The sequence below is a fragment of the Alphaproteobacteria bacterium genome (assembly GCA_033762625.1).
In the GTDB taxonomy this organism is placed as follows: Bacteria; Pseudomonadota; Alphaproteobacteria; order UBA9219; family RGZA01; genus RGZA01.
In genome coordinates this window covers 1-57,671 of the sequence record JANRLI010000022.1, presented here as the reverse complement: position 1 = coordinate 57,671, position 57,671 = coordinate 1, and the positions used below count along the sequence as shown (strand labels likewise).

At 48.1% G+C, this 57,671-nt stretch carries 56 protein-coding genes and 1 tRNA gene (1 of these 57 running past the window's edge); 30 read left to right on the top strand and 27 right to left on the bottom strand.

The window, feature by feature from the left end:
- The 12 genes from typA to tpiA all read right to left on the bottom strand — a co-directional run.
- Positions 1–1,445, bottom strand: the 5' portion of a protein-coding gene (gene typA / locus SFW65_10015; GenBank protein ID MDX1923448.1) for a translational GTPase TypA. It extends 376 nt beyond the left edge of the window; 1,445 of the gene's 1,821 nt are visible here — the first part of the coding sequence; its start codon is at positions 1,443–1,445; its stop codon lies beyond the left edge, outside the window.
- 147 nt (positions 1,446–1,592) lie between these two features.
- The gene (locus tag SFW65_10010; protein ID MDX1923447.1) at positions 1,593–2,264 is read right to left on the bottom strand and encodes a LysE family transporter; all 672 of its coding nucleotides are present in this window, start codon (positions 2,262–2,264) and stop codon (positions 1,593–1,595) included.
- 91 nt (positions 2,265–2,355) lie between these two features.
- The gene (locus SFW65_10005; GenBank protein MDX1923446.1) at positions 2,356–2,793 is read right to left on the bottom strand and encodes a hypothetical protein; all 438 of its coding nucleotides are present in this window, start codon (positions 2,791–2,793) and stop codon (positions 2,356–2,358) included.
- Between the two features lie 40 nt (positions 2,794–2,833).
- Complete coding sequence (locus tag SFW65_10000; GenBank protein ID MDX1923445.1) at positions 2,834–3,766, bottom strand: DUF2333 family protein; 933 nt, start codon at positions 3,764–3,766, stop codon at positions 2,834–2,836.
- Positions 3,767–3,828: 62 nt separating this feature from the next.
- Entirely contained in the window at positions 3,829–4,449 is a 621-nt protein-coding gene (locus tag SFW65_09995; GenBank protein MDX1923444.1) for a hypothetical protein, read from the bottom strand.
- A 122-nt stretch (positions 4,450–4,571) separates the two neighbouring features.
- Positions 4,572–4,961 (bottom strand): hypothetical protein, encoded by a 390-nt coding sequence (locus SFW65_09990; GenBank protein MDX1923443.1) that lies wholly within the window; start codon positions 4,959–4,961, stop codon positions 4,572–4,574.
- Positions 4,961–5,278 carry a heavy metal-associated domain-containing protein gene (locus SFW65_09985; protein ID MDX1923442.1) on the bottom strand — a complete coding sequence of 106 codons (318 nt, stop codon included), beginning with the start codon at positions 5,276–5,278 and terminating at the stop codon, positions 4,961–4,963. Before SFW65_09985 ends, SFW65_09990 begins: the two co-directional genes overlap by 1 nt.
- Before the next feature lie 11 nt (positions 5,279–5,289).
- Positions 5,290–5,928 carry a hypothetical protein gene (locus SFW65_09980; protein MDX1923441.1) on the bottom strand — a complete coding sequence of 213 codons (639 nt, stop codon included), beginning with the start codon at positions 5,926–5,928 and terminating at the stop codon, positions 5,290–5,292.
- A gap of 156 nt (positions 5,929–6,084) precedes the next feature.
- Complete coding sequence (locus SFW65_09975) at positions 6,085–6,258, bottom strand: hypothetical protein (GenBank protein MDX1923440.1); 174 nt, start codon at positions 6,256–6,258, stop codon at positions 6,085–6,087.
- 160 nt (positions 6,259–6,418) lie between these two features.
- Positions 6,419–8,047, bottom strand: a complete 1,629-nt coding sequence (locus SFW65_09970; protein ID MDX1923439.1) for a CTP synthase — start codon at positions 8,045–8,047, stop codon at positions 6,419–6,421.
- A gap of 65 nt (positions 8,048–8,112) precedes the next feature.
- Positions 8,113–8,478, bottom strand: coding sequence for a preprotein translocase subunit SecG (secG, locus tag SFW65_09965; GenBank protein ID MDX1923438.1), 366 nt, complete (start codon positions 8,476–8,478; stop codon positions 8,113–8,115).
- A 94-nt stretch (positions 8,479–8,572) separates the two neighbouring features.
- On the bottom strand, positions 8,573–9,316 hold the full coding sequence (tpiA, locus tag SFW65_09960; protein ID MDX1923437.1) for a triose-phosphate isomerase: 744 nt from the start codon (positions 9,314–9,316) through the stop codon (positions 8,573–8,575).
- 98 nt (positions 9,317–9,414) lie between these two features.
- Here tpiA and SFW65_09955 point away from each other — a divergent pair, with 98 nt between their 5' ends.
- Both SFW65_09955 and trpE read left to right on the top strand, forming a co-directional pair.
- Positions 9,415–11,292: a peptidyl-prolyl cis-trans isomerase gene (locus tag SFW65_09955; GenBank protein ID MDX1923436.1), complete on the top strand. Its 1,878-nt coding sequence runs from the start codon at positions 9,415–9,417 to the stop codon at positions 11,290–11,292.
- Between the two features lie 7 nt (positions 11,293–11,299).
- Positions 11,300–12,811 carry an anthranilate synthase component I gene (gene trpE / locus SFW65_09950; GenBank protein MDX1923435.1) on the top strand — a complete coding sequence of 504 codons (1,512 nt, stop codon included), beginning with the start codon at positions 11,300–11,302 and terminating at the stop codon, positions 12,809–12,811.
- Positions 12,812–12,855: 44 nt separating this feature from the next.
- Here the strand turns inward: trpE and SFW65_09945 are convergent, their stop codons facing one another.
- Positions 12,856–13,071 (bottom strand): hypothetical protein, encoded by a 216-nt coding sequence (locus SFW65_09945; GenBank protein ID MDX1923434.1) that lies wholly within the window; start codon positions 13,069–13,071, stop codon positions 12,856–12,858.
- A 277-nt stretch (positions 13,072–13,348) separates the two neighbouring features.
- On the opposite strand from SFW65_09945, the gene SFW65_09940 reads away from it, so the two are divergent.
- The 3 genes from SFW65_09940 to trpC are packed head-to-tail and all read left to right on the top strand — an operon-like array spanning position 13,349 to position 15,743.
- Positions 13,349–13,921 carry an aminodeoxychorismate/anthranilate synthase component II gene (locus tag SFW65_09940; GenBank protein ID MDX1923433.1) on the top strand — a complete coding sequence of 191 codons (573 nt, stop codon included), beginning with the start codon at positions 13,349–13,351 and terminating at the stop codon, positions 13,919–13,921.
- Positions 13,918–14,931 carry an anthranilate phosphoribosyltransferase gene (gene trpD / locus SFW65_09935; protein ID MDX1923432.1) on the top strand — a complete coding sequence of 338 codons (1,014 nt, stop codon included), beginning with the start codon at positions 13,918–13,920 and terminating at the stop codon, positions 14,929–14,931. The genes SFW65_09940 and trpD overlap by 4 nt, the downstream gene beginning before the upstream one ends.
- On the top strand, positions 14,931–15,743 hold the full coding sequence (gene trpC, locus SFW65_09930) for an indole-3-glycerol phosphate synthase TrpC (GenBank protein ID MDX1923431.1): 813 nt from the start codon (positions 14,931–14,933) through the stop codon (positions 15,741–15,743). The genes trpD and trpC overlap by 1 nt, the downstream gene beginning before the upstream one ends.
- Here the strand turns inward: trpC and SFW65_09925 are convergent.
- The 7 genes from SFW65_09925 to fabD all read right to left on the bottom strand — a co-directional run bounded on the left by SFW65_09925 (position 15,740) and on the right by fabD (position 22,243).
- Entirely contained in the window at positions 15,740–17,152 is a 1,413-nt protein-coding gene (locus SFW65_09925; GenBank protein MDX1923430.1) for an NAD(P)(+) transhydrogenase (Re/Si-specific) subunit beta, read from the bottom strand. The genes trpC and SFW65_09925 overlap by 4 nt on opposite strands.
- Positions 17,149–17,511, bottom strand: coding sequence for an NAD(P) transhydrogenase subunit alpha (locus SFW65_09920; GenBank protein MDX1923429.1), 363 nt, complete (start codon positions 17,509–17,511; stop codon positions 17,149–17,151). Before SFW65_09920 ends, SFW65_09925 begins: the two co-directional genes overlap by 4 nt.
- A 60-nt stretch (positions 17,512–17,571) precedes the next feature.
- Positions 17,572–17,991, bottom strand: a complete 420-nt coding sequence (locus SFW65_09915) for a hypothetical protein (protein MDX1923428.1) — start codon at positions 17,989–17,991, stop codon at positions 17,572–17,574.
- Between the two features lie 15 nt (positions 17,992–18,006).
- A complete protein-coding gene (locus SFW65_09910) occupies positions 18,007–19,134 on the bottom strand; it encodes a Re/Si-specific NAD(P)(+) transhydrogenase subunit alpha (GenBank protein MDX1923427.1) in 1,128 nt (375 codons plus the stop codon).
- Between the two features lie 65 nt (positions 19,135–19,199).
- Positions 19,200–20,537 carry an AarF/ABC1/UbiB kinase family protein gene (locus tag SFW65_09905; protein ID MDX1923426.1) on the bottom strand — a complete coding sequence of 446 codons (1,338 nt, stop codon included), beginning with the start codon at positions 20,535–20,537 and terminating at the stop codon, positions 19,200–19,202.
- A gap of 14 nt (positions 20,538–20,551) precedes the next feature.
- Positions 20,552–21,292, bottom strand: coding sequence for a 3-oxoacyl-[acyl-carrier-protein] reductase (gene fabG / locus SFW65_09900; protein MDX1923425.1), 741 nt, complete (start codon positions 21,290–21,292; stop codon positions 20,552–20,554).
- A 9-nt stretch (positions 21,293–21,301) separates the two neighbouring features.
- Positions 21,302–22,243 carry an ACP S-malonyltransferase gene (gene fabD / locus SFW65_09895; protein MDX1923424.1) on the bottom strand — a complete coding sequence of 314 codons (942 nt, stop codon included), beginning with the start codon at positions 22,241–22,243 and terminating at the stop codon, positions 21,302–21,304.
- A gap of 167 nt (positions 22,244–22,410) precedes the next feature.
- Here fabD and rfaD point away from each other — a divergent pair, with 167 nt between their 5' ends.
- The 5 genes from rfaD to SFW65_09870 are packed head-to-tail and all read left to right on the top strand — an operon-like array spanning position 22,411 to position 27,424.
- Complete coding sequence (gene rfaD / locus SFW65_09890; GenBank protein ID MDX1923423.1) at positions 22,411–23,409, top strand: ADP-glyceromanno-heptose 6-epimerase; 999 nt, start codon at positions 22,411–22,413, stop codon at positions 23,407–23,409.
- 9 nt (positions 23,410–23,418) lie between these two features.
- The gene (gene rfaE1 / locus SFW65_09885; GenBank protein MDX1923422.1) at positions 23,419–24,882 is read left to right on the top strand and encodes a D-glycero-beta-D-manno-heptose-7-phosphate kinase; all 1,464 of its coding nucleotides are present in this window, start codon (positions 23,419–23,421) and stop codon (positions 24,880–24,882) included.
- 12 nt (positions 24,883–24,894) lie between these two features.
- Positions 24,895–26,571, top strand: coding sequence for a glycosyltransferase family 4 protein (locus tag SFW65_09880; GenBank protein MDX1923421.1), 1,677 nt, complete (start codon positions 24,895–24,897; stop codon positions 26,569–26,571).
- A 9-nt stretch (positions 26,572–26,580) separates the two neighbouring features.
- A complete protein-coding gene (locus SFW65_09875) occupies positions 26,581–26,880 on the top strand; it encodes a prepilin peptidase (protein ID MDX1923420.1) in 300 nt (99 codons plus the stop codon).
- Complete coding sequence (locus SFW65_09870; protein ID MDX1923419.1) at positions 26,825–27,424, top strand: hypothetical protein; 600 nt, start codon at positions 26,825–26,827, stop codon at positions 27,422–27,424. The genes SFW65_09875 and SFW65_09870 overlap by 56 nt, the downstream gene beginning before the upstream one ends.
- 2 nt (positions 27,425–27,426) lie before the next feature.
- Here SFW65_09870 and SFW65_09865 read toward each other — a convergent pair whose 3' ends face one another.
- Genes SFW65_09865 through fsa form a run of 3 tightly spaced genes read right to left on the bottom strand, consistent with a single transcriptional unit; the run spans position 27,427 to position 29,628 of the window.
- Positions 27,427–28,383 (bottom strand): tyrosine recombinase XerC, encoded by a 957-nt coding sequence (locus tag SFW65_09865; GenBank protein MDX1923418.1) that lies wholly within the window; start codon positions 28,381–28,383, stop codon positions 27,427–27,429.
- Positions 28,368–28,955, bottom strand: coding sequence for a hypothetical protein (locus tag SFW65_09860; protein ID MDX1923417.1), 588 nt, complete (start codon positions 28,953–28,955; stop codon positions 28,368–28,370). The genes SFW65_09865 and SFW65_09860 overlap by 16 nt, the downstream gene beginning before the upstream one ends.
- Positions 28,956–28,965: 10 nt before the next feature.
- Entirely contained in the window at positions 28,966–29,628 is a 663-nt protein-coding gene (gene fsa / locus SFW65_09855) for a fructose-6-phosphate aldolase (GenBank protein ID MDX1923416.1), read from the bottom strand.
- A gap of 51 nt (positions 29,629–29,679) precedes the next feature.
- Between fsa and priA the strand changes: the two genes are divergently transcribed.
- The 9 genes from priA to SFW65_09810 all read left to right on the top strand — a co-directional run bounded on the left by priA (position 29,680) and on the right by SFW65_09810 (position 42,339).
- Positions 29,680–31,695 carry a primosomal protein N' gene (gene priA / locus SFW65_09850; protein ID MDX1923415.1) on the top strand — a complete coding sequence of 672 codons (2,016 nt, stop codon included), beginning with the start codon at positions 29,680–29,682 and terminating at the stop codon, positions 31,693–31,695.
- Between the two features lie 42 nt (positions 31,696–31,737).
- A complete protein-coding gene (locus SFW65_09845) occupies positions 31,738–33,948 on the top strand; it encodes a response regulator (protein MDX1923414.1) in 2,211 nt (736 codons plus the stop codon).
- A gap of 147 nt (positions 33,949–34,095) precedes the next feature.
- Entirely contained in the window at positions 34,096–35,148 is a 1,053-nt protein-coding gene (locus tag SFW65_09840; protein ID MDX1923413.1) for a GvpL/GvpF family gas vesicle protein, read from the top strand.
- Positions 35,149–35,257: 109 nt separating this feature from the next.
- Positions 35,258–38,329, top strand: a complete 3,072-nt coding sequence (locus tag SFW65_09835; protein MDX1923412.1) for a hypothetical protein — start codon at positions 35,258–35,260, stop codon at positions 38,327–38,329.
- A 51-nt stretch (positions 38,330–38,380) separates the two neighbouring features.
- Positions 38,381–38,455, top strand: a tRNA-Val gene (locus tag SFW65_09830).
- Positions 38,456–38,487: 32 nt separating this feature from the next.
- Positions 38,488–39,792 (top strand): nucleotide sugar dehydrogenase, encoded by a 1,305-nt coding sequence (locus SFW65_09825; protein ID MDX1923411.1) that lies wholly within the window; start codon positions 38,488–38,490, stop codon positions 39,790–39,792.
- The gene (locus SFW65_09820; protein ID MDX1923410.1) at positions 39,792–40,763 is read left to right on the top strand and encodes an SDR family NAD(P)-dependent oxidoreductase; all 972 of its coding nucleotides are present in this window, start codon (positions 39,792–39,794) and stop codon (positions 40,761–40,763) included. Before SFW65_09825 ends, SFW65_09820 begins: the two co-directional genes overlap by 1 nt.
- 7 nt (positions 40,764–40,770) lie before the next feature.
- The gene (gene mltG / locus SFW65_09815; GenBank protein MDX1923409.1) at positions 40,771–41,736 is read left to right on the top strand and encodes an endolytic transglycosylase MltG; all 966 of its coding nucleotides are present in this window, start codon (positions 40,771–40,773) and stop codon (positions 41,734–41,736) included.
- Between the two features lie 18 nt (positions 41,737–41,754).
- Complete coding sequence (locus SFW65_09810; GenBank protein ID MDX1923408.1) at positions 41,755–42,339, top strand: hypothetical protein; 585 nt, start codon at positions 41,755–41,757, stop codon at positions 42,337–42,339.
- Positions 42,340–42,341: 2 nt separating this feature from the next.
- On the opposite strand, the gene SFW65_09805 is transcribed toward SFW65_09810, so the two are convergent.
- Together SFW65_09805 and SFW65_09800 are read right to left on the bottom strand one after the other, a co-directional pair.
- Positions 42,342–42,788: a DNA polymerase III subunit chi gene (locus SFW65_09805; GenBank protein MDX1923407.1), complete on the bottom strand. Its 447-nt coding sequence runs from the start codon at positions 42,786–42,788 to the stop codon at positions 42,342–42,344.
- A 55-nt stretch (positions 42,789–42,843) separates the two neighbouring features.
- Complete coding sequence (locus SFW65_09800) at positions 42,844–44,337, bottom strand: leucyl aminopeptidase (protein ID MDX1923406.1); 1,494 nt, start codon at positions 44,335–44,337, stop codon at positions 42,844–42,846.
- A gap of 95 nt (positions 44,338–44,432) precedes the next feature.
- Here SFW65_09800 and lptF point away from each other — a divergent pair, with 95 nt between their 5' ends.
- From lptF to SFW65_09765, 7 genes are all read left to right on the top strand, one after another.
- Positions 44,433–45,551 (top strand): LPS export ABC transporter permease LptF, encoded by a 1,119-nt coding sequence (gene lptF, locus SFW65_09795; GenBank protein MDX1923405.1) that lies wholly within the window; start codon positions 44,433–44,435, stop codon positions 45,549–45,551.
- On the top strand, positions 45,551–46,633 hold the full coding sequence (locus SFW65_09790) for an LptF/LptG family permease (protein MDX1923404.1): 1,083 nt from the start codon (positions 45,551–45,553) through the stop codon (positions 46,631–46,633). Before lptF ends, SFW65_09790 begins: the two co-directional genes overlap by 1 nt.
- A gap of 6 nt (positions 46,634–46,639) precedes the next feature.
- Complete coding sequence (locus SFW65_09785; protein ID MDX1923403.1) at positions 46,640–48,430, top strand: hypothetical protein; 1,791 nt, start codon at positions 46,640–46,642, stop codon at positions 48,428–48,430.
- Between the two features lie 17 nt (positions 48,431–48,447).
- A complete protein-coding gene (locus tag SFW65_09780) occupies positions 48,448–49,680 on the top strand; it encodes a peptidylprolyl isomerase (protein MDX1923402.1) in 1,233 nt (410 codons plus the stop codon).
- Positions 49,677–50,747 (top strand): 4-hydroxythreonine-4-phosphate dehydrogenase PdxA, encoded by a 1,071-nt coding sequence (gene pdxA, locus SFW65_09775; GenBank protein MDX1923401.1) that lies wholly within the window; start codon positions 49,677–49,679, stop codon positions 50,745–50,747. Before SFW65_09780 ends, pdxA begins: the two co-directional genes overlap by 4 nt.
- Positions 50,744–51,556: a 16S rRNA (adenine(1518)-N(6)/adenine(1519)-N(6))-dimethyltransferase RsmA gene (gene rsmA, locus SFW65_09770; protein MDX1923400.1), complete on the top strand. Its 813-nt coding sequence runs from the start codon at positions 50,744–50,746 to the stop codon at positions 51,554–51,556. Before pdxA ends, rsmA begins: the two co-directional genes overlap by 4 nt.
- A gap of 81 nt (positions 51,557–51,637) precedes the next feature.
- On the top strand, positions 51,638–51,964 hold the full coding sequence (locus tag SFW65_09765; GenBank protein MDX1923399.1) for a hypothetical protein: 327 nt from the start codon (positions 51,638–51,640) through the stop codon (positions 51,962–51,964).
- Position 51,965: 1 nt separating this feature from the next.
- On the opposite strand, the gene gmk is transcribed toward SFW65_09765, so the two are convergent.
- The gene (gmk, locus tag SFW65_09760) at positions 51,966–52,616 is read right to left on the bottom strand and encodes a guanylate kinase (protein MDX1923398.1); all 651 of its coding nucleotides are present in this window, start codon (positions 52,614–52,616) and stop codon (positions 51,966–51,968) included.
- A 30-nt stretch (positions 52,617–52,646) separates the two neighbouring features.
- Between gmk and SFW65_09755 the strand changes: the two genes are divergently transcribed.
- The 4 genes from SFW65_09755 to SFW65_09740 all read left to right on the top strand — a co-directional run bounded on the left by SFW65_09755 (position 52,647) and on the right by SFW65_09740 (position 57,493).
- The gene (locus tag SFW65_09755) at positions 52,647–53,420 is read left to right on the top strand and encodes an SDR family NAD(P)-dependent oxidoreductase (protein ID MDX1923397.1); all 774 of its coding nucleotides are present in this window, start codon (positions 52,647–52,649) and stop codon (positions 53,418–53,420) included.
- An 86-nt stretch (positions 53,421–53,506) separates the two neighbouring features.
- Entirely contained in the window at positions 53,507–53,929 is a 423-nt protein-coding gene (gene ndk, locus SFW65_09750; GenBank protein ID MDX1923396.1) for a nucleoside-diphosphate kinase, read from the top strand.
- A gap of 23 nt (positions 53,930–53,952) precedes the next feature.
- Entirely contained in the window at positions 53,953–56,520 is a 2,568-nt protein-coding gene (locus SFW65_09745; GenBank protein MDX1923395.1) for an MMPL family transporter, read from the top strand.
- A gap of 109 nt (positions 56,521–56,629) precedes the next feature.
- A complete protein-coding gene (locus SFW65_09740) occupies positions 56,630–57,493 on the top strand; it encodes a VacJ family lipoprotein (GenBank protein ID MDX1923394.1) in 864 nt (287 codons plus the stop codon).
- Here the strand turns inward: SFW65_09740 and SFW65_09735 are convergent.
- On the bottom strand, positions 57,490–57,671 hold a 182-nt coding region (locus tag SFW65_09735; protein MDX1923393.1), incomplete at its 5' end, for an ATPase. The genes SFW65_09740 and SFW65_09735 overlap by 4 nt on opposite strands.

Below are 57,671 nucleotides of genomic sequence, written 5' to 3'. Positions count from 1 at the left end.
CGGCCAGCAATCGGGCCCTTATATGGTTCATAGCCTTTGAACAAACGGTTCATCAAACCGGTGCCGCGTGTGTCGGTCAGGAATTCGGCAAAGTAACCGATTAAACCGCGTGATGGCACATGGAAGGTGATGCGGGTTTTACCAACGCCCGATGGCTTCATGCCCACCAGTTCGCCTTTACGTTCGGAAATCTTTTGCACAACGGTGCCTGAATATTCTTCATCCACATCAACCTGAACTTCTTCGATGGGTTCAAGCTTGTTGCCTTGTTCATCGGTTTGGAACAATACGCGTGGGCGGGAAATGGTAAGTTCAAAGCCTTCGCGGCGCATGTTTTCAATTAAAACACCCAATTGCAATTCGCCGCGGCCAGCAACTTCGAATGCATCTTTTTCAGCTGATGGTGTAATTTTAATGGCCACATTACCTTCAGCTTCTTTTTCCAAGCGATCCAAAATCATACGGCTTGTTACCTTGCTGCCTTCAGTACCAGCAAGCGGGCTGTCATTCACAGAGAAGGTCATGGCCAAGGTTGGCGGGTCAATGGGTTGTGCGGGAATGGCGTTTTCAACCACTACATCGCAAAGCGTATCGGCAACGGTTGCTTTAGTAAAACCAGCGATTGAAACAATGTCACCAGCCACGGCTTCTTCAACAACTGACCGTTCAATGCCGCGGAACGCCATGATTTTGGTAATGCGTGCATTTTCAATCAGCTTGCCATCGCGGGTTAGTGATTTGACGTTCATGTTGGTTTTTACGGTTCCGGATTCAATGCGTCCGGTGAGCAAACGGCCAAGGTAAGGGTTATATTCAATCAGCGAGGCCAGCATGCTGAATGGCGCATCCGGCTTCACGCTTGGCGCTGGCACATGCGAGATGATGGTTTCATAAAGGGTCGTTAAATCCGGCATCTTGTTTTCAAGCGACAAACTTGCCCAACCTGCTCTGCCTGAAGCATAAAGCGTTGGAAAATCCAGCTGCTCACCATTTGCGTCAAGCGCAAGGAACAAATCAAATACTTCATCAAGCACTTCGTGCGCGCGCGCGTCAGAACGGTCAACCTTATTGATAACCACGATGGGACGCAGCCCCAAGCCCAGCGCCTTGTTCAACACGAATTTGGTTTGTGGCAATGGGCCTTCGGCGGCATCCACCAGCAACACAACGCCATCCACCATCGACATAATACGTTCAACTTCGCCGCCGAAATCAGCGTGGCCTGGTGTATCGACAATATTGATACGGGTATCTTTCCATACGATGGATGTGCATTTGGCAAGAATGGTAATGCCGCGTTCGCGCTCCTGATCATTGCTGTCCATGACACAATCGGCCACTTGCTGATTTTCGCGGAAAGAACCGCTTTGGCGCAGAAGTGCGTCCACCAGCGTGGTTTTGCCATGGTCAACGTGGGCGATGATGGCGATATTACGTAACTGCATATTATTAACTTTCACAATCTTTACGGGGATCAATCTTTAAGGGGCCTTTCAACCATTTGGCCACCTATTGTTCTGCTGCGATTGTTTATATATGCAGCGCAGCACAAGCAAGGTTCTTTTTAGTTTTATGCTTGCTTTTACTCGTTTTTACTTTGGCAACAGTCCTGGTACAGGCATCCCCAAAAAGGCAATAACACCGGTAAATATCGCCCAAACCGCCAAAACCAGCAATAAAATGGCTGTTCCGCGGTTAACCCATGTGAGGGCTCCATTGGTAAAATGACGACGGATAAGGAACACGCCACCTCCCAAAAATAGCCACCACGCAAGCGAGCCACAGAAAATACCCCCTGTTAGAGTCGCGGCCTGAACATAGCTGAGATGGCCAGCGAATGTCGCAATAACAGCCAAAATTCCGATGATAGTTAGCGGATTGGTAAAGGTGATTATAAACCCAGTCATAAAGGCTTTGATAAGGCCAGATGCCGAAACAACATGCGCACGTTCCATTTCAATTTTTTGAAAGAACATGCGTATGGCCATGATCATAAGAAAGAAACCACCAAACAAACGGATTTCTTTCTCCAATCCTGTAAGCAACGATAATGCCGCAGTTACGCCAAATGCAGCGATACCGGCAAAAATAGCATCGGCAACCGCCGCGCCCAAACCTGTTGCAACGCCTGCAAAAATTCCCCGTTCCAATGTGCGACGAATGCACAGAATGCCAACGGGGCCGACGGGCGCAGCAATCACCACGCCGAGCACAAGGCCGCGAAAGAAAACCGAGATTTCGTCGAATAAGAAAAAGGGTTCCATGAGTTCCTAGTTAAGGATATTGAGCGCCATGCACAAATAAAAACACCATCCCCACTGATTAAAGGAGGGATGGTGTTTGATTATCTAATGTTTATTGAGGCTTTTTTAGGTCTTTAGGATCTTTTGGCGAAACGTCCTTAATAATTTTCTTTACGCCTTCGAGAACATCCATCTTTTTAGCTTCTGGTTCTGCCTTTGGTGTTGCTTTTGTTTTTGCAGCTTCGGATTTTTTAGCTGGTTCAACTTTCAAAGGAATCGTTCCCTTAGTTTCTGATGTTGTTTCTGATTTTGTTTCTGCTTTTACTTCCGTTTTTACACTGTGCTTACGATGATGCTTTTTCTTAGTAGCTGGATCGCACATCTTGCCGGCCGTGCTTTCAACTACTTGCACTCCGCATGGGCATGCGCCACAGCAATCATCAACCCAAGCCGGGCAGCTCTTACACGTGGGGTGGGATGAAACTTGCGCACAAGCCGTGAGCAAGGAGATTGCAAGAACCGCAATCATAGAGAAAAAGCGATTAGTCATACGTAGTCTCCGTTTAGTTTAGATAGTCAAAAGGGGATTATTACTTGGTGATAATGTTACTGACTTCATAGAGCTGCGTTCGGGCACGCAACAACCAGAATCCTTGGCCGCAAAGATGACATGGAAGGAACTGGCTGTCACCCCTGCCGTTGAAAATAATCAGTGGAAACAGGCTGGAAGCGTCTTTTAGGCTGGCAACCGCGTTATCCCAGACGTTTGCCATGCCCTTTTCTTTAATAATTGGTGCAAAATCCTTGCCCAGTTCCCGTAATATTAAGTAATAGGCATAAAGACGGCCCTTGGCAGTAAAGTAAATCGCATTACTCTTGAACTCCAAAAGACTGCCGCCATTCTTTTCTATAGCGTCACTGATAATCGCAGATTGCGAACCCAAATCGGCGGCTATGCTTTCAATTGCGGCTTGCAAATTATCGGCGCGGCGGTCAAAGGTCGCTTTGCCTTCGGCCAAGCGTTGATTGAAGGCCAGCAATGATTTACGCGCGTTGCGATATTGTTGCTCGCTGGTCGTGGTCGGGATCACGCTGTCATGGAATACCCACACATCTCCTGCATACTTTAAAAAGCCGGAGGCTTTATCCAAATCAGGGTCAACCGCGCTGGAGCCGCGCTGGCGCGCAAGATTATCGGTCATGGAAATGGAAAAACGGCTCAAAGCATAAATGATACCTTGCTGGAATGCAGGCGTGCGCGTTAGCCATGAGGATGGAACAAACCACGGATCATTCGCAACCCAGCTATGGGTATCCACCTCGCGCGTGATAAGCGCGGCCGCCATATCAACGGCAGCGCTGCCGCCCTTGGTTATTTCAGTTGCTTGAAAGTTTGGACTGTCATCAACCTTTTGATAAACCGCAAGGCCCAGTATGACATAATAGAAGAACAGACCGGCTATTACTAAAACGCCAAGCCAAAGACCAAGACGACGCACAAGGCCAAGTAATGTGATTTGCATGATGAGCTATAATGGTTAGGGGAAGTAGGCCACGCCATGATAAGTTAAGGCACGAAACTTTGCTAGCCGAAACGTATGCCAGGCTGACCTGTGACATTGTGGCGTAAGAGTGTAATGCGGCGGCCATCCACATGGGCAAAACGGACTGGCAGGGATGTTACTTTTAACTGCGTAGTGCTATTCCTCACACGGTTCACAGTATCATCGGAAGCGCCAAGCACTTGCAGGAATTCAGGCAGGTATTGATGCTGCCCATATAAACCGGTATATCGACTAATATAGTTGATGTGTTCGATGGTAAGATGAAGCGGATGCATGCCCTTGCTTGTTTCATCGCCAGCTGTTTTTGATGGATCAATGGTTACAAGCAGATGGTCGTCATCATCGATTTCAACTTTGGCGACACTTGAAAGATACCAGTCACCTTTACCTTTGATAAACGCGTCATAAATTGTGCTATACGCATCGTTCATGCGTAATCCGCAACGATCAAATTCGAGTGTGCGGCCATCTGCGGTTTTAATTGTAGCTGAATAATTAGCCGCTGTTTCACGAATGAAACGCGCCGCTTCCAGAAAGAATATGACATGCGAAACTGAATAAGGTTCAGTGATGGTGTAATGCGGACTTTCATCATCCAGTTCGATATTAAGTTTGAATGACGGATTTTGAATGACGGCCATCTAATTTCTCTGAATAAAGTTTGCATAAATATATTATATAAGACTATCGCATTGCCTTATGATTGAACGGGGCTATTAAATCAAATAGCCCCGTTCAATGTCAGTACCAAATATACTTTCAGTTAAACAAGTATTTTTGATGCAATAAATGCAAAGAAAAAGCCGATTAGATATACAACCACAGCAAAAGCATATATCCACCAACTTAACCGCCGTAGGTTTGTACACGCCTTTGCCTGCGCGGCATCTGCTGGACAAGGTAGATTTTTTGCCTGCCATAGCATACCGCCAGCCAGCAGCAGCAACGCAGCAGCACCACCGAAAACCCACAATTTGTGACGTGAAAACTCTACAAGCCATGGCACAGTTGAAACAAGGCCCGCAAGCGCAGCTCCCGCCCCAAGTGTTACGAATAGCGCAGGCAGAGCACAACACACCAAGGTTCCAAGCGTTGTAAAAAGTGCCATGGTTGATGCGGCAACAACTTTTTTATGTGAAGATAGATTGCCCATTAACATCCCCGTTTAATATTAGTGACATCAAAACCGGAATCCTTAATCAACTTATTCAACGTTTTATCATCGATGGACTTGCCTGTTTTCATATCAATATCAATTTGTCCGGCATCAAGATTGACTTTGATACCTGCAACCTCTTCACGTGCGCCAAACAGTTTTTCAACTGAGCGCGCACAAAAATCGCACACCAATCCATTGACCTTGATATTGACCGCATTTGCACAAGTCGCAGGTGATGCAGCATAGGATGGGGTTGTAAGTCCAATCACAACTAATGTGGTGATAAGCAGTGTATGTTGTACGTTGTTCATAGTATTCTCCTTTAAAAGTTAATCATAAGATGGGTAAATAGTTTTTCTTCGTTGCTCATGCCGATTTCCGCAAGGACATCCCCATAGAAAAAGCGCAGCAGCGGTGTGACGGTGAATTTATCACTCGTCACGATGTGTTTTGTTTCAAGCATCAGCCATGTATGCAGGTCTCCGTAGTCACCTTCATAGGGAGCAATACCAACACGTGCTTTTTGTTCAAAAAACCTGTCAATGTTGCCCGCAGCCATGCCCATATTTTCATATGACACAAAAAAGCGCCTATCTTCCCAATCCGCCAAAAATCCACCGAATGCAGCCGCCGATGATGTCTCAGCACGGCCAAATGGATTTGCTAAGGCCGCCCCAATTCCTGATTTAAGGTAAAAGTTGGCTTGCGATTTTGGCATATTAATCCGCTTGAGAAGCAGATTTAGCTGTGTACCTTGATACATCCAGTCTGTATCGCGGCGATACTCGCCAAGATAACCTACAGAATACTCTGACGTTGGTGAGTAACTGACGCCAACGCTATGCGTATCAGCATCATTCATTTGCATAGCAGACCAGCCGCCAGCATATGAAACCGGTTTTGCCCACACAGCAGGTGTGGCGCACAACCAAAGGGCTAAAGCCCATATGAAATGATTCATTCAAACTCCTGCAAAAACTAAACGAAAAAATTAAGGTCGTTTAGACGCAGGGTCTGGGGGGCGGAGTAATGATTTCAAATATGAAAGAGGTATGATTACTATTCTTACCGCTAACAAAATTAAGAACAAAATCAGGATGCTGAGTATCGGCATCTATCAATGCCATAGTACCTGAAATAGTTTTACAATGCGTTTTGCATGCACTTCCCATGTCTCCATCACAGCAACATCCGCCTTCATGTGGAGGGTTGCTTTGGGTTTTTGCGTCAGATGATGGAGGGTTACTTTGGGTCGTCGCATCGCCTGAGGCACCACTGCAATGTGGGGCATCAGATACATTAGATACAGAGGCCTGCTTGGTCATTTCTTTGCACATAGGCAAAGCCGCTGCCGGAGCAATGCTCGCAGCAATTAAAAACAAAACACAAAGGAGCGTTTTCAGAAAGCGCATAAGGCATATTAACAAATAATATTGCTGAAATCAATTACCCTAAACCAGTCGGCTGCGTTCAATCGCAGCAGCAACAAACGCCGTAAACAGCGGATGCGGTTCAAACGGTTTGGATTTTAATTCGGGATGGAACTGCACCCCGATGAACCATGGGTGGCCTTTCAGTTCCACAATTTCGGGCAACTTGCCATCCGGTGACATGCCCGAGAACCACAGGCCAGCTTTCTCCAGCGCATCTTTATAGCCGATATTCACCTCATAGCGGTGGCGGTGACGCTCTTCAATATCGCTTGCGCTGTAAATGCTTGCAACCTTGCTACCCTTGGCCAATTTGCAGGGGTATGCGCCAAGACGCATCGTGCCGCCCTTATCACCATCGGCCTTACGGATTTGAACTTCGCCTGCTTTTACCCATTCAGTCATAATGCCAACGACGGGATTTTCATGCGGGGTGAATTCGGTGGAATTGGCTTTTGGCAAATTGGCAAGGTGACGCGCAACTTCCACCACTGCCATTTGCATACCAAAGCAAATACCAAAATATGGAACTTTGTGTTCGCGTGCGAATTGTGCTGCGCGGATTTTACCTTGCGCTCCCCTTTCGCCAAAACCGCCGGGAACCAGAATAGCGCTTACGCCTTCAAGATGATGAACGGCATCTTCGCTTTCGAAGATTTCGCTATCCATCCATTCCAGTTTGACTTTCACATTATTGGCGATACCGCCGTGAATGAGCGCTTCGGACAGGGACTTATAGCTGTCCAGCATCGTTGTGTATTTGCCAACAATGGCGATTTTGATGATGCTTTCGGGATGGCGAATACGGTTCACAATCTCGCGCCATTTGCTTAAATCCGGCTCTGCTTTTGGCTGCATCTTGAAGTGGTTGAGCACGACCATATCAAAGCCTTGCGCATGATAGCTGATGGGCACCTGATAAATGGTATCAACGTCAAGCGCAGCAATCACATTGCTTTCCGGCACGTTGCAGAACAGCGCAATCTTGCGGCGCTCACCTTCTGGAATATCGCGGTCTGCGCGGCAAACCAACACATCCGGCTGAATACCTACGCTGAGCAGTTCTTTAACCGAATGCTGCGTGGGCTTGGTTTTAAGTTCGCCAGATGTGGGGATGTAAGGCAGCAATGTTAAGTGAATAAACATCGCGTTATGTGCGCCAACTTCATTACGGAATTGGCGGATGGCTTCCAAGAATGGCAACCCTTCGATATCGCCCACCGTGCCGCCGATTTCGCACAGGATGAAATCTTCATCCTTAATATCGCTGCGCAGGAAGTTTTTAATCGCATCTGTAACGTGGGGAATAACTTGAACCGTACCGCCCAGATAATCGCCGCGACGTTCTTTGGCAATCACATCGGAATAAATGCGGCCTGTTGTGACGTTATCGGACTGCTTGGCCGATACACCGGTGAAGCGTTCGTAATGGCCTAAATCAAGGTCGGTTTCTGCGCCATCATCGGTCACATAAACTTCGCCGTGCTGGATCGGCGACATGGTGCCCGGGTCAACATTCAAATATGGATCAAGCTTGCGGCAACGGACCTTATAACCACGCGCCTGCAATAATGCGGCAAGCGATGCAGAAGCGATACCTTTACCAAGAGACGATACTACGCCGCCAGTGACGAATATAAACCGTGTCATCTGCCCTCCCACATCAAAACTGAATGGAAGGTACGCGTAATGGCCAAGTCTCTCTCCTTAACTTACTACTGCGAAAGTGGCACAGCAGGTGTTGATTGGGCAGGCTTATCCGTTGTGCCTGCTGCGGGTTGTTCCTGCGCTTTTTGTTCAACTGCTGCTGGTTTAATTTGGTCAGTAATTGAACGTGCGCGGTTATGACTGCCAGCAAGAATGGTGAGCAAAATGCTGGTTGCGATGAATGCCGTGGCAAGGATACCAGTAACGCGGGTAAGCAAATTGGCCGTGCCGCGAACCGAAAGCATGCCGCCCATGCTGGAGCCACCGCTGCCACCCATTAACCCACCGCCATCCGATGTGGTACGCTGAACTAAAATCACGGCAATAAGTGCAATCGCCAATAAGATATGGATGACCAGCAGAGTGGCTGTCATGGTTTGCTTCCTTCAATGTAAGACGGGACGTAGTGATAGCCGTTTAGTGACTTGTTTTCCAGTATTATCTTTAAGTAATATTTCTACGGTATTTCTATGGGCTTGCGGCCTTTATAATACTGATAAAATCATCCTTTTTAAGGGATGCGCCGCCGACTAATGCACCGTCCACTTCGGGCAGTTTCAGGATGGCTTCTGCATTATCAACCTTTACCGAACCGCCATAGAGAATCCGCGCGCCCTTCACTTTTTCTGGCAGCACGCCGGCAATCAGACGGTGCATGAAGATAATGTCGTCATTGGTTGGCGTAAGACCAGTGCCAATTGCCCAAACAGGTTCATAGGCGATGATGGTATTTTTTGCATCAGCCGTTGTTGATAATGATTTCGCAATCTGGTCTTTGACAATTTGATTGCGCGTTTGCGCATCCATCTTGGCATCTTTTTCACCCACACACACAATGACCGTTAATCCAGCCTTGTGCGCGGCGAGCATTTTTTCGGCCACGTGTTCACTTGTTTCATGATGAATCTCGCGGCGTTCCGAATGGCCAAGAATGACATAGTCGCAGGCCATATCACGCAACTGGTTTGCTGAAATATCACCCGTATAAGCACCCTCCGCCAAAGCGCTGCAATCCTGCGCGCCAAGTTTCAGGGCAGTACCAGAAACGGCAGCGCCTACATCTGCCAGCAAATGATAAGGTGGACAAAAGGCAACATCGACCTCGATCGGGTTTGCAGCCAGTGCCGATCGGACGCCGCGGACGAGGCTATCCGCCATTGCCCGATTTCCGTTCATTTTCCAATTACCTGCAACCAGCTTTCTCTTAGACATGCGTTTACTCGTGGTATTCGTTGGGATTGCCCTTAAAGCGAAAGGACTTTATAGTCCGCCTTGGTGAATTACTTCCATAACTTAGAGCGAACTCCCCCATGCTGCAACAACTCCGCGATAAAGCCAAATCATTCGTTTCTTCGGCCTTACTTATTCTTCTGGTCATAAGCTTTGGTATTTGGGGAATTGGCGATATTTTTCGTGGCGGTGCCAACAAGGACTGGGTTGTTAAAGTTGGCGATGCCAAATTAAGCGCGAGTGTTTTAAAGCGCGAATTTGATAATCAGGTAACGCAAATGCGCGGGTTGCTGGGTCCTGATTTTACAGCGCAAAAAGCCAAAGAACTGGGTCTTCTGGACCGCAGTATCGACAAACTGGTGGCGCTCACCATTGTGAACCTTGAAACGAACCGTTTGGGTTTTCATATTCCGCGCACTGAAATTGTGCGCACGCTGGAAGCAACCCCACAGCTACGAAATGCTGATGGCACATTTAACAAAGAAATGTTCCAGCAAGTGCTGGCAAGCCAAGGCATGAATGAGGCCATGTTTATCGATACACAAAAGCAGATTGCGGCGCGCAATATTATTGTGCGCGCGCTGTCTGGCGCGGTGACAACCCCTGCCCCACTGCTTAATGATTTGGCTGCTGCTTATGCACAAAAGCGTGTTGCGGAAACAGTGCTGATTGACCCCAAGAAAGTTTCTGCGCCCGAAGCGCCCGATGAAGCAGAACTACAAAAATATTATGATGAAAACAAGGAAAGCTATAAGGCCGCTGAAACCCGCAGCTTTGATGTGTTGACCATCACGCTCGCCGATGCCAGCAAAGATGTGCATGTAACTGTTGAAGACGCACAAAAAGCATTTGATGAACGCAAGGCCGAATTCGAAATTCCTGAAAAACGCAATATGCTACAAGTAGTGGTAAGCGATGAAGCCAAGGCCAAAGAAATTGCCGATGGCGCAAACCCAGCTACCCTAAAATATGTTGCGAAGGCCAAAGGCGAAAACGCGGTTCCGGTTGAAAACATTACGCGCAATGATTTGCCGCCAATATTGAATGACGCTGTGTTTGGCGCGGCAACGGGTAAGCTGGTTGGCCCTATTCATTCCAATATGGGTTATCACGTATTCGTTGTTGAAAAGGTCATTCCGGGAAAATCACCTGAATTTGCGGAAATCAAGGACCAGATTATTGAACAACTTAAGAAAGATCAGGCATCCGAACACATGGTGCAAATCGCCAATAAAGTGGATGACATGCTGGGCGCAAACAAGCCATTGCAGGAAATTGCCGGTGCACAGGGGTTAGCTTTGGCTAAATTCGAATTGCTGGATGCAACAGGCGATAACGCAAAAATTGAAATTCCGTTCAAGGCGGAAGTGATGAAAGCTGCATTCCAGTACAATGAAGGTGAATCTTCCCCCCTGCTGGAAAGCAAAGCTGGTGGCTACGCATTGGTGCATATCAACAAGGTTGTACCAAGCCATGTCATGGAGTTCGATGCTGTTAAAGAACGCGTGAAGCAGGATTGGATTGCCCATGCCAAAACCAAAAAGGCAACGGAACTAGCTGAACGCATCTCCAAGGATTTGAAGGAAGGCAAACCACTTTCCAGCATCGCTGCCGATAGTGCCGTGATTAAAAAGACATCAAGTCCATTGGTGGTTGACGACAAGAAACAGAAGGAAGTGCCACGTGAAGCGCTTGCCCCCCTGTTTGATTTAAAAAAGGGTGAAGTTGCGGTTGTTTCAACAGCAGATGGCGAGTTGGTTGTACGTGTTAAGGACGTGATTGCCGGAACCGAAAAGGAAATCGAAGAACGCAAAAAACCACTAACACAGAAACTAGAGCAAGATGCCGTTGCGGGTCATTTAGATGCCTACACAGCCGCATTGCGAGAAGCTTATCCGGTTGAAAAGGACAAGGTCGGTCTGGATCGTCTTGTTGGCACCAACGACGCGGCGATGTAGTTGGCAAATGGGCGTAGAACCAAGCACAGAGGTTTTCCATAAGCTTTATCAAAGCGGTAAGGCGCAAATCGTCTGGCAGAGTATGGTCAGCGATTTGGAAACACCCATCTCCGCTTACCTGAAGCTGGCAGATAATAAGCCATATAGCTTCTTGCTTGAATCGGTGGTGAGCGGTTCACGCAAAGACCGCTACTCCTTCATTGGGTTAAATCCGGACATCATCTGGAAATGCAGACGGGATGAATGCCACATTAACCGTACGGCACTGACAACCCCAGATACGTTTCAAAAACAAAACACCAAACCTGTTGAGGCCATGCGCGCCTTACTCAAGGAAAGCCGCATTGACATGCCGCTTGGCTTCCCGCCTATGCCCATGAGCGCGGGGCTGTTTGGTTATCTTGGCTATGACATGATCCGCCAGATTGAAGCGATACCCGATGAAAATCCCGATGATTTGAATTTGGATGATGCGATTTTAATGCGCCCATCATTGATTGCCGCGTTTGACAGTATAGATAACCGTATCACACTGATCACCCCGGTTTATCCCGATAAAAACGTATCAGCGGCGCAAGCGTATGCAGCAGCGCTATTGCGTTTGAATAATGCCATGAATGCAATTGCAGGGCCGCTGCCAGCTGAAGTAAAATCAAAAAATATTGAAATAAAACCACCCGTATCCAATACGCCGCGCGAAACATTTTATAAAATGGTGGAACGCGCAAAGGAATATATCCATGCGGGTGATATTTTTCAGGTGGTTCTATCGCAGCGTTTTTCGATGCCGTTCGTGTTGCCGCCCTTTGCGCTTTATCGTTCGTTGCGCCGTTTAAACCCTTCCCCATTTCTGTTCTTTTTGAATCTGGGGAACTTCCAATTGGTGGGTTCCAGCCCGGAAATTCTGGTGCGTCTGCGCGATAACAAAGTCACCATCCGCCCTATTGCTGGCACGCGCCCGCGGGGTCAGATGGGTGGCTCGGGTAATCGTAGTGACAGCGAACTCTCAGCCGATTTATTAGCTGACCCCAAAGAACGCGCAGAGCATCTGATGTTGCTGGATTTAGGCCGCAATGATGTAGGCCGCGTTGCCAAGGTTGGCAGCGTGAAGGTAACCGAACAGTTTCAAATCGAACTGTATTCGCATGTGATGCATATTGTTTCGAATGTGGAGGGTGTGATTGACGATAAGTATGATGCCCTTGATGCCATGTTTGCAGGTTTCCCAGCTGGGACGGTTTCAGGCGCGCCAAAGGTTCGCGCGATGCAGATTATTGACGAATTGGAAGTTTCACGCCGCGGGCCTTATGCGGGTTGTGTAGGGTATTTTGGTGCAAATGGCAGCATGGACACATGCATTGCTTTGCGCACCGCATTGGTGAAAGACGGCACCATGTACATTCAGGCAGGCGGCGGTGTGGTAGCTGACAGCGACCCGGCCTATGAGTTCAATGAAAGCGAAGCCAAAGCACGCGCATTGATTAAAGCGGCGGAACAGGCCCTAAATGAAGCTAAATAAAAAGAAGACGAAATAGATTGGGATTTAATTAGTACAAATCGGATTTATTCTGGAAGCTCTTGAATGCCAAGATAGGTGCAGCCAACTTTTTTTACCGTATCGGCCACCATGAAATCGCTGACCGAGCCACTTACGTCAACAATACCGTGTTCGGCATCTACCCTGACGCGAATACCCTTTTCGATAGCTGTTATCGCACGCGCCAACGTACTGGCTGAACCGGATGTTTGAAGACCGCTTACTCGATATATTTTTGCCATCTGAGCCTCAGGTTTAAGGGTTGAAAACAACACCACCAACGGGGGACTTAACAACTTGGCTATTCAGTAAAAACTGTGTTCGAAAGAATGAATTGACTAATCAACTAACGATGCAAGAATGCAACATTATATAGGAAAATTCAAGTAAAAAATGGTAAACGATATTATTCCGCTCATGTAACCAATTTGGTTTTTAACATGAACAAGTTCGGCTAATCCACTATGAAGATTACGATATTACCCTATGAAAAATTAACCTGCTCTCTTAAAATAATTTATGCTCTTACTCATCGATAACTACGACTCGTTCACATACAATCTCTTCCATTACTTGAGTGAGGTTGGAGCGGAGGTGCAAGTACACCGCAACGATGCACTAACGGCTGAACAAGCGCTTGCATTAAAACCTACGGGCATCATTTTATCACCCGGGCCTTGTAGCCCAAGCGAAGCAGGCATTTGCCTGGATGTTATTGCGCTTGCTGCAAAACAATCGCTGCCATTGCTTGGCGTTTGCTTAGGGCATCAGGCTATTGGGCAAGCTTTTGGAGGCAAAGTTATCCGCGCACCACTGCCCGTTCATGGTAAAACCGATGCGATTACTCACACCAATAGCGGCATCTTTAAAAATATTCCATCGCCGCTAAAAGCAACGCGCTATCATTCCTTGATTGTTGAAAAAAGCACGCTGCCAGCAGATTTAACGGTAACTGCTGAAAACGCGGAGGGCCTAATTATGGGCCTGCAACACACGAAGTTACCAATACACGGTGTGCAATTTCATCCTGAAAGCATCGTTTCCGAACACGGGCACGCGATGCTGAAAAACTTTGTGGACTTGGCAAAATGAGTTTTAAAGAACTGACCAAAAAAACTGCTGATGGCGGAATGCTGACCGCGCAGGAAAGCCAAGATGCGTTTAATGCCATTTTAAATGGCGACGTATCTCCCATTTTGGCTGCTGCATTCCTTACATCCCTGCACCAGCGCGGCGAAACCAGCGATGAAGTATTAGGTGCGGTGCGCGCGCTGCGCATTCGTATGACCATCTTCCCCGGCGCAGAAGACGCGGTGGATGTATGCGGCACGGGCGGCGACCAGCATGGAACAGTAAACGTATCGACCGCTGTGGCCTTTGTGCTGGCTGGCGCAGGCGTAAAGGTTGCCAAGCACGGCAATCGCGCAGTTTCCAGCCGCAGCGGATCGTCGGATATTCTTTCCGAACTGGGTATTAAGATTGACGTCGCTGCAAACCGCATGCGCAAAGCGCTGGATGCTTCGAACGTATGTTTCCTTCATGCGCCAATCTACCATGCCGCGATGAAGAATGTTTCTGCCATTCGTACGGAGCTTGGCTTTCGTACAATCTTCAATCTGATTGGGCCACTTACTAATCCTGCCCGCGTGCGCAGACAGGTTATTGGCGTGTTCGATAAGAACTGGTGCGATCCAATGGCGCGCATACTGCAAACCTTGGGTAGCGAACATGTTTGGGTTGTGCATGGTGGCGACGGGATGGATGAAATTACCACCACAACCGATACCTATGTAGTGGAACAGGCGCGCGAAAGTTTGCGTAGCTTTGATATTATACCTACCAAGGAAGGCATAAAAAATACCACGCTGGAGCAGCTTAAAGGCGGTGACGCCAAGACCAATGCCGCGCATTTCAAACGCATGCTATCAGGCGAAAAAGGCGCATACCGTGATATTGTCTGCTTGAACGCTGCTGCGGGTTTGATTATTGGCGGGAAAGCTAGAAACATCAAAGATGGCGTGGGCATTGCTGCAGAAACCATTGATAGTGGTAAAGCCAAGGCCGCGCTTGAAAAACTAATTCAAATTACGAATGAAGCATAATGACTGATAATGTTCTGACTAAAATTATTGCCGATAAGAAAAAACACGTCGCCGCCTGCAAAGCCAAAAAATCATTATCATCGGTTGAAGCTGATGCAGAAAACGCCCCTGCTTTGCGCCCGTTTTACCGCAGCCTTGCCGCCAAACATGCCGCAGGTAAAACTGCGCTGATTACCGAAGTGAAGAAAGCATCGCCCAGCGCAGGTCTGATTGTGAAGGATTTTGACCCCGCCAAAATCGCCAAAACATACGAACAGGCGGGCGCAACCTGCCTTTCTATTCTAACGGATACGCCTTTTTTCCAAGGCGAAGATGCACATTTGAAGACCGCGCGCAGTGCGTGTGCCCTTCCCGTGCTGCGTAAGGATTTTATGATTGACCCTTACCAGATTGTGGAAAGCCGTGCACTTGGCGCGGATTGCGTATTGCTTATCATGGCGTGTTTATCGAATGAACAGGCGAAGGAATTAATTGCAACCGCAAGCGCTTATGATCTTAGCATTCTGATTGAAGTGCATGATGAAGAAGAACTGGACCGCGCATTGCCGCTTGCACACGGCATTACCAATTCAATGATTGGTATTAACAACCGCAATCTCAAAACCTTACAAATTGATTTGGCAACCACAGGCCGTTTGATTAGCCGAGCAACCGCCGCCAAAGCCCCGCATCTGTTCGTTTCCGAAAGCGGCATACGCAATCACAGCGATATTGGTTATCTTAAAAAATCCGGCGTTTCCTGCTTCCTTATTGGCGAGAACCTGCTCAAATCAAACGATGTTGCCGCTGCAACAAAGGCCATGCTGGCTTAGTGCCCGCCGCCGATTGATTTCACAATCAACTCGCACATCTTCTTGGCATCACCAAATAGCATCATGGTATTGGGACGGTAAAACAGTTCGTTTTCAACACCTGCGTAACCCGATGCCATGGAACGCTTCACAAATAAAACGGTTTTTGCTTTTTCAACATCTAGAATAGGCATACCGAAGATGGGTGATTTGGGGTCAGTTTTTGCAGCAGGATTAGTTACGTCATTCGCGCCAATCACAAATGCCACGTCGCTCATGCCGAAATCACGGTTGATTTCATCAAGTTCGAACACTTCATCATATGGCACATTTGCTTCGGCCAATAACACGTTCATATGGCCAGGCATACGGCCAGCTACAGGGTGAATGGCGTAGCGAACGGTTACGCCCTCTTTCTTCAATAAATCGCACATTTCACGCAATGCGTGCTGTGCCTGAGCAACGGCCATGCCGTAACCCGGAACAATAATCACGCTGGATGCATTCTTTAAAATGAAGGCGGCATCTTCAGCCGAGCCAGATTTAACAGGTCTATCAACCGCGCTACCACCTGCCGCGGCGCCGCCCGCCTCAGCACCAAACCCGCCAAGGATGACGTTGAAGATAGACCGGTTCATGCCCTTGCACATGATATAGGACAAAATAGCCCCTGAAGCGCCCACCAATGCACCTGTAATAATCAGCAACGGGTTTTGCAATGTGAAGCCGATGCCGCATGCCGCCCAACCCGAGTAGGAATTGAGCATAGAAATGACCACGGGCATATCTGCGCCGCCAATCGGGATAATCAGTAAGATGCCGAGCAATAATGAAACAACGGTGAGCGCGATGATGATGCTGACGTCTTGCTGCACTACCAGCATCACAATCAATCCAACAATCGAAATGCCCAGTAAAGCGTTTAGGGCATGTTGCAAAGGAAAGGTTACGGGTTTACCTGAAATAAGGCCCTGTAATTTTCCAAACGCGATAATCGATCCTGTGAAGGTGATTGCACCAATGGCAAGGCCAAGACCCATTTCAACAAGGCTGCCACCATGAATGTTACCAGCAACGCCGATGCCGTAGGCTTCGGGCGATAAATAAGCAGCAATTGCAACAAATACTGCGGCAAGGCCAACAAGCGAGTGAAACGCCGCAACCAATTGCGGCAGCGCAGTCATTTGAATGCGATAGGCAATGAATGTTCCAATCGCACCGCCGATTACAACACCTGCGATAATCAAATGATATGAAATTTGCGGAATGATATTAGGCAACAGAAATAGCGTGGTCACAATCGCCAACGCCATACCGAACATGCCGTACATATTGCCGGACTTTGCGGTTTCAGGGGACGAAAGCCCACGCAGTGCCATAATAAAACAAATACCGGAAACGAGATATGCGAGGGAGAGAAGTGCGGTCATGCCTTCTTCTCCTTCTTTTTGTACATCTGAAGCATTCGGCGCGTCACGATAAACCCGCCAAAGATATTGATGCTGGCAAGCACCACAGCAAGAAAGCCAAGAATGGTAGAAGCATTAATCGCAGCAGGCCCCGCTGCAATCAGCGCGCCAACGATAATTACCGATGATACCGCATTCGTTACTGCCATAAGTGGTGAGTGCAGCGCAGGCGTAACGCGCCACACAACATAATACCCCACAAAACATGCAAGTACGAAAACGGTAAGACCCGTTATAAAAAAATCACCACTAGCTGCATGCTGCGCTGCTTGTGTCGCGGCTTCTTGTAAAACGGGTTCGTTTAAAATCTTTTCTGGCATTCAGGCCTTCCATAAAAAATATCCCCGACGTTTACGGCGGGGATATTTTATAAATCAAAATTATTGTTGTTCGGGTTCTGCTGGAATTGGCGCGGCAGATGGTGGAACGGACGGCAACACGGGTGCAACGGCTTCGGGCGCTGGTGCGGCAGGTTGTGGCGCAGTCAGCGGGGTCGGATTACCACTGCCCGATGCGCCGGACGTTACCGCAGAGGGGCTATCAACCGTAGGGGTTGGCACAGGAACTGCGGGCACAACAACAGGAACCGCTACCTGCGCTGGTGTTGGTGTTGGCGCAGAGGCCGCAGCGATAGAACGTGCCTCCATATCAGCGAGACGGTTATCAATCTGGGCGAGTGATTTGTTAATCGAGCCAACATAGCTGGACATAAACGCAAAAAATATTGCGCAGCAGAAGACAGAAATTCCAAGGCTTACAATCCAGGGCTGGATAGAATTTTTGAGATCATTGTCGGACATAGCGCGCTCCTTTGGTTAGGCTTTGAAGTTTGGATGGATGATAGCGCCATCTTTGGTTAGCGCCGTAGCTTTGATAATTTCGTCTTCCCAGTTAATTGCAAGTTGGCCTGTTTTGGCATCCACAATCAAGCTTAGGAACTGTAACACGTTCTTAGCGTAAAGGGCTGAAGCATCAACCGCAACACTGGATGCGATATTAGCAGGACTTACCACTTTTACGCCATGCAGTTGCACGGTTTTACCAAGAACAGAGCCTTCGCAATTACCCCCTTGTTCCGCAGCTAAATCGATTACGACGGAGCCTTGCTTCATGGTCTGGAGCATCGCATCACTGACCAGACGCGGTGCTTGACGTCCTGGAATCAATGCGGTGCAAATCACAATATCTTGTTTCTTTATCGTATCTGCAATTAGCGCCGCTTGTTTGGCTTTATACGCATCGCTCATTTCCTTGGCATAGCCGCCGCTGGTTTCAGCCTGCTTGGTTTCTTCATCTTCGACCATTACGAATGTTCCACCAAGACTTTGCACTTGTTCTTTTGCTGCCATGCGCACATCGGTTGCGCTGACTACTGCGCCTAAACGCTTTGCGGTTGCAATGGCTTGCAACCCTGCAACACCGGCACCCATTACCAACACACGCGCCGGTGCAACTGTGCCCGCCGCCGTCATCATCATAGGAAATGCACGTCCAAATTCTGCTGCCGCATCAATTACCGCGCGGTAACCCGCAAGGTTAGACTGACTGGATAATACGTCCATGCTTTGGGCACGAGTAATACGCGGCACCAATTCAAGCGAAAACGCATCTACACCCTTATCGGCATAGGTTTTAATTGCATCTTTGTTGTTATATGGCGCGAGCATCGCGATTAATTTCGCGCCGCGCTTCATATTCGCGATTTCATCTGTGGGGCGAACCACTTTTAAAACAATATCTGCATCACTGGCAGCGGCTTTGCTGTCATTCGCAATCGTTGCGCCTGCTTCAATATAGGCCGCATCGGTATAGCTTGCTTCAAGGCCGGCGCCCTTTTCAACCACCACTTCAACATTCATGCCCTTTAACTTCCGCACGGTTTCCGGGGTGGCGGCAACGCGCTTCTCGTAAGCCTGATGTTCTTTTAGGATAGCGATTTTCATAGGTGCAAGATTTAAAAGAAGGTTGGAAGGTGATAACAATGAAAACAGCCCGCGAAGTCAAGCTTTTATGCGGTTAGTTTATGCTTCTTCAACAGCTTTTCTTGGCTTTTTTGAACCTTTACTACATCAAAATCATCAATGAGATTATGAAACATTTCATACCAGTTGATTTCCGCTTTGAGGCGAAGAAAGACAGAACCCAAACCAATTGCCGCACGATCCATGAACACAAATTCACGCGGCACGGTTACGCCGCCAATTTTGCGCAATTCTTCATGAACCTTGGCCGCAATTTCGCGGCCATATAGACCGGTGTTGGTTTCTTCAATCAGACGCTTGCGGTCTTCCAATAGTGGCGCATAAATAAACCGCGCCCAGATATTCAATGTATCAATCAACGCTTTCGATGGATTGGTGAAGCCCCATTCTTTGTATGCCTCAACCGCGCGGTCATGGTCATTTGTGACGAGCGCATGATATAGCTCAATTACGCCGCTAACCATCGCAGGACGAAAAATCCGGATGCAGCCAAAATCCAGCAGGTTAATGGAATTATCTTTGCGTACTGAATAATTACCTAAATGCGGGTCACCGTGAATAATTCCAGCATTATAAAATGGCACATACCATGCGTGGAACATGTTCATGGCAATTTCATTTCGCGCTTCTAGATTGCGGGTTTCTGCCACACTCGCCATGCGTTCGCCTTCCAGCCATGTCATGGTCAATAAACGGCTAGTGGAAAGGTCATGCAATACTTCAGGTACATGTACGGTTTTAATATCCGATAACATTTCAGAATAGAGCGCGATATGCTTTGCTTCGCGCACATAATCCAGTTCTTCGCGCAGACGGTCAGCAATTTCTTTTTGAATGTCTTTGGTTGAAACCGCCCTATCCACCATTTCGAACATACTGAAGATAATGGCAAGCTGTTTAAGGTCTGCCTCGACAGCCGAATTCATATCCGGATATTGCAGCTTGCACGCTACATTCACATTTTTCTGTGTCACAGCTTTATGCACCTGGCCGAGCGATGCCGCAGCGGATGCCGTTTGATCAAATGATTTGAATTTCGTCTGCCAATCTGCGCCCAATTCACCCATCATGCGGCGTTTGACAAATGCCCAGCCCATTGATGGTGCATCGGATTGCAGTTGCGCCAGTTCTTTCGTGTATTCGGGCGGCACCGCATCGGGAATAGTGGAAATAATCTGCGCGATTTTCATCAGCGGGCCTTTTAACCCGCCAAGGGCCTGACGCAGTTCAACCGCGTGTTTTGCATGATTGATTTCAATGCCAAGCAACCGTTTTCCTGCCGCCTGCACCGCCACGCCTGACATGGCACCCGCCACATTTGCGTGCCGCTTCATACGACCGGAAAGAGTGCTCTTGTCAGCCATTCAATTACTGCCCCTTATATCATGGCCATCCCGCCATTAATATGCAGCGTTTGGCCGGTGACATAAGCCGCTTCTGCACTTGCCAGATAGACAACACCCGCTGCGATATCTTTGCCATCCCCCATACGGCCTTGCGGAATAGAAGCCAAGATTTTTTCTTTTACATTATCTGGTAAGCCGTCGGTCATGTTGGAAACAATAAAGCCCGGCGCAATGCAGTTCACGGTGATGCCACGGCCAGCAAGTTCTTGGGCCAAAGATTTGCTCATGCCAATCAATGCTGCCTTTGAAGCAGCATAATTCGCCTGTCCCGCATTACCTGTCACACCCACAATCGAGGTGATGTTGATGATGCGGCCTGTTCTGCGCCCCATCATGCCCTTGGTTACCGTGCGAATAAGGCGGAATGCAGACGTTAGATTGACATCTAATACTTGCTGCCAATCCTCATCTTTCATGCGCATGGATAATCCGTCGCGTGTTAAACCTGCGTTATTGACTAAAATATCGATACCGCCGCCCATGGCTTCTTCGGCTTGCTTGACAAGTTCAATGGGAGCAGCAGGGTCAGCAAGATTGGCAGGCGTGACGTATGATTTTTCGCCAAGCTCCTGCTGCAATGCTTTTAATGCATCAACTTTGGTGCCTGAAAGTGCAACCTGCGCGCCTTGTTCAATAAGTGCGGTTGCAATGGCTTTGCCCAGACCGCCTGAAGCACCAGTTACCAATGCGCGTTTGCCTGCTAGATTAAACATGAGTACTCCTTAAGCTGATTTCAAAAATGCTTCAATGTCTTGCGGTGTATGAAGTGATGTGACTGAAACATCCTTATCAATCCGCTTCATCAGGCCAGCGAGAACCGTGCCCGAACCTGCTTCAATTGCGCTTGCAACGCCCTTTTCTTTCAATGTCAGCATACTTTCACGCCAGCGCACCGCGCCTGTGACCTGCGCAACCAATAGTTTTCTGATTTCGCTCACATCAGTTTGTTCAGACGCAGTGACGTTTGCAATTACTGGAACAACAGGTGCGCTCATTTTAACCTGCGCCAAGGCTTCATTCATAACATCTGCTGCAGGTTGCATGAGCGAGCAATGAAATGGCGCGCTGACCGGCAGAATGACCGAGCGCTTGAAACCTTTTGTTGCAGCAATTGCAACGGCGCGTTCAATCGCTTCCTTATGACCTGAGATAACTACCTGACCCACAGAGTTATCATTTGCTGCGGCACAGACCTGCCCCTGCTCCGCTTCCTTTGCAATTTCTGCTGCTTGCTGCATATCAACACCAAGCAATGCTGCCATGGAACCAATGCCTGCTGGCACTGCTGCCTGCATCGCGCTACCACGTTTACGCAGTAACCGCGCCGTATCGGCAAGGCCGAAGGTGCCCGCCGCGCATAACGCAGCGTATTCCCCCAGCGAATGCCCCGCAACATAACTCGCCAAATCGGAAACTTTCTTGCCGCCCTCTTTTTCCAGCACACGAACAACCGCCATGCTGACGGCCATTAATGCGGGCTGCGTGTTTTCTGTCATTTTCAAATCGGCATCGTCGCCTTCGAACATCAGCTTGCTGAGATTCTGTTTCAATGCTTCATCGACTTCGGCAAAGACATCCTTTGCGGATTGGAATGCGCCTGACAATTCCTTGCCCATGCCGATGGCCTGACTGCCCTGCCCTGGAAATAATAATGCCCGTTTCATTTTCTTGTGAATCCTTATTTTACTCAAACGCCGTAAGGCTTCGCTCGCATAAGCTCGCGGGCCGACGGTCGTCGTCCTTTAAACATTTTAAAAGCATGCTAATCAAGTCACTTGCATCCCCCCTGTCAAGCCTGTCTAATTGGCACACTTATATATAAGGAACACCTATGATTATTATTACCGGCGGGGCTGGATTTATTGGTTCATGTTTGGCAGCTAGCCTTGAAAAAGCAGGGCTTGGCCCAATTGTGATTTGCGACCGCTTAGGCCATGCAACCAAGGATGGCCAGAAGTGGCGCAACATCGCCAAACGCACGCTGTATGACATCATCACGCCCGACCAATTATTCCCGTTTCTGGATGCACACCAGAAAAGCATCGATATCATCTATCACATGGGCGCAATTTCCAGCACGACGGAAATGGATGTCGATAAAATTGTTGCCAATAATTTCCGGCTTTCAAAAGATTTGTTCACTTGGTGCTGTGATAAACGCAAACGGATTGTCTATGCATCTTCCGCCGCGACCTACGGCGATGGCAAACAGGGTTTTGATGACAAGGATGATTTGGTAAGTTTGAAAAAACTCCAGCCGCTTAACCCATATGGTTGGAGCAAGCATGCCTTTGACCAATTCATTACCCAGACACGCACCGAGGGCGAAAAGTTTCCTGCGCAAGCGGTTGGGTTGAAGTTTTTCAATGTGTATGGGCCAAATGAATACCATAAGGAAGGCCAGCGTTCCGTTGTGCACCAAATTTTTCCGGTGGCACAAGCCGGCGAGGCGTTTTCATTGTTCAAATCCCACAATCCGAATTATGTCGATGGCGGGCAATTGCGTGACTTTATTTGGGTGCAGGATTGCGTGGATGTGATGCTTTGGCTCTACCATCATCCGCGCGTGAATGGTCTGTTCAATGTTGGCACAGGCGAATCGCGCAGCTTTGTGGATTTGGCCCGGGCGGTTTATATTGCGTGCGGTAAAGAACCCAACATTATCTACCGCGATATGCCCGAGGAGCTGAGAAAACATTATCAATATTTTACCCAAGCACAGATGGCTAAGCTAAAGGCTGCCGGTTATAGCAAACCCTTTACCCCGCTCGAGGAAGGTATCAACGCTTACGTCAAAGAATATCTCGCAACCCCAGACCCCTATTGTTAATATCGCCCCATGCAATTCGACATCATTCAAAAACTTGAAACCCTGCCAAGCAATCCGATTTTGGTTGTTGGGGACGTGATGCTTGACCGCTTTATGTATGGGCAGGTTGACCGTATTTCGCCTGAAGCGCCCATTCCGGTCATGCGGTATGTGCGGGAAATTTCCATGCTCGGCGGTGCAGGCAACGTCGTACGCAATCTGGTTAGCCTTAACCAGCGCTGCGATTTAATTGCGGTGATTGGTGCGGATCCCGCCGGCTTTGAAATAGCCAAGCAATTATCACAAGACGAAGTTGTTACCCCCCATTTGTTGACCGATAAAGACCGCCCTACCACCATCAAAACGCGCTTTATTGCCGGTATCCAGCAAGTGTTGCGCTGTGACGTTGAAAAGGCCGAAAATTTAAATGCCGCAATTGAAGAGCAGGTGGCGGTGCGTTTGCGTCTTGCTGTGCCGCAAGTGGCTGCTGTGATTTTATCTGACTACGCCAAAGGCGTTTTGACTTCAAAAATCATTGCCGACTGTATCGCATTGGGCAAGCAACACAAAAAGCCTGTTATCATTGACCCTAAGGGCCGTGATTACACGCGTTATACGGGCGCAGATGTGGTTACGCCAAACCGTAAAGAATTAGCGGAAGCAACTGGCAATGACATTAAAACAATTGAAGATGCAGTGAAAGCATCCCGCGCGCTCATCAACAAATATCGCTTTGGGGCGGTGCTCGCAAAACTGGGCGGTGATGGCGTTTGCTTGGTGATGGATGGCAAAGATCCATTACATATCAAAGCCACAGCACGTGAAGTGTTCGATGTATCCGGCGCAGGCGATACTGTGATTGCAGGTTTTGTAACTGCGTTATCAGCGGGTATGAGCATGGAACAGGCCGCATACATCGCCAATGAAGCGGGTTCGATTGTGGTAAGCAAGGTTGGCACCGCGACCGTAACTGTTGACGAACTCATCAATAATTTGCGGCAAATTGAAGACCGCGACATCAATGAAAAGGTATTGAGCCAAAACAAGGCAATTGAACTGGTAGAACGCTGGCGCAGACAGGGCTTGAATATCGGATTTACCAATGGCTGCTTCGATTTGATTCATCCCGGCCATATCTCTATTTTACAACAATCACGTAAGGCGTGTGACCGTTTAGTCGTCGGCCTGAATAGTGATGCATCCGTTAAACGCCTCAAAGGACTTGAACGCCCTGTTCAAAATGAAAAAGCCCGTGCAACGGTTCTTGCCACACTCAACCCCGTTGATTTGGTCGTGATTTTTGACGAAGACACACCGCTGGAACTGATTAAGGCGCTTCGCCCAAATGTACTGGTGAAAGGCGCGGATTACACAATTGATAAGGTAGTTGGTGCAACCGAAGTACAAAGCTGGGGTGGCAGAGTTGTACTTGCCAATCTGGTCGAAGGACAAAGCACAACCAACACCATCAAGAAACTTAAATCATCCGGCTAATCCCTTCGGTACATGAAAACCGTTATCAATTATCTCAAAGCCCAATCGGGCACAGGGCCTTCGGAAATCTTCGGCATTGACGTTGCTATCACCAGTTTTTTGAAAGCACTGTTTCGTTATTCCCGCGCGGCTGAGTTTTTCTTTTTCCCTGGCAGTGATGAAAGTGCCGAAGAATTAAAAAACATCGCCCGTAGCGAGCGGATCGACTTCAGCCGTTGTGCGCTTATTCCCGCTTCCAACCCATCTTATGCGATGCAGGATGTGGATTTGGTGTTCCGCCCCGATCCCAATATTGGCGATCATATTTGGCGCCGCATTCAGATGGAGGGGAAAGGTTATGCAGTTTCGACAATTGTACATACGATGTCTGGCGAACGAATTGCCGATGTAACCATGCAGTATTTAACTGCGCCCACGCAAGCAGGTGATGCGATTATTTGTCCATCACGCGCTATTCGTGACAGCATCAAGGCGTTGTGGGATATTCAGAATGATTATTTACAGCACAGGTTTCGTGGGCATTTTACCTGCCCCGTTGATTTGCCGGTTATACCGCTGGGCATCCACACGCAAAAATTCTTGGGCCTAGCCACACCGCAAAACCGTGCAGCGCAACGCGCGGCGTTGCGCATTGCCGATGATGAAGTCGTCATCCTCTATGTTGGTCGCTTAAGTTATGCGACCAAAGCGCACCCCATCGCGCTGTTAAAGGCAGCGGAACTGGCAGCACAGAAAGTTGCGCCCAAAAAAGTACGTCTAGTAATGTACGGGTTCTTCAAGCCAGAATTGATGGAGCCTGAATTCCATGCGCTTGCCGCAGATATTTGCAAAACCGTGCAGGTTGATTTTGTACTCAATAGCGATGCCCGCTTTCCCGATGGGCTGTGGGCATGCGGGGATATTTTCTCATCCCTTATCGATAACATTCAAGAAAGCTTTGGCTTCACGCCGATTGAAGCCATGACCTGCGGCCTGCCCGCGGTCGTTAGTGATTTTGATGGATACCGTGACGGCGTGCGCGATGGAATAGATGGAATTCTGGTTCCAACTATCAGTGTTGCACCGGGCAATAATCTGGATGTTGCTACCCATTACTACAACATGCGTAACTATGGCGATTATCTCATCCGTAATAACCAGACAATTGTAGTAGATATTGATGCCGCTGCAGCTGCTTTTGCATTGTTGATTAACGATAAGGAAAAACGCCTTGCAATGGGCGCAGCAGGGCGCAAGCGCGCAACCGAAAATTATGACTGGAAAACCATTATTCCGGCGTATGAAGATCTATGGGAAGAACAAGCACGCAAACGCAAGAGCGCACATCACAATGCGCCAACCCCGAATTACTGGCCTGCAGCGCATCCGGCTTATCCTGACCCGTCGAGTATGTTTGCTGGTTTTCCCAGCAGCCATTTACAGCCAAATGATCGTCTGGAAATTCTGGCAAAAACGGCTGACATCGAACTCATCGCACGGCACCGTATGAACATGTTTGGCATGGATATGTTGTTGCCTGAGCAGACCATGAGCCAGATTATGGGCGTTTTATATAATATGACGCAGGAAAAAAAATATCCCTCGCTGTTTGAAATTCAACAAGGGATTGGCATTTCCGATACACCGCGGTTCATGCGCACGATTGCGTGGTTTTTGAAAATGGGTTTAATGCGGCTGCACCGCATATAGGGGCGCATGATGTCTGAAACCACTTTCATTATCATCTTTAAAGTAATCGTCGGGATATTGGTGGGCGGCACGTTAGGTAGCTTTGCAGGCGTTGTGTTGTATCGCTTTCCGCGCAGGCAATCGATTATCTCGCCGCCTTCTTACTGCAACACATGCAAAAAGCCGCTTGCGCCACGCGATTTAATTCCTGTCATTTCTTATTATCTTAATAATAAGCAATGCCGCTATTGCCATGCGCCTATTGGATTTACGCATGTTTTGTTGGAATTATTATTTATGGCGATTTGTATCGGGTTCATGTTCGTTTGAAAGTAATATTGCCTTTGCGCTGTGCGATTTGGCTTGGTTTGATACGCACATGAACAGAGCAGGTGAATTAGCATTATCGGGGATAAATGGAGCTGCGCGGCTTACAGCAAATGTAGCTGGCGTTACCCTGACCTATGGCACACTTGCGGCAATAACCTTAACTATCCCACTGGTTTACCATGCACAATTTCGCGACCAATTCCAAAGCATGACGACATGGGATAGAACGCCTTATGGTCTATGTGAGTTTTTAACGCCCAAAGCGCAGCTGATGTGCGCGGTCACATCACGCACCGCATTCCGCATCATGGATTATCAACAACACCATCCAGCGGCATGCACACAGTCAACACGCATCAAGAAATTTCTGTGGAACCGTGGCACGAAATGGGAAAGCAGACAGGAAAATTGGGATAAGACTGCACTAGCGGCATGCGTGCGCTTGAACCAGAACAGCCCAGACCCCATCCGCCAAATCAAGGTTAGATTTTGCAGCGACTTACTTGAAATGCACCAGAAGATTGACCGATTGTGTAAGTCGTAAACTTATTTCGCTTTCGCGCGTGGATGCGCTTTTTCAAACACCGCCAATAAACTCTCTTCATCGACTTTGGTATATTGCTGCGTCGTTGATAGCGATGCGTGGCCCAGCAATTCCTGAATGCTGCGCAAATCTGCACCGCTATTCAGTAAATGACTGGCAAAGGAATGGCGTAATGCGTGCGGCGTTGCATAATCCGGCAATAGGTATTGCTGGCGAATGCTGCGCATAGCGCGTTCTGCTACGCCGGAATTAAGCCGCCCACCCTTTTCACCTCTGAAAATCGCTTCATCATCCTGCATCGCAAACGGGCAGGCCTTGATGTAGGCTTCGATTTCTTTTTTTACCTCTTCCAGAAGTGGTACGATGCGCTGTTTGCGGCCCTTACCCGTAATGGTCAACTGGCCTGATTTAATTGCATGCCAATCTTCGCCATTGAGCGATAATGCTTCGCTGATACGAAGGCCGCAGCCATATAGCAACATCAGCAATGCACGGTCGCGGGCGCCCACCCAATCGGGCCGAACAACTTCAGCATTATCTATAAAATCATCAACCTGATGCGAGGTAAGCGGATGTGGCGCACGTTGCGGTTTTTTGGGTGAGCGCAATGTTTGTAACACGGCATTCTGCACCAGTTTCTGTTTGGTCAACCATTTGTAAAATCCACGCAGCGCAGAAATGGCGCGGGCACGGCTTGCGGCGCCCAATTCATTATTCGCCAAATCAGCAAGCCACGCGCGGGCTTCCAATAAATCCAGTGCATTTAAATCGCCAACACTTATGGCTTGTCCGCGATAATTGCTTAGAAACCCAATAAACACGCGTACGTCATGCGCATAATTGGTAACGGTGTGAATGGACTGATCTTTAATCTGCGTAAGATAAGACACCCATGCGGTGATGGCTTCTTCTGCCGCGCTGCCTGCTGTTAGCTTTTCAGGTGCTAGCTTTTCAACCATTGCCGGCCCAATCGTTCAACGCAGCGCGCAAGAAATACGTATGGTTCCAGCGCCTGCCCCAATGAAAGATATTGTGCATCACGGTTTGCCATAACGAGTGCTCCGCGCCGGTCACCTGTTTTAATCGGCAGGCAGATGGCAAATGCCATTTGCGCCGACTGTTCGGGAAACAGGCTTTCCAATTGCGCACGATCTTCGATAATGTGATATTCCGTTGCGGCAAAAGCCGCATTGACCATGAACGACGGGATGGGGCGAAAAAACGAAGAAAATGCGCCAATTTTATCATTAGACTGGCGTTCATAAATCAGGTTGATGGCATCAAAACCAAGCAAACGCGCCACATCATCTTGCAAAATCTGTACGGCATCAGGAAGTGCGGCGGCATCATGCAAGATGATGACAGCTTCGTGGACCACCTGCACACGTTGCCAATATAAACGGCTGCCCTCGATTATCTCGCTGCGGTCTTGGCGGATATGCGTTAAGTCATTTTGCAGCTTGCGAACCAGACTTGAATCAAACGCGACTACTTTTTCTTCCGTTTCATTAGGCTCTGGTTCTTTTGGCACGATGACGCTCTTATGCTGTTAAAATTTTCTGGCCTGTCTTTGCCCAATCTGCCACGAATTGCGCCAGCCCTTTATCAGTTAGCGGGTGGTTGAAGAGTTGATGGATAATCGCAGGCGGACATGTAGCGACATGCGCGCCCATTTTTGCCGCATCAACTACATGGCGTGGATGGCGCACCGAAGCCACCAGAACCTGCGTTTTTAAATGAGGCTGCGCCTGATACATTTCGCAGATTTCTTTGATGAGCCCCATCCCATCCTGGCCAATATCATCCAAACGGCCAACGAAGGGGGATACGAATGTCGCACCGGCCTTTGCTGCCAACAGTGCCTGCGCCGGAGAGAAGCAAAGAGTTACATTCACCATCGTGCCTTTGCTGGATAATTCTTTGCATACTTTTAAACCCGCAGGCGTCAGCGGAACTTTCACTGTGACGTTTTTGGCAAGCGTTGCAAGAAACTGCCCTTCCTTCAGCATGGTTTCATAATCGGTCGATGCCACTTCGGCACTGACAGGGCCGGAAACCACAGCGCAAATTTCCTTAATCAACTCAACGAAATTGCGGCCAGATTTTGCTACCAATGACGGATTGGTGGTCACACCATCCAGCAAACCGGAGCTGGCAAGTTCTTTAATATCTTTAAGTTCGGCGGTATCGACAAAAAACTTCATTGCATATTCTCTTATTTTTTAATTGGCGGGAGATATATAGTGTAATCGAACATGAAATCTGATTCCAGCACATATACGCCATATAATTGCGGCAGTTTAGTTGAGGTTTTGACCGCGCAAGCGGCCCCTAAGCCCTTTACCTATGCTGTGCCAGACGGGGCGGAAGTTATGCGGGGGCAATTGGTTAGTGTCCCCTTGGGCCCAAAAAAAAGTTATGGCGTCGTTTTGGGCGCGTCACGCGAAAGCATCCCCGCCAATAAACTAAAAACCATTCACAGTATTGTTGACGCACCGCCACTTTCTGACGCCATGCTCGATTTTATATTATGGGTTGCCGATTATTGCATGGCTCCTACTGGAAATATTCTCGCCATGGCGCTGGGCGGTGAAACCGCGCAAAAGACCCCGAAAAAAGAGCGGGCCGCTAAAAAAGAAACTGAACATCCATCAGCGCAAAAGCCGATATTAAGTCCGGAACAACACAAAGCAGCAGATACACTTATTAAATCACTCGGTTCGTTTTCTGTAACATTATTGGATGGTGTGACGGGTTCAGGCAAAACCGAAACATTCTGCGAAGCCATTTGTGCGGCGATGGCAAAAGGACAGCAAAGCTTGCTGATGCTGCCGGAAATATCGCTGACCACACAGATATTCAGCCGTTTAGCGGCACGCTTTGGGCAGGCACCCGTGTTATGGCATTCCGGTCTAACACCTGCCCAGCGGCGCAAAGCATGGCAAGCGATTGCGCATGGCAAAGCGCCACTGGTGATTGGCGCGCGCTCTGCTTTGTTCCTGCCATTCCAAAACCTTGGCCTAATTGTCGTTGATGAAGAACATGATGGTTCATACAAGCAGGAAGAAGGCGTAATTTACAACGCACGCGACATGGCAGTTATGCGCGGCAAACTGCAAAATATTCCGGTGATTTTAAGTTCTGCCACACCTTCACTTGAAACCATCGTCAATATGAAGGCTGGCAGATATGGGCATGTTACCCTGCCCCAGCGTCATGGCGAAGCTAAACCACCTAGCATTCATCTGATTGATTTACGTCAAGAAAAGCTGACTGCAAAAAACTGGATAAGCCCAAGCTTGCAAACCGCAATTCACGCTGCCATCGGGCGCGGAGAACAGGCATTATTATTTTTAAATCGTCGCGGCTATGCACCGCTGACCCTTTGCCGCGCATGCGGGTATCGTTTCCAATGTCCGTCATGTTCATCTTGGCTCGTAGAACATCGGCAAGATGGAAAACACCGATTAATATGCCATCACTGCGATTATGCCTGCACTTATCCCCGCGCCTGCCCTTCATGCTCCGCAGAAGACAGGCTGGCCGCATGCGGCCCCGGTATTGAACGGTTGGCGGAAGAAGCCAAAAAACTATTTCCCAACGCTCGCCACGCCATATTGGCAAGCGATACACAAAATAATCTTTCCGAAGTGCAGTGTATTGTCGATGCAATGGCAAAATCGGAGATTGATATTTTAATCGGCACACAAATTGTTGCCAAAGGCTATCATTTTCCAAAACTCACTGTCGTAGGTGTGATTGATGCCGATTTAGGACTGCAGGGCGGCGATTTGCGAGCGGCAGAACGCACTTTCCAATTGTTGTATCAGGTCGCAGGACGCAGCGGACGCAGTGATGACAAGGGCCATGTGTATCTGCAAACCACACAACCACAACACGCAGTCATGCAAAATCTAACGAAGCATAATCGCGATGGATTAATCGATGTATTAATCAGTGAACGCCAGAAATTCCATATGCCGCCTTTTGCACGGCTGGCCACACTCACACTTTCGGGCACAAATCATGCAGTGGTTACAAATGTTGCGAATGATTTAGCAAAACACATTCCAATTCAAAATGGGTTTAAAGTATTGGGACCTGCACCCGCACCCATGGCATTGTTACGCGGACGACACAGGCAGCGCTTTTTAATTCAAAGCCCGAAATCATCGAAAATGCAGGACTTTTTGCGCGATTGGCTAAGCGCTGCAAAACCATCCAAAAGCATACGCGTGCACATCGATATTGACCCCCAAAGCTTTGTTTAAAAATTAACTCATCGGAAAGCTTCGCTGTCGCATAATTTTGTCATGCTTCCAGAAGTTTCTAAGATTGTATTTTCAAAACATAACAGCCTGCCACGTACCAGCATCGTGTTTGCAGTTTTTTTCCTTGCCAGTTTTATGGCGCTGAACATTTTTTCTTTCCATGAGAATGGTAAACGCATCGGATTAATTGAAACCATCAACCGTGAGAATCTGCCGCGCGAATTACTGGATATTCAGGAAACCATTACACGGCTCGACATTCTGCTTGATAACGACGCGATGTCGCCTGAAGAAAAAAAGGAAAAATTTGACAAAAACATAGCAACGCTAAAAGAAAAGCTGACGACGCTGCAAAACGACCAGATGGCGAACATCGATTCAAATAATTTAACACAGAATTTTGTCAGTGTTTATGGAACCATTGATGGTATTGAGGAAATCGAGGCCAAACATGGCCTGCAAGACCCCACCATCAACAAACAGCTTTCTACATTTGTTCACGAAGCAGCTTCGCATTTTTACGACATCGATAAAATCATCCAGTATTTTCATCGCAATAACATCGACAAAATATTGGCGGAACTGCGGCTGAAGGAAAAATACCTGTTAGGCGTTAGCGTCGTCTTTGTTGTACTTGGCAGTATCATGATTGTGTTCTTGCTGGTGGACTTATTCCGGCGCGGCGAATTGCTGGAGCGCGCCAACCATGCAGAGCGCCTAAAAAACAGTTTTTTTGCGATGATGAGTCATGAAATCCGCACGCCAATTAACGGAATATTGGGGACTATCACTTTGTTGCGGAATACTTCCCTGAATGAGAACCAGCGCAATCTCACCGGCATTGTACAAAGCTCTGCTGAAAGCTTATTGGTGATTGTAAACGATGTGTTGGATTATTCAAAAATTGAAGCCGGTAAATTGGAGCTGGAATATTCCGATTTTAATATCAAGACGCTGGTAGATAATCTCTTTGCTCTTATCCATCCGCTGGCTGATGATAAAAAATTACAGCTCAGCTACAGTATTCAGGAAAGCATTCCGGCAACATTGTATTCCGATCCTGCACGATTACGACAAATCCTGCTGAATTTTTTATCCAACGCAATCAAGTTTACCGATAAGGGCAGCGTAACACTGGTATTAAAAGAAGACAGCAAGACCGTCGCTGGTACACGCATTCCGATGCTTAGATTTGAAGTGATTGATACCGGTATGGGCATCAGTGAAGAATCCAAAAGCCATCTATTTCGCGAGTTCAGCCAGGCAGATGGTTCTTATACCCGCCGCTTTGCGGGAACAGGTCTTGGCCTTGCGATTTGCCGCCGCTTAACCGATATGATGCGAGGCGAAGTTGGTGTTGAAAGCACCGTAGGGAAAGGCAGCACGTTCTGGTTTGTTATTCCCCTTACGCCCGCAAAACATGCAGTGATTAAAGAAGATGTTGCACAAGAATTGCCAAACGAAACCGTTATCGCAAATATATTATTGGTCGAGGACAACCCCACCAACCAGATGATTGCCGAAAGTTTTCTAAAGCAAGGTGGTCACAAGGTTGATGTTGTCGATAATGGCAAGAAAGCGGTTGCAGCCGTGCAATCAAAAAATTATGACCTCGTGTTTATGGATATTGCTATGCCAGAAATGGATGGATTTGCCGCAACCAAAGCCATTCGCGCCTTACCGGATAAAAAAACTCTGCCAATTATAGCCATGACCGCACATGCCATGCGCGGTGACCGTGAAGAATGCTTGGCGGTCGGTATGGATGACTACATCACAAAACCTTTATCAAAAGAGATTTTGCAGCAACGCGTCACTATGTGGGCTGCAAAAGCTAGGACAAATGACAAAATGCAACCAGCCACTGACTTAGATCCCGTTGAAGAAAAAGTTGCGCCTGAAATCAGCGACCAGCACCTCAATCAAATCATCACCGATTTGGGCGTAGAAATAATCAGTGAGTTTTCCAATAAATTTTATACTGATTTGATGGCGACCAGCACCGCAATGCTGGATGCCGCAAAAAGCGAAACATGGGATGATGTAAAACGCCATGCGCATTCCTTGAAAAGCAGCACGTTAAGTTTTGGTCTTGGTCGTCTATCCCAGATTGCGGCGAGCATTGAAGCCCAGTGTAAAGCACACGGTCGGGCTGATGATACTGTACTGCACGCATGGCCAACGCATGTTAAAACAGCTATTTCAGCGTTGAATGAGCGCTTAAAATCGATGAATATTAAAGAGCTTGGATAGCACACACCGCTGCTTTTCCCCATCTGTGGATAAATTGTCTTATCCACATCTGATTATAAAATAGGCCAAGTTCGGACTCCACAAATCGGAGCAAACGCGGCTATGAATGGTTGAACAATTCCTAACGAATTCAATTTCGGATCAACCATGAATAATCTTACCGACAACATCGCTGCCGGACTTTTGCAATCAACGCTGCGCGTCTTCGGTTTCACCGATGACGAAGGCTGCATGACGCTGAAAAAAAATGGCGGTAAAATCGGCGATCAGGAAGTCATGGTTATTTCTAACGGCATGTTGCACGCTCTGGTTGGTCAAGAACCTCTAAACTGGCCATGGAACGATACTGACCGTGTGAAGTTGCAACGCCTGATGCATTATCACCGCATGTTGGGCGCAGTGACCGTTTTGGGTAAAGTCATTCCTGCGTCATTTGACAGTGTTTTCCAGCATCAATCATCCATTGTGCAGGCCTTGGCGCACCATCAACGCGATATTGTTGATTTGCTAGGCCGCTATGGTACATCGCGCCAGTTTTCACTGATTGTGCGTTGGGACAACACCACCATGCAGCAATTGATGACGCGCTTTCCAAAAAACGGCGCAACGGCTAATGCAATCGAAAATGAACGTCGTTCATTGCGCGACCAGATGTTGTTGCAATTACAGCGCCATTTGCAGGATATTATTATTCTTGAAAACAACGATAACGATGTTGTGTTGCAGGCAATTTTGCTGATTGAAGCGCATCAGGAAGAACGCGTTGTGAATATTTTACAGCAGATGGATAAGGAATGTCGCGGCCGTCTGGATATGCGTCTTACCGGCCCCCTGCCAGCCTGCAATTTCGCACGCGTGGAAGTAAAACTCCCTGACCGCCAGATTGTAAAACAAGCTTGCCGCGATTTAGGTATAGGTGCGGTGGCCCGCATGACCGAGGTCAAAAACGCCTATCGCGCACGGGTCAAGAATTTGCATCCGGACAACACAAATAACACAGGTTCAAACGATGTGATGGTTCGCCTTACCCAATCGTATCGTTACCTCACCCGCCTTGCAGCGCAGCAAAATAATGGTCAGGAAAACAATCCGGATAAGCAATGGTTGCGTTGTGACCATCAAACATTGCGGCAAACACCGCTTATGCGGATTCAGCGTGGGGTTACGCGTTGGGATGATGCAATATTGAAACGTGCCTAAAGCGGAAAGATTTTAGCCCTTTATTCTCTGCATGATTTAGTTGCGATAAAGCTTTGAACTCGCGTATATTATCCACAGGTTTAATCTGCATTTTGCTGCTTGCGATATCATGTCTTTATCGAAACAAACACGCTTGCCTCCTTCCAAGACGAATCCGCCACTGTTAATTGGTCTTGCAGGGCTGCTCATCGCTGTTGGATTCGCCTGCTTCCTTGGACTTACCGCTATTCAAAATGAAAAGTCCACACGTGAGGCGGTTAGCACATTGCAAACCATGTGGGATGAGCGCATCAAATCACACAGCTATGCTGATCAGGACAAAGCAGAAATCGATGTGCAGCAAGACAGGATGAAGCTTGCGCAAATTACCGATAGTTATCGTCAACTTTATCAACTGATTTCAATCTGCGCATCGGGGCTTGTGGTGTTTTCGCTGCTTTGCTTTCTTGCGTTTCGTTTTGGATTACTGCTGCCGCTTCGCAAACTGGAACGCAGCAGTCGTGAATTACTAGAAAATGATTTGAACGGCCACATCTGGGGATTAGACCGTAGCGACGCGTTTGGAAGTCTGGCCCGCAGCATCGCCAATATCCGCAAGGGCACTGTTAATCTCGCCGATATGGTTGTGGAAACCGAAACCGGCGCACAACATGTGCGGTTTGAAGGGCGCAGTGCAGCAGTGTTCACAGCTCTGATCGCCGATTTGCAAAAGACCGTTGAAAACCTGACCCAACATAGCCAAACACTGGCAACGGTTAGTAAAGACGGACAAGAAAGCATTCTGGAATTGGGCGATTTAACATCACGCCAGACCCGCACACTGGAAGACGCAATTTCCAGCGTGAATGCGCACATCAGTGACGCGCGCTCACATATCAAAGAAACAATATCGGAAGCGAATACCAGCATCAGCACAACGATAGCCGATGCTAATAAGAACCTGAGCGCTACGATAGCCGATGCCGGTTCACAGATAAACGCAACTGCCAATGAATGGGGTGAAAAACTTTCAACCCTCTTCCACCAGAACAATCAAATTCAAGGTCAGGCCAAACAAATGGTTGACCAGTTCTCGAAAGACATGCATTCGCTTAATCAGATTGCTGGTGCAACCGGTGCGCGCGTTGCCCAAACCCTGCAATTGCTCAGCGCTTCTGACCGCGACATCAAAACAGCCGCAAAACAAAGTCTGGAAGCAAGCACCACGTTCAGCAACCAAGCAAGAGACCTTACCGAAAAATTACAGTCGGCAACCAATTTGCTTCGCGCCAGCGGCAAGGTTATGCAGGAAACAACCGAAACCGCTCGTACGCGCCTTAATGAAGCGATTAACAGCGTATCAAATCATGATCAGGCTATCCGCGCATTCCTTGGAGACACGGAAGAAAAGACCGACCGTATTACTAGCTTACTCGAAGATGTGTCACGCAGTGCCGTTCAGGCATCAGAAACGATGAACACCTTTGATGGCCGTATGGCTTTGTTTGAAGAAAAGAGCGCGTCTGCATTCCGCCGCATTGATGAAAGTGGAGAGTCGATTGGCAAGGCTTCCAGCCAGCTGAACGAAGCTCATGAGCTCATGAAGGGCTCGCTTGATAATATGAATGGGCATACGGAAATGCTGGCACGGATTCTGACATCCATCCGTGATGAATATTCGAGCTTCAGCAATGAATGGAAGACCAATATCACCGAAACCGCACCCATATTCGAACAGCTAAAAGATTCCAGCAACACGCTGCAAACACAGCTGCGCGATGAATGGTCAGTTTATGCACAACAATCACGCCAATTACTGACTGCGTTGGAACAGGATGTGCGTGCCATGAACACGCGTACCGAAATCGTAACGCAGGACACCGAAAAGCTGTTGACTACCCTTACAACGCAAACACAGCGCATCAGCGACAATGCCAATAACTTCGATCTGCAAATCGCCAACATGTCTCTTCGCATTGATGAAGCAACATCCAGCCTGCTGCGCGGCAATAAAGATGTCGTTGAAACAACCAAATCGCAAATTCAATCGGTTCACTCTTCTGTTCAGGATATGGCGCAACGTCTTGGTATTCTTAGCCAGCTTACGGGAACACTTGGCGCGGTTGCAGGACAGCTTGGTCAAATCGTTCCATCCCTTGGTGAAGCGCAAGGCATTCGTGGATCTGTCCCATTAAAGGCAGCGGGAGATACCAACCCCGAATTATTGATCCGCTTCGAAGAAGTGAATGCCAGTTTTGCCAATACCATCGGCAATATTAAAGAAGAGTTTGATGGCGTACGCCAACAAATCGGCCGATGGGTAGAAATGCTGACCGCAGGGTATAAAAACCTTGCCGAACAAATCGGCACTGTGGATAGCAGTATTGATGAGAAAATTAATGCACTTAAAGAACAAGTGGAAAGCGCAACTTCGGCACAAATCACCGCTGCTGCCGCAATTGCAAAGCAAGCATCAACGCCGCTGCCAGCACCAACTATTAATCTTGGCGAAGAACTGGTTCCTGCGATGCGCCTTATCCATGAAGGATTGGAAAAGGGATATGCCATCGACACCGTACTTTCCAAAGACCTACTGCAACTGAAAGCCGATTTGCAAGCAATGGCGCAGGATGTGCAATCCACTACGACCAGCCTGCAAAATCTTGGCGCGCAGGTGGAAAGCGGGTTTGAGCGCATCGAAGAAAAGGATAAGGAACCCGTTAATGTGGTGGTGGATGCTAGCCGCGTTGAAACCGCAGCCCAGGCACTTGACCAACTTATGCGCAAACTGCAAGGCCATTCCGAACATGTGGTTGGTAAGCTGGGTGATATTACACAGCGCCTTGAAGGTACATCGGATAAACTCAGCACCATTCGACTTGATGGCAATACCGTAATTGAGGTGGTAACGCCGCCGCCTGCACCAGCAAGCCCGGTTGCCGAATTCTCGGAAAAAGCAAATCTGGATCAATTGCAACAGCAGATTGAAAACATTTCCGCAATGCTTGACCGCTTCTCATCTGATGGCACGGGCTTTATTAACCCGATGGGTGAAACAGAAACATTGACCCCAGATAAATCACGGGCGTTTATTGATACCGTCATGGCGACGATTATCCGCCTGCACCATATTGCTGAAAGCATCGAAAAAATTGGCGGTACAACCCCGCCAACCGGCAGCGATACCAGTAAGACTGGTTAAAAACTTGACCCACCACAGCAAAAGCCGTAAACAGCTTTTTCCTTTGATTAGGGACACATAGCTCAGCGGTAGAGCACTACCTTGACATGGTAGGGGTCACAGGTTCAATCCCTGTTGTGTCCACCACTTTTTTAGCGACCAATCCGTGTCTGAATACCGTGTCTGAAAAAATCGCTATCATCGGTTTGGGGTATGTAGGCTTGCCGCTCGCGCTATCGCTTGCCAAAACATTTCCTTCGACTATCGGGTTTGATATCTCTGCTGCGCGCGTTGAAGCTCTGCAAAAAGGTCACGACTGGACAGGCGAACATTCAGCACAAACGATAATAGAGGCTAAACTATCGGTAACCGCGGACGCCACGAAGCTGGAAGATGCAACCTTCTTTATTGTGACCGTTCCAACGCCAATTACCGAAGGCAAACAGCCGGATTTAAAACCACTCCTCTCTGCCTGCGCGATTATTGGCAAGGTTCTGGCAAAACGCAAAAGCACCACACCTTCTCTCAACTTGCCCGTCATCGTGTTTGAATCAACCGTGTATCCCGGCTTGACCGAGGAAATCTGTGGGCCGGAAATAGCGGCTGTCAGCGGATTAAAGCAGGGCGTAGACTTCAAGCTGGGCTATTCGCCCGAACGCATCAACCCCGGTGACCCCGTTCATACGCTGGAAAACATCACCAAAGTGATTGCCGCAGAAGATACCGCAACACTAAATCGCTTGGAGGCAGTATATGGCGCGGTTGTAAAGGCTGGCCTTCATAAAGCTCCATCCATCGCAGTTGCCGAAGCCGCAAAGGTTTTGGAAAATACGCAGCGCGATTTGAATGTGGCATTGATGAATGAGCTGGCACTGATTTGCGACCGCATGAATATCCGCACTAAAGATGTTTTGGATGCCGCGGGTACGAAGTGGAATTTTCTGCGCTTCACGCCCGGTTTGGTTGGTGGACATTGCATTGGTGTTGACCCTTATTATTTGACAACGCGCGCTGAAAAACTGGGCTACCACCCGGAAGTTATTCTTGCAGGCCGGCGCATTAATGACAGCATGGGCGCGTTCATTGCGCGTAAGCTTAGCGGATGGCTCAAGGACAATAAGGCGGAAGCTAAAGTTCCCCGCATCGGCATTCTTGGTCTGACCTTTAAGGAAAATGTGCGCGATTTACGCAATAGCCGCGTTCCTGACATTATCGAAGAATTGCGGCTGCTTGGCCTACAGCCATTCGTCTATGACCCGATGGTTGACGCACAAATGGCACATGAAGAATATGGCATAACGCTTTGTAACAAAGACGATTTAAGCAATTTGGATGCCTTGGTACTTGCGGTGCCGCATAACCAGTTCTTGAGCAATAAAAAAGAAATACTTGGCGCGCTGAACAAGGGTGCGTTGGTTATGGATATTAAATCCGTACTTAATCCAGCGGAAGTTCCACCCAGCCTTCATTATTGGAGCCTGTAATGGCTATTCTGGTAACAGGCGCCGCAGGATTTATCGGTTTTCACACGGTACAGGCACTGTTGAAGCGCGGTGAAGAAGTCATCGGCATTGATAATCTCAACACCTATTACGATGTGAATTTGAAACAGGCGCGACTTGATCAATTGTTACCGCAAAAAAATTTCCAGTTTTTTAAAATGGATGTGGCCGACAAAGCCGCCATTGCTAATTTGCCTAAAACCATTACGCACATCATTCATTTGGCAGCGCAAGCTGGCGTACGTTACTCACTTAAAAATCCCCAAGCCTATATTGATAGCAATATTACCGGCCATTTAACGATGTTGGAATTGGCACGAAATACCCCGAATTTAAAGCATTTTGTCTATGCCAGCTCATCATCAGTGTATGGCGGGAATACCAAAATCCCTTTCTCCATCAAGGATGCAGTTGAAAAGCCGGTATCACTTTATGCCGCAACCAAGCGTGCGGGCGAATTGATGGCATATAACTATGCGCACCTGTTTGGCTTTCCGGCTACGGGGCTACGTTTCTTTACCGTCTATGGCCCATGGGGTCGCCCAGATATGGCGGCATTTTTATTCACGAAGAATATTTTGGCTGGTGAGCCGATTGCTGTGTTCAATCATGGCAAGATGCAACGCGACTTTACTTATATTGACGATATTGTTGATGGAATTCTGGCAACACTAAGCAACCCATTATCTGTTACAGCAGACAACGTGCCGCATCGCGTATTCAACTTAGGCAATTCACATCCAGAAAAACTGACTGATTTCATCAGCGTTTTGGAAAGCGCGCTAGGCAAGAAAGCCATTTATGATTTTCAACCTATTCAACCGGGTGATGTACCATCAACCAGCGCAGATATCACCGAAAGCACGCAAATCCTCGGCTTTGTTCCCAAAACTGCGATAGATGAAGGAATCCCCCGCTTTGTTGCGTGGTATAAAAATTATAATAAGCTATAGTTTTTAAATGAGATTCTTATATGGCTGCCTTTCAACCTTATTTCTATTAATCATCCTGCTGGGTGGCAGTGGCGCATATCTGTTTTATCAATTGCAGAAACCAAGTGAACTAAGCGAACCAAAAACTGTAATTATCGCGCGAGGCTCCAACGCGACTGGGATTGCGCAAAAGCTGGAACAGGAAGGCATTATTAAATCCGCGCTGCTGTTCCGCATCCGCTATTTTCTGCAACATCAACCCGAATTAAAAGCAGGCGAATATATGTTCGCTCCGCATCTGACACTGGGTGAAGCTATTTCCAAGATGTCAGCAGGCGACATTGTGAAACGCAAATTCACCATCCCTGAAGGCCGCACCGTTGCCGAAATTGTACAAATTTTAAATGCCGAGCAGGGATTAAGTGGTCGGATTGAACCTTTACCTGCTGAAGGCTCCCTCCTTCCCGATACCTATCAGTTTACGTTGGGCGATGACCGCAATTCCAAAATCAAGGAAATGCAAAAGGCAATGACAGAAACTTTGATGACCGCATGGGCACAGCGTGATAGCGAAACGCCGCTAACCGGCCCTCAGCAACTTCTTACACTTGCATCGATTGTTGAAAAAGAGACTGGCATTGACGCGGAACGCCGACGTGTTGCAGGCGTATTCATCAATCGCTTGCGAAAAGGAATGATGCTTCAATCCGACCCAACCGTTACGTATGGCATTACGCTTGGCAACAGACCGCTGGGCCGTCAGTTGACAGCGAATGATTTGCGTACTCCCACCCCCTACAACACTTATACAATTCCTGCACTGCCGCCTGGCCCGATCGCTAATCCAGGTAAGGCCGCAATAATGGCCGCAGCCTTGCCTGAACGTAATGCGTATTTCTATTTTGTTGCGGATGGAACTGGCGGGCACGCATTTGCCGAAACGCTGGAAGAACACAACCGAAATGTCGCGAACTGGCATAAGATAAATAAGTAATTCGCAGAATATAATACGATGAGCAAAGAAATATACGGTTATATAAGCGTAATATTCGCGCTGCTTTCCATGTTGCCCTATATGCTTACAGTTCATAAGGGGCAAACAAAACCACATCTGTTTACATGGGTAATTTGGGCAATTCCAACAGCAGTGGTCTTTATGGGACAGCTTTCAAGCAAAGCTGGCGCAGGTGCATGGGCATCTGGGTTCACGCTATTATGCAATATCTTAATCGTCTTTCAGTCATTCAAATATGCTGATAAAAATATCACGCGCAGCGATTGGTTTTATTTTATCGGTGGACTTAGCGCCATTCCGTTATGGATTATTGCCAAGGATCCTCTTTATTCCATTATCCTATCAACCATTATTGATGTGATTGCATACGGCCCGACGGTACGCAAATCATGGAATAAACCATATGATGAAAATGTCATAACCTACATTATGTGCCCGCCAAAACATGTTTTCGCATTGCTGGCGATGCAGAATTACAGTCTGGTGAATATTATTTTTCCTTGTGCGATGATTGTTGTGAATACCACGATGTATGTTTATCTGGTTATTCGCCGCAGACAGATAGGAAAGCCAGCCGAATAAAATTAGGCACGCTTTGCCCATCCGGTTTCGCTTTGCTGCCAATAGGTCAGCGCATGGCCTAAGCCCTTATATTCTGCCCAGCGCGTGCGCGCAGCATCTACCGCGCCTTCATCCTGTTCATCAAACAACTGGCACACCAGTTCATAAGATGACAAATTTTCAGATGTTGTATTTTCCGTGAGCATCAACACGTTTGCCTTATTCGGGTTTTCATCTTTGGGCGTAAGCCAGATGGGTTGCATTTCCGCATTACCATCCTTGGCGTTGCCATGCGGTAAAAACCCGCGGTCATTATAGGTCCACAGGGTTTGCGTAAGCGCTTCCACCCGTTCGGGCGAAGATGCCATAACAACCGCCCGCCAACCGCGTTCGATTACTTTTTCAAGCAATTCTGGTAAGGCCTGTGTCAGGCTTTTCTGGCTAAGATGATAAAAGCGTATCTCAGTCATATTTTTTCACTCACTCTGCGCCCAATAAAAAAGCGGGGCGCAACCGCTAGTGAAGTTACGCTTCGTAATTATCGGTCACGAGCTTTTCAAGCAAGCGTACACCGTATGCCGTGGCACCTTTGGGGCATGCGGGCAAATCGCGCTTCGTCCATGCCATACCCGCGATATCCAGATGTGCCCATGGCACTTTTTTATCGACAAAGCGTGCAAGGAATTGTGCACCGTAAATACTGCCCGGTACGCGTTCATTCGATGCGTTTTTCATATCCGCAATATCACTGTTCAACTGACGGTCATAAGCTTCCGTCATCGGGAAGCGCCACAGCTTTTCTTCAACCGCCAAGCCTGCCTTTAGCAATTGTTGCGACAATTCGTCATTGTTGCTGAACAAGCCTGCGTGTTCGTTGCCCAGCGCCATAACAATTGCACCAGTGAGCGTTGCAAGATTGATCATGAAACGTGGCTTGAGCTTTTCCTGCGTATAGGTGAGTAAATCGCACAACACCAAACGGCCTTCTGCATCGGTGTTAATTACTTCAATCGTTTGGCCGGACATGCTTTTTACAACATCGCCCGGGCGGGTTGCTTTACCGCTTGGCATGTTTTCAACCAAACCGATTACGCCGACGGCATTTACTTTTGCTTTACGTGATGCAAGCGCGGTGATGGTACCAACCACAGCAGCAGAACCCGCCATATCGTATTTCATATCTTCCATACCGCCTGCGGGCTTTAATGAAATACCGCCGGTATCAAAGGTCACACCCTTGCCGACAAACGCTACCGGACGTTTATCCTTAGCCTTTGGGTTCCCTTTATAATGCAACACCACAACGCGCGCGTCTTTTTCACTACCCTGCGCAACGCATAGCAATGAACCCATACCAAGCTTAGTGAGCTCTTTTACGCCCAGCACTTCAACTTTTACACCCAATGTTTTGAGCTTTGAAACTTCCGCTGCATAGCTCGCAGGATAAATGACATTTGCAGGCTCACTAACCAGATTGCGGGCAAGGAATACGCCTTTATTCACGGCATCATATCGAGCGAAGGCCTTTTGCGATTGCTTTGTGTCATCAACCAGCACGGTCAGTTTTTTTAACGTGGGCAGTTTATCTTTCGGAGTTTTGGTGAAGTATTTATCAAAACGGTATGAACGCAGCGCGAAACCTTGCGCAAATTGTGCGGAAGCATTCGCTGCTTCCTTGCTGCCCACATCAATCGCGCCATAGACTTCACTGAATTTAGTAACAGGTACAGATGCAAGGCCCGCGCCACCTGCTTCCACGATACGTTGTTCGGTTAAATCTTTTTCAGCGCCAAGCCCGATGAGCACCAAACGGTCAAGCGACATTCCGGTTGGCGAAAGGAGTGTTAGAACCTCTCCCTTCTTGCCGCTGAAGTGGTGCTTCTTGGCAAGGGATGCCAGATGGCCATCACTTTTCTTGTTAAGGGATTTACCCACAGCGCCCCATTCTGGGCCTTCGGTAACGGCTAAGACAAGGCAAGCATTGGCGGGCAAGCGTGCGGGCGAAAACGAGATTTTCATTAAAAATACCTTAAGGCTGGATGGATAGAAGCAGTTTGGACTTTTGCTGCAAACCAGAATATAAAGCAACATACACCGCTGGCAAGTTACCCTTCATGAATCGCGTTAGCTTTTATCTTTTCAGGCAGATTTTACTCTCGGTACTGTTTTCGTGCCTGGCACTGACCATTGTTATCTGGTTTTCACAGTCAATTAAGCTGCTCGCCCTCGTCATTAATAATGGCGGCACATTGTGGTCATTTATTAAATTGATGCTCTTAATCCTGCCGACCTTTTTACCGCTTGTTCTTCCCCTAAGTCTTATGGTCGGCGCGCTATTCGTTTACCATCGCATGATCATGGAAAGCGAATTGGTGGTGATGCAGGCCAGCGGTATGGGTCCCATGGCGCTGACTATGCCTGCATTTTATGTGGGTGTTGTGGTTGCCTTAATCGGTTATGCGCTTTCAACCTATATTGCGCCCATCGCTAATCATGAATTGGTGCGATTGCAATACCAAATCCGCGATGACCATTCGGTGCTATTGCTACGCACCGGAAGCTTTAATGACATCAAAGAAGGATTGACCTTCTACGCCCATGAGCGTGGCCATGAAGGCCAGATGCTTGGCATTCTTATTCACGATACACGCAAGCCTGAAAAACCGGTCACGATCATGTCTGAATCCGGCGAACTTATTCACGGCGTGCATGGCCCGCAGGTGCTGGTGAAAAACGGCGTAAGACAGGATGTTGACCGCAAAACCGGCAATCTGTCGCAGCTTAGTTTCGACAGCTATATGGTCGATTTAGGGGCGTTGGACGATAATTTCAGCTCCCGCTGGCGCGAACCACGTGAACGCATGATGGATGAATTGCTTACCCCATCAGGAACAGATGCAACGCCACAAACCGCGATGCGGTTTCTTGCAGAATTCCATATGCGCCTGACCATGCCGTTTCTTGCCATCACGTTTGTGTTAATTTCGTGCATGTTTATTTTAACAGGAAGTTTTGACCGCCGTGGCATCACGCGTAAAATTATCCTGGCGGCTGCAACAGTTATTCTTCTGGAAGCGGTGATGCTTTCGGTAGTGAATATGATTGCCAAACATATATGGTTCGTGCTTGGTCTTTACCTGATTGCGTTGGTACCACTGCCGATTGCACTGCACCGCCTAGCGCAAGACAAAGTTTCGCGCCCTGTGCTCAAAACAATAGCGGCGGAGGAATAATGCAAATCCTACCCATCTATATTGGCAAGCAATATCTTAAATGGTTTCTGATTATTTTAATTGGTTTACTGAGCGTCGTATTCGTTTTTGATGCGATTGAGCTTATTCGGCGCACCAGCACCAAACCCGATGTAACTTATGGCATCGTGTTGATGATGGCGTTTTTGAACTTGCCAGATATTGGCCAGAAAATTTTGCCTTTTATTGCTTTATTTGCTGCAATGCTGACGTTGTGGCGCCTTACTCGCACGCAGGAGCTAATTATAGTGCGCGCAATCGGGGTTTCCGTATGGCAATTTTTATTCCCCGTTCTGGTGTGCACCTTTTGCCTAAGCGTTGGATATCTGTGTATTGTGAACCCACTTGGCGCACTTATGAAAAAATCTTATCAGGAATTGGAAGAACGATATATCGACCGCAGCGCATTGCTGGATTTATCCTCAGCCGGGCTTTGGTTACGCCAAAAAAATACAGATGGAAATTTCCTTCTCCATGCAGATGCGGTAACGCTTGACCCACTCACTATCAAACCACTTATTGCATTTATCTATGATAAGGATAATGCGTATCTTGGACGCATTGATGCAGAGCAAGCGGTGTTACAAAAAGGCAATTGGAAAATTACGGATGGCTGGTTCAACTGGAAAAACAAACCGCCACAGAAACTCACTGCTTATAATTTGCCAACTGAATTGACGATTGAAAAAATTCAAGAAAGCATGTCGAGCCCGAATACCATTTCATTCTGGGAATTGCCGAGCTTCATTACATCGCTCGAGGCAACGGGATTCCCCGGTACACGTCACCGGATGTTGTATTATTCATTACTGGCACAGCCTGTGTTTCTTTGTGCAATGGTCTTTTTTGCGGCTTGTTTCTCGCTTGGAATGGCGCGCCAAGGCGGCGCGTTCATCACAGCGCTGGGGGGATTATGTGTGGGAAGCTTTGCCTTTGGATTTAATGATGTAATTTATACGCTTGGCGCAAATCAAAGCTTGCCTACCTTACTAGCAGCTTTTGCAACACCGCTGATTGCGCTAAGCGCTGGCGCGACCGCCCTCCTCCACCTTGAAGACGGTTAGGCGCGCATGGATAGCATTCTTTTAAATCTGAAAATCATTGCTGCTTGTGTTTTGATTTTTCTGAGCTTTGGTATGGTTGGTGCACGCACTGCAAAATGGCTTAACATTCAAGAAAATATCACTGCCCTCAACCCATTCTACGGTTGGGCGGTTTGTATTTTATTCATGCTGGTATTAGCGCCATGGATGGCAGGCGGCGGTATGATTGCGTTCTTGCTGGTACTGTTTGCTGCTGGCTTGTTTATGTTTTCAAAAGACCGCACCATAACCAAATCATTGCCCATAACATTTTTTGCAGGACTTATTGTCTTGCTTCCGCTGTTGTATGGCCTTTGCAATTATCCCGTGCGCGAATGGGATGATATGTCCCATTGGCTGCCCAATGCACATTTCCTATTCCAATATGGACGTTTCCCTGCCGCTGGTGGACCAGTGGCCTATTCCGCATGGCCCGCTTACCCTTATGGACTTATGCTGCTGATTTCATCGGTTGGATGGATTGTTGGGCAATTCGTAGAAGTGGTTGGACCACTAGTGAATTTATTTCTACTGGTGTTGTTTGCGGGATTTTTGGGGCAGCAAATCAACCCCGACACCAAAGATAATTGGCAGAAGGTGCGTTTATTTGTTGCCATCTTCCTTGCCATCACACTTGCCAACCCTGCGCTGGATGTGACGTTATTATTTAGTGCTTACGGCGAATACACGACCGCCGTGCTGCTGGGCTTACTCGTATATGTGGGCTGGCAGTTTTGCCAAACAACAGAACGAGGATATGCCCTAAGCTTTGCGTTGCTTTCAATTGTGTTTGTGCAAATCAAACAGGCCAACATATTCATGCTGGCACTAGTTGTCGGCAGTTTGTGGGTTACCACACCAACACGCAAACTGCATGTTTTAAAAACGCTGCTGCTCAGCATGCTTCCAGCTCTACTCGTCAACGGGTTTTGGGAATTTTATAAGGCACACCACCTTGCTGGCCTTGCTTTCACCTTCAAACCGTTCCATGACTGGCAATGGTGGTTTTTGCCCGAACTGCTCAATGCGATGGGGCTGGCTGCCATTGACAAAATCGGCTTCTTTGGCGTTTTGTTTGGGCTTATGGCTTGGGGCGTGGCATCTGCACTTAAACCTGCAACGCCACTTCGCCAATTGGTGATGTGCTTTACACTCATAGCGTTGGGGCATTGGGCATTCCTGACGCTCGCCTATATCGGTAGCCGTTTTTCGGAATGGGAGATAAAAACCGCAGCATCATTCTTTCGTTATATGTCGCAATTGCAATGTGCGGCCATAATGATTGTAATTTTAAAAATCGTGGAATTTATGCGCCCACGCTATGAAGAATATCGTTTATTGCTGCGTGGTATTGGCTCATTGCTTGTGCTGGCAATCCCAGCCGCAGCGCTTATCTTTGTTACATCGAACGGGTTTGAAAAGCCGCTGCCATCTATTCAGGCGACACGCGATTATGCACGTATTATTTTTGCAAAAATGCCGCCGCAAGGGAAAGTTGGCCTGATTGGCACCAACACCAACGGCCTTGAAAACACCATGATACGCTTTGAATGGTGTTTGATGGCATCGCCTCAACATCAGCCCGAATTGACCGGCTATGTAACCCATTACACTGGCGAAAACACGCCCGAAGCGGTGAAACGCTTTGCAGAACGCTATGATGCAGTTATGGTTGCACCTCAGGATGAATTAGCCATGCAGGCCTTTGGCATGCCCAAAAATGACGACTGGGTAAGTTTGGAGCGCAAGGGTAAGGATTGGAATAAACTTTTGCCATAAATGGTTTTTAAAAAGTAATGATGATATTCAAGCTTTTAACAGTTGTGTTTTGTTTGTTCATTACCCTGCCCGTGCATGCGGAAGACACGCGCATTGTGGTAGTAGTAAATGATGAGGCGATCACCAATGCCGATGTCGAAGACCGAATGGGACTTATTTTCCTAAGCTCCGGGTTGGAGCGCAACGAAGCAAATAGCAAAAGCGTACGTGAACGCGTTATCAAGAACCTGATTGAAGAAAAGCTGCAAACGCAGGAAGCCAAGCACAGCGGCATTGATGCAACCAATGCAGAAGTCGAAACCGCAATTGCATCCATCGCCAAGCAAAATCGCATGACAGCGGATGACATGACCGCAATGCTGGCGCAGGGTAATGTTCCAAAGCAAACGCTGGTTGACCAGATTAAAGCAACGCTAATGTGGACGCGTGTTATTCAACGCCAGCTCCGCCCGCAAGTTGAAGTTGGCGATGACGAGGTCAGCGCCGTTCTGGAACGCATTAAAGCAAATGAAGGTAAGCCCGAATACCTGATGGCGGAAATTTTTCTGAATGTCGATAATCCAGCCGATGAACCTAAGGTTCAGGAACTGGCCATGAGTTTGATTGAACGCATGAAAAACGGCACGCCGTTTAACGTGATTGCGCAGCAATTCTCGAAAGGCACTGGCGCATTGAATGGCGGCGATTTGGGATGGATACAACCAGGACAGTTAGGCGGCGATATGGATAAAGCCGCGCAGGCAATCGCAGTTGGAAATGTTTCACCGCCCATTCGTATGCCAGACGGGTTTCATATTTTGGCAAAGAAACAGGAACGCATTATTAGCGCGGTTGACCCACGCGCGATTGAAGTGCACATGCGCCAAGCCAATTTTGCATTACAAGGCCGCACTATGGCTAGCGTACAAGGCGAAATTGACCGCTTCCGGCAAAGCGTTGCATCATGCAGTGCGCTTACCTCACGTATTGGCCAATATCAAGATTGGACAACAGCCGATTTAGGCGAAAAACGGATTGGCGAATTGCCACCCTGGCTTGCCAAATTGGCGCAAAGCCTGCCCTTGAATGAACCCAGCACAGCGATGGAAAAGAATGGCTATGCCATTTTACTATATGTATGCGAACGCAATGATAGCGGAGCTGACCGTAACACCATCCTCGCATCATTAGGCAATGAAAAGCTGGAATTACAGGCGCGCCGCCTGCTGCGTGATTTGCAACGCTCTGCCTCTATTGAAATGCGTGAATGATGTTTGACCAGATAAAAGCATTCTTTAAACCAAAACCTCTAGCGCCATCAAACCAGAAACCCATCAGCGTCAGCATGGGTGAGCCTGCTGGTATTGGCGCTGAAGTGTTGTTCAAAAGCTGGCTTGCTCGGCGCAACACGCACATCCCGCCATTCTTCTTGGTCGGTGACCCTGAATTCACCGATGCACAAGCCAAGGCCCTGAACATGTTTGTGCCCGTTGAGAAAATCGAGCATCCATCACAGGCCAATGCTGTATTCAACCGCGCGCTACCCGTTTATCCTTTGGAATTGGAGACGGAAGTAAAACCCGGCATAGCCGACCCCGCCAATGCGGGCGCGGTATTAGACAGCATCAAAATCGCAACCAAGTTCGTGATGGATGGAGATGCCAGCGCAATCGTCACGTTGCCCATTCATAAAAGCACACTCTATCAATCCGGATTTGGTTTTGCGGGGCATACGGAATACCTGACAAGCCTGTGCAATACGACAAAAGCCACGGTGATGATGCTGGAAATTGATACGTTGCGCGTGGCGCTTTCCACCATTCATGTGTCCCTCAAAGATGCGATAGATAAAATCACCACCAGTTTGATTGTAAACCAAACGCTTACCGTTGAGCGTTCATTACGCCACATGTTTGGCATTGCCAAACCGCGCATTGCGATTGCCGCATTGAACCCGCATGCGGGGGAACACGGCGCGATGGGTCTTGAAGAAATTGAAATTATTATACCCGCGATTGAGCAGTTGCGCGAGCGAGGCATTGATATATCTGGCCCGCATCCAGCGGACACCATGTTTCACAAAAACGCGCGCGCGCAGTACGACTGCGCGATATGCCTTTATCATGACCAAGGACTTATTCCCATAAAAACACTAGATTTTCATGGCGGCGTGAATATCACGCTGGGCTTGCCGATTGTACGCACATCACCCGACCATGGCACAGCATTTGATATAGCTGGGAAAGGCGTTGCCGACCCCGCAAGCCTTATCGCAGCATTAAAACGCGCGGAAGGGTTGGCGATTGCACGCGCAGCTTATAAAACCGTAAAAGCATGAGTAAAGAACAGCCGCCCCTTCGTGAAGTTATTGCCAAGCATGATTTGAAGGCAAAAAAAAGTCTGGGCCAGCATTTCCTGCTCGATTTGAATTTAACGCGGCGGCTTGTACGCGAAGCAGGAAATTTAACTGGTATCACTGCAATTGAAATCGGGCCAGGTCCCGGCGGATTAACCCGCGCATTGATTGAAAGCCCTGCCAAACATATTATTGCGATTGAACGCGACGACAGGTTTATCGACGCATTACAGCCACTGGTAGATGATACAGATGGCCGCCTGCGCATCATCAACGCAGATGCACTGGAAATTGACCCTGTGGAGATAACGCCAGCGCCGCGCGCAGTCCTTGCCAATCTTCCCTATAACATTGGGACATTGTTATTGGTGAATTGGCTGCACCGTGCACAAGAATACGAATTCATGGCACTGATGTTCCAAAAGGAAGTTGCAGAACGTATTACCGCAAAAATTGGTAGCAAAGCCTATGGACGGCTAAGTGTCCTGTGCCAATATTGCTGCGATGTGGAATATGCTTTTACCATTCCCGCACGCGCCTTTACCCCGCCGCCTAAAATTGATAGTGCGGTTGTGGTATTGCGGCCAAAGAAAACCAAATACCCCGTCAGCATCGAAGCATTTGAAAATGTTACAAAGGAAGCATTTGGCCAACGCCGCAAAATGCTGCGCAGTATTTTCAAAGGCCAATTGACGGATGATCATTTTGCCAAAGCAAAAATCAAACCCGAAGCACGGGCAGAGGAATTAAGCGTCGATGATTTTGTGAGGCTGACCAAGATAATAACGTAGTTTTTTTGCGTTAACCATAATTGTTTATATGTCATTTACCGTCCGCATTTAGAATACGCTGACCTAATATATAGGCAGTGTATGAGCAAAGAATATCAATGCATTGTCGATGCAGCAAAAATCGTTGGCTTTAATATGCCAGCGATGATGGCAGGAACACATGCAGACATTCAATCCTTTCCACAACAAGGTGAAACTGTTGCCAAGGGAACCTATCTTGGCACGGATGGCTTGCAGCATGAGATGGTTGCACGTGAAGTGCCTTCTTCAATTCCTGGCGCATCGCCGCAATATTTTGCAGGAACCAACGTCCGTAATTCTGCTGGCGGATTAGTTCGGTCATCAGATTCGATGATTAACAACAATGCCGCGCTTCAAAAACTAATCAGCTGCATTCCGACAGGATAACTTATAGGCCATCTTGTAAGCGCTTGACGAAATCCGATAAGCCTTCCTGACGGCGGCGTTTTAAACGCTCGCTTTCCAAAATTGAACGCACCTTGGCGACTGATTCAGAAATATCGTTATTTACAATCACATAATCATATTCAGCCCAATGGCTCATTTCATCCGCGGCTTTGGCCATGCGGCTTTTAATCTCCGCATCTTCATCTTGCGCACGCGCAATCAAACGGCGCTCCAGTTCCTTGGAGGATGGCGGAAGGATAAACACGCTGACCAAATCTTCGCGCGCTTTTTCTTTAAGCTGCTGTGTGCCTTGCCAATCAATATCGAACAATACATCACCACCGGCATGAAGCGTTAAATCAACCGGTTCCTTGGGCGTGCCATACATATTGCCAAATACCTGCGCATATTCCAGAAACTGCCCGCGATTGATCATCAGATTGAAGTCTTCCTGCGTGGTGAAATGATAATCCACCCCCGCCACTTCACCGGGACGCTTTTTGCGCGTGGTGCAAGAAATAGACATGTTCACGTTAGGGTCGGATTGCAGAATGGCGCGACTGATGGTGGTCTTTCCTGCGCCCGAAGGAGATGAAAGGACCAGCATTAAACCGCGGCGCTTGATTTCGCCGAAAGAATAGGTTGATGTCATGGCATCTTTCATAACGCGTTTAGGGCGGTCATGCAATTACCACAACATATCGTTATTACTGGCGCATCCAGCGGTATTGGCGAATCTCTTGCCCGGGCCTATGCACGCGCCGGCATCCGCATCGGGCTATTGGGGCGACGCAAAGACAAGCTTGATGCGATTGCTGCATCACTTGCCAGCACCGGCGCGCAAATTTGGGTTGGCGTTGTTGATGTAACGCAGCAGGATAATTTAAAAGCAATGCTGATAAAGGCCGATGAGGAAAAACCGATTGATTTGCTCATTGCAAATGCCGGAATTTCTGCCGGAACATTTGGCGCAGGCGAAAGCGAACAGCAAGCACGCGCTATTTTTGGAACAAACCTGGATGGTGTTTTAAACACCATCCACCCCATCATCCCCCGCATGCAAAATCGCCGCAGCGGACAAATTGCCATTATGGCTTCGCTTGCTGGCTTTCGTGGCTTTCCCAGTGCACCTGCCTACTGTGCAAGTAAAGCAGCAGTGCGGTTATATGGCGAAGCATTACGCGGTGAATACGCCAAATGGGGCATCAAAATAAATGTAATTTGCCCCGGTTATATCGAAACGCCAATGACGGCTGTGAACGACTTCCCCATGCCGTTTATGATGGATGCGACAAAAGCTGCCCACATTATCGTGAAGGGGTTGGCGCGTAATGAAGCGCGGATTGCATTCCCGTGGCCCACGGCATTTGCTGCATGGCTACTGGGCGTATTGCCGCCTAGCTGGACAGATCCGCTCCTGACGAAACTGCCAAAAAAACCAGCATTCAAGCAATAACACCGAGCGAATGATCGCACGCTTGCGCAAGCCCTGAAGCCTGTCTATAAAGCACCCACATAATTATAGTTCTTCCGGAGTTACTCATGGCTATCCAACGTACATTTTCAATCATCAAACCTGACGCAACCAAACGCAACCTCACCGGCAAAATTGCCGCGAAGTTTGAAGAAGCAGGCCTGCGTATTATCGCAAGCAAACGCATTCATATGACCAAAGCGCAAGCCGAAGCATTTTACGGCGTTCACAAGGCACGCCCATTTTTCAACGATCTGTGCAGCTTCATGATTTCCGGCCCAGTAGTAGTGCAGGTTTTGGAAGGTGAAAATGCCGTTGCCAAGAACCGTGACATCATGGGCGCAACCAACCCAGCAAACGCTGCCCCAGGCACCATCCGTAAGGAATTTGCTGAATCGATTGAAGCCAATTCCGTTCACGGTTCGGATAGCGAAGAAAATGCAGCAATTGAAATTGCATACTTCTTTAGCGGCATTGAACTCGTTGGATAATTCACTCGTATAATTTACAGGGCATGATTGAAAACTCAGTCGCATCGGTTGTAGATGTTTCACGCAAAAGCGCGTGGGCTGTAGTTTTATTTTACCTCCTGCTGGTTGTAGGTGCCGGTTTTTACGTCAGTAATCATTTTAAAATGAATACTGACGTGACTAGCTTGCTGGATAGCAAGGTAGATTGGCGCCAGCGCGAAATTGCGTTTTCAAAAGCATTCCCGCAGCGCGATGATTTGTTGGCTATCGTAATTGATGGCAAAGACAGCGTTAGCACGCAGATCGCTGGAGAAGAAATTGCAGCAGCGCTGCGTGCAAAGCCCGAACTATTCAAGACTGTGCGTGGTCTGGACGCGAATGCGTTCTTTGAAAAAAACGGCTTCCTGTTCGTCTCTGAAGAACCGTTATCCATGATACTGGAACAAATGACGAAAGCACAGCCTTTGCTGGCAACGCTGGCCGCTGATCCGTCGCTGCGTGGCGTATTCGGGCTGCTTGATTTGACGCTGATGGGCATTTCGGCAGGACAAGCCAGTAAAGAAGATATTGCGCCGCTGCTTCGACGGCTGCATCTATCCATGCAGAAATCATTAGCCGAGCCAACGAATGCAAATGCATGGCGTTATTTCATGGCCGGTGAACAAGCCAGCAAATTTGAATTACGCCGTTTTGTGCTTACACAGCCTGTTCTTGATTACGCGGCACTAGCACCAGGAGAAAACGCGACGAATTACATCCGCGCCTTTATTGCCGAACATGATTTGCAAAGAAAGTATGACTTAACTATCCGCATCACCGGGCCTGTTGCACTGTCAGATGAGGAATTTTCGAGCATTTCCGAAGGTATGGGATGGGCGCTGGTTGCATCCTTTGCGCTGATTTGCCTGCTGCTGTTTATGGCGCTGCGTTCATGGCGGTTGATTGTTCCGATTTTTATTGTGCTGGTTTCAGGGCTAATCATTACCACCGCCTTTGCATTACTGACCGTTGGGTCACTTAATCTTATCTCCGTTGCTTTTGCTGTTATGTTTACAGGCATTGCGGTTGATTTTGGCATTCAGTTTGGGGTGCGTTATCGCGATGTGCGTTTTCATATCCCTGATTTAGCTGGCGCGATGAAACGCACGGGATGGGTAGTTGCTGTGCCGTTGTTATTGGCGGCATTAAGCACTGCAGCAGGATTTTTATCATTCACCCCTACATCGTATCGTGGTGTTGCAGAATTGGGATTGATTGCAGGTAGCGGAATGCTGATTGCCTTCGCACTGAACATTACCCTTCTTCCTGCCCTGCTCCATTTCATCAAACCCGGCGCTGAAGCCGAAGCCATGGGGTATAAATGGGCAGCGCCCAGCGATGCGTTTTTGGAACGCCATCGCCGTGAAATCTTACTGGCTTTTGCCGTATTATTTGTTATTGCAGTTACTGCATGCGCATTTTTGCGGTTTGATTTTGATCCGCTGAATTTAAAAAATCCGAAAACAGAATCCGTTTCAACCGCGTTGGAGCTGCTGAAAGACCCTGATACTAATTCCTATACCGTTGATATTTTAAGTAAGGATTTGGCAAGCGCAGATGCGCTTGCAGAGCAATTGCGCGCTATTCCCGAAGTCATGAGCGCTATGACAATCAATTCTTTTCTTCCTGAAAAGCAGGCTGAAAAAATTGCACTTATTCAGGATACTGCCAATTTGTTTGCTGTACCGCTCAACCCCACTGAAGTTAAGCCAGACCCTGATGCGGCCGAATTGAAGCGTGTTGCAGCAGAGTTTGCGGTGAAGCTTAGCGCGCATCCTGATTTGGGGCCTGATGCTGCCGCAGTCATAGCGGACTTGAAACAACTTCTGACCCTCGATGATACGAAGGTCATGACAATCCACACCATCTTCAAGGCAACCATGCAGCACATGCTGGATGATGTTAGATCTCGCCTCGCGCAGAAACCTGTAACGGTTGACGACATGCCTGATGTTTTGAAAAACGAATGGCTAACCAGCGATGGCCGCGCGCGCATTGAAGTGAAGCCCAATGGCGATGTTCGCGATGAAGACAATCTGGTCCGATTCTATAACGCGATTAAAAAAATTGCTCCTGAAGCAACGGGAGCGCCTATTTCTATCCAAGAATCAGCCAACACCATCAAACGCGCCTTTGTGGAGGCGGCGGTTTATTCCATCGCCATGATCTTCTTCCTCCTGTGGATAGTGTTGCAAAAAATCCGTGATACCCTGTTTGTTCTTGCCCCGTTGGTGCTTGCTTCAGTGCTGACTTTAGGTACAGCTTCGCTGATCCATCTGCCTATTAATTTTGCAAATATCATCGCCTTACCCTTATTACTTGGGCTTGGCGTGTCATACTCTATCTACTTTGTAGTGTATTGGCGGCAGGGAAATGACCAGCCACTGCAGTCGAGCATGGCCAAAGCGGTACTGTTCAGCGCTGCAACAGCCCTTGTGGCTTTTGGGTCACTCTCGGTTTCAAATCATCCCGGAACTGCGTCAATGGGACTTTTATTAACGCTGTCGTTGTTTTACGTATTGTTTACGACTTTATTCTTTTTGCCAGTCTTGCTAGGTAAATCGTCTAAATAGTTAAAATGTTGTACAACGGTAATCCCTCGCTAACTTCTTTCTGCCACATTTGCTCATCACCACCTGACTACTTCTCGTTTTCAAACTTCGAATTCTAAGGCTGCACACAATGTCTTCAAAAATTCTCGCTTCTCTTGCCGCATTACTTTTGCTTGCGAGCTTATCAGCTTGCGCAACTGCGCCAACCGATCCTGCTGAACGTGCAGAATTCGAACGCAACAATGATCCTTTGGAACCAATGAACCGCACGATTTTTGAGTTCAATCAGGTTCTTGACCGCATCCTGCTGAAGCCAGCAGCACAAGCTTACCGTTATGTAGTACCCGATTTCGCTCGCGACATCGTTGGCAACGTACTTTACAACTCCGGCGAACCTGTTCGTATGGCAAACGCGCTGTTGCAAGGCCGTGCAACTGATGCTGGTAAAATCTTCAACCGCTTCCTCGTAAACTCAACCGCAGGTCTTGGCGGTATGATTGATATGGGTTCGGAAAGCGACCTGAAACCCGTTGCAGCTGACTTTGGTCAAACCCTGCACGTTTGGGGCGCGCCAGAAGGCCCATACCTTGTATTGCCTATCCTTGGCCCATCTAACCCACGTGATGCTGTTGGTTTTGCGGTTGACGCTGCGGCACAGCCTTGGGGCTACATTGCAGATGGTTACGGCGGTACGGCAACTGGCGTACGCTACACCATCGCCAACACAGGTGCTTATGCGCTGGATAAACGCACCAAGTACCTTGATGCTCTTGATGCTTTGGAAAAAGGCTCGTTGGATTTCTACGCACAACTGCGCAGCGTGAGCCGTCAACATCGTCAAGCTGAATTGGGTATTGCCCCAACGAACAACGAAGCTGAATACGGTGATGCACCAGCGCCTGCGAAGAAGAAATACAAGAAACGCAAAGCAAAGGCCGCTGCACCAGCCGCAGCTCCAGCAGCAACCGCACCAGCGGCACCTGCTAAGCACTAATCAAGTAATTTAAACCATTGTTCAACGGCATTGAGCTCAAACTCAATGCCGTTTCTACGTGCGATGAGTTCAATGTCGGTGCCCCATTTTTCAATTTGGTAGGTACTTTCGACCTCGGCGGCTTCAAATACATCAGCTGCCGTGAACTCTTTTTCCTGCATGCCCAGCGCCAGCACGA

Coding starts and splice junctions, on each gene's coding strand:
- fsa (MDX1923416.1), bottom strand. CDS start 29,628: ATGAAGTTTTTTGTCGATACCGCCGAACTTAAAGATATTAAAGAACTT.
- SFW65_09840 (MDX1923413.1), top strand. CDS start 34,096: ATGAATAATCTTACCGACAACATCGCTGCCGGACTTTTGCAATCAACG.
- SFW65_09870 (MDX1923419.1), top strand. CDS start 26,825: ATGTTTTGTTGGAATTATTATTTATGGCGATTTGTATCGGGTTCATGT.
- SFW65_09875 (MDX1923420.1), top strand. CDS start 26,581: ATGTCTGAAACCACTTTCATTATCATCTTTAAAGTAATCGTCGGGATA.
- SFW65_09790 (MDX1923404.1), top strand. CDS start 45,551: ATGCAAATCCTACCCATCTATATTGGCAAGCAATATCTTAAATGGTTT.
- trpC (MDX1923431.1), top strand. CDS start 14,931: ATGACTGATAATGTTCTGACTAAAATTATTGCCGATAAGAAAAAACAC.
- priA (MDX1923415.1), top strand. CDS start 29,680: ATGAAATCTGATTCCAGCACATATACGCCATATAATTGCGGCAGTTTA.
- gmk (MDX1923398.1), bottom strand. CDS start 52,616: ATGACATCAACCTATTCTTTCGGCGAAATCAAGCGCCGCGGTTTAATG.
- SFW65_10000 (MDX1923445.1), bottom strand. CDS start 3,766: ATGCAAATCACATTACTTGGCCTTGTGCGTCGTCTTGGTCTTTGGCTT.
- SFW65_09920 (MDX1923429.1), bottom strand. CDS start 17,511: ATGCCAGAAAAGATTTTAAACGAACCCGTTTTACAAGAAGCCGCGACA.
- pdxA (MDX1923401.1), top strand. CDS start 49,677: ATGATGTTTGACCAGATAAAAGCATTCTTTAAACCAAAACCTCTAGCG.
- SFW65_09940 (MDX1923433.1), top strand. CDS start 13,349: ATGCTCTTACTCATCGATAACTACGACTCGTTCACATACAATCTCTTC.
- SFW65_09820 (MDX1923410.1), top strand. CDS start 39,792: ATGGCTATTCTGGTAACAGGCGCCGCAGGATTTATCGGTTTTCACACG.
- SFW65_09995 (MDX1923444.1), bottom strand. CDS start 4,449: ATGGCCGTCATTCAAAATCCGTCATTCAAACTTAATATCGAACTGGAT.
- SFW65_09975 (MDX1923440.1), bottom strand. CDS start 6,258: ATGCCCCACATTGCAGTGGTGCCTCAGGCGATGCGACGACCCAAAGTA.
- SFW65_09865 (MDX1923418.1), bottom strand. CDS start 28,383: ATGGTTGAAAAGCTAGCACCTGAAAAGCTAACAGCAGGCAGCGCGGCA.
- SFW65_09835 (MDX1923412.1), top strand. CDS start 35,258: ATGTCTTTATCGAAACAAACACGCTTGCCTCCTTCCAAGACGAATCCG.
- SFW65_09740 (MDX1923394.1), top strand. CDS start 56,630: ATGTCTTCAAAAATTCTCGCTTCTCTTGCCGCATTACTTTTGCTTGCG.
- trpD (MDX1923432.1), top strand. CDS start 13,918: ATGAGTTTTAAAGAACTGACCAAAAAAACTGCTGATGGCGGAATGCTG.
- SFW65_09910 (MDX1923427.1), bottom strand. CDS start 19,134: ATGAAAATCGCTATCCTAAAAGAACATCAGGCTTACGAGAAGCGCGTT.
- SFW65_09880 (MDX1923421.1), top strand. CDS start 24,895: ATGAAAACCGTTATCAATTATCTCAAAGCCCAATCGGGCACAGGGCCT.
- SFW65_09985 (MDX1923442.1), bottom strand. CDS start 5,278: ATGAACAACGTACAACATACACTGCTTATCACCACATTAGTTGTGATT.
- fabD (MDX1923424.1), bottom strand. CDS start 22,243: ATGAAACGGGCATTATTATTTCCAGGGCAGGGCAGTCAGGCCATCGGC.
- SFW65_09845 (MDX1923414.1), top strand. CDS start 31,738: ATGCTTCCAGAAGTTTCTAAGATTGTATTTTCAAAACATAACAGCCTG.
- secG (MDX1923438.1), bottom strand. CDS start 8,478: ATGACAGCCACTCTGCTGGTCATCCATATCTTATTGGCGATTGCACTT.
- rsmA (MDX1923400.1), top strand. CDS start 50,744: ATGAGTAAAGAACAGCCGCCCCTTCGTGAAGTTATTGCCAAGCATGAT.
- lptF (MDX1923405.1), top strand. CDS start 44,433: ATGAATCGCGTTAGCTTTTATCTTTTCAGGCAGATTTTACTCTCGGTA.
- SFW65_09755 (MDX1923397.1), top strand. CDS start 52,647: ATGCAATTACCACAACATATCGTTATTACTGGCGCATCCAGCGGTATT.
- SFW65_09945 (MDX1923434.1), bottom strand. CDS start 13,071: ATGGCAAAAATATATCGAGTAAGCGGTCTTCAAACATCCGGTTCAGCC.
- SFW65_09780 (MDX1923402.1), top strand. CDS start 48,448: ATGATGATATTCAAGCTTTTAACAGTTGTGTTTTGTTTGTTCATTACC.
- SFW65_09905 (MDX1923426.1), bottom strand. CDS start 20,537: ATGGCTGACAAGAGCACTCTTTCCGGTCGTATGAAGCGGCACGCAAAT.
- mltG (MDX1923409.1), top strand. CDS start 40,771: ATGAGATTCTTATATGGCTGCCTTTCAACCTTATTTCTATTAATCATC.
- SFW65_09800 (MDX1923406.1), bottom strand. CDS start 44,337: ATGAAAATCTCGTTTTCGCCCGCACGCTTGCCCGCCAATGCTTGCCTT.
- ndk (MDX1923396.1), top strand. CDS start 53,507: ATGGCTATCCAACGTACATTTTCAATCATCAAACCTGACGCAACCAAA.
- SFW65_09980 (MDX1923441.1), bottom strand. CDS start 5,928: ATGAATCATTTCATATGGGCTTTAGCCCTTTGGTTGTGCGCCACACCT.
- trpE (MDX1923435.1), top strand. CDS start 11,300: ATGGGCGTAGAACCAAGCACAGAGGTTTTCCATAAGCTTTATCAAAGC.
- SFW65_09785 (MDX1923403.1), top strand. CDS start 46,640: ATGGATAGCATTCTTTTAAATCTGAAAATCATTGCTGCTTGTGTTTTG.
- fabG (MDX1923425.1), bottom strand. CDS start 21,292: ATGTTTAATCTAGCAGGCAAACGCGCATTGGTAACTGGTGCTTCAGGC.
- SFW65_09810 (MDX1923408.1), top strand. CDS start 41,755: ATGAGCAAAGAAATATACGGTTATATAAGCGTAATATTCGCGCTGCTT.
- SFW65_09805 (MDX1923407.1), bottom strand. CDS start 42,788: ATGACTGAGATACGCTTTTATCATCTTAGCCAGAAAAGCCTGACACAG.
- SFW65_09955 (MDX1923436.1), top strand. CDS start 9,415: ATGCTGCAACAACTCCGCGATAAAGCCAAATCATTCGTTTCTTCGGCC.
- SFW65_09925 (MDX1923430.1), bottom strand. CDS start 17,152: ATGACCGCACTTCTCTCCCTCGCATATCTCGTTTCCGGTATTTGTTTT.
- rfaD (MDX1923423.1), top strand. CDS start 22,411: ATGATTATTATTACCGGCGGGGCTGGATTTATTGGTTCATGTTTGGCA.
- SFW65_09745 (MDX1923395.1), top strand. CDS start 53,953: ATGATTGAAAACTCAGTCGCATCGGTTGTAGATGTTTCACGCAAAAGC.
- tpiA (MDX1923437.1), bottom strand. CDS start 9,316: ATGTCTAAGAGAAAGCTGGTTGCAGGTAATTGGAAAATGAACGGAAAT.
- SFW65_10010 (MDX1923447.1), bottom strand. CDS start 2,264: ATGGAACCCTTTTTCTTATTCGACGAAATCTCGGTTTTCTTTCGCGGC.
- SFW65_09990 (MDX1923443.1), bottom strand. CDS start 4,961: ATGGGCAATCTATCTTCACATAAAAAAGTTGTTGCCGCATCAACCATG.
- SFW65_09970 (MDX1923439.1), bottom strand. CDS start 8,047: ATGACACGGTTTATATTCGTCACTGGCGGCGTAGTATCGTCTCTTGGT.
- SFW65_10005 (MDX1923446.1), bottom strand. CDS start 2,793: ATGACTAATCGCTTTTTCTCTATGATTGCGGTTCTTGCAATCTCCTTG.
- SFW65_09915 (MDX1923428.1), bottom strand. CDS start 17,991: ATGTCCGACAATGATCTCAAAAATTCTATCCAGCCCTGGATTGTAAGC.
- SFW65_09765 (MDX1923399.1), top strand. CDS start 51,638: ATGAGCAAAGAATATCAATGCATTGTCGATGCAGCAAAAATCGTTGGC.
- rfaE1 (MDX1923422.1), top strand. CDS start 23,419: ATGCAATTCGACATCATTCAAAAACTTGAAACCCTGCCAAGCAATCCG.